This is a genomic window from Nostoc sp. DSM 114167 (genome assembly GCF_052692655.1).
This window is the reverse complement of the sequence record NZ_CP195116.1, coordinates 6,010,450-6,068,120: the sequence shown is the minus strand read 5'-3', so window position 1 is coordinate 6,068,120 and position 57,671 is coordinate 6,010,450. Positions and strand designations below refer to the sequence as shown.

General features: G+C 42.2%; 55 protein-coding genes, 2 pseudogenes and 1 riboswitch (1 of these 58 running past the window's edge). Of the genes and pseudogenes, 39 read left to right on the top strand and 18 right to left on the bottom strand.

The window, feature by feature from the left end:
* The 9 genes and pseudogenes from NSTC731_RS25835 to NSTC731_RS25795 all read left to right on the top strand — a co-directional run.
* Nucleotides 1–547: the final stretch of an LLM class flavin-dependent oxidoreductase gene (locus NSTC731_RS25835; RefSeq protein WP_445627428.1), read on the top strand. The gene continues 821 nt to the left of window position 1, outside the view; the window shows 547 of its 1,368 coding nt (coding positions 822–1,368); its start codon lies off the left edge, out of view; the stop codon is at nucleotides 545–547.
* A 341-nt stretch (nucleotides 548–888) separates the two neighbouring features.
* Nucleotides 889–972, top strand: a riboswitch (adenosylcobalamin-variant (AdoCbl-variant) riboswitch).
* Between the two features lie 61 nt (nucleotides 973–1,033).
* A complete protein-coding gene (locus NSTC731_RS25830) occupies nucleotides 1,034–1,465 on the top strand; it encodes a hypothetical protein (protein WP_445627427.1) in 432 nt (143 codons plus the stop codon).
* A 5-nt stretch (nucleotides 1,466–1,470) separates the two neighbouring features.
* Nucleotides 1,471–2,556: a hypothetical protein gene (locus NSTC731_RS25825; RefSeq protein ID WP_445627426.1), complete on the top strand. Its 1,086-nt coding sequence runs from the start codon at nucleotides 1,471–1,473 to the stop codon at nucleotides 2,554–2,556.
* A 48-nt stretch (nucleotides 2,557–2,604) separates the two neighbouring features.
* Nucleotides 2,605–3,231, top strand: coding sequence for a precorrin-8X methylmutase (locus tag NSTC731_RS25820; RefSeq protein ID WP_445627425.1), 627 nt, complete (start codon nucleotides 2,605–2,607; stop codon nucleotides 3,229–3,231).
* A gap of 2 nt (nucleotides 3,232–3,233) precedes the next feature.
* Entirely contained in the window at nucleotides 3,234–3,938 is a 705-nt protein-coding gene (locus NSTC731_RS25815; RefSeq protein WP_445627424.1) for a precorrin-2 C(20)-methyltransferase, read from the top strand.
* An 81-nt stretch (nucleotides 3,939–4,019) separates the two neighbouring features.
* Nucleotides 4,020–4,346, top strand: coding sequence for an ArsR/SmtB family transcription factor (locus tag NSTC731_RS25810; RefSeq protein WP_445627423.1), 327 nt, complete (start codon nucleotides 4,020–4,022; stop codon nucleotides 4,344–4,346).
* Between the two features lie 195 nt (nucleotides 4,347–4,541).
* The gene (arsB, locus tag NSTC731_RS25805) at nucleotides 4,542–5,606 is read left to right on the top strand and encodes an ACR3 family arsenite efflux transporter (RefSeq protein WP_445627422.1); all 1,065 of its coding nucleotides are present in this window, start codon (nucleotides 4,542–4,544) and stop codon (nucleotides 5,604–5,606) included.
* A 31-nt stretch (nucleotides 5,607–5,637) separates the two neighbouring features.
* Nucleotides 5,638–6,051, top strand: coding sequence for an arsenate reductase, glutathione/glutaredoxin type (arsC, locus tag NSTC731_RS25800; protein ID WP_445627421.1), 414 nt, complete (start codon nucleotides 5,638–5,640; stop codon nucleotides 6,049–6,051).
* Between the two features lie 129 nt (nucleotides 6,052–6,180).
* Nucleotides 6,181–6,306 (top strand): annotated as a pseudogene (locus NSTC731_RS25795) (arsenical resistance protein ArsH); the annotation flags it as partial.
* Between the two features lie 362 nt (nucleotides 6,307–6,668).
* On the opposite strand, the gene NSTC731_RS25790 reads toward NSTC731_RS25795, so the two are convergent.
* The 6 genes from NSTC731_RS25790 to NSTC731_RS25765 all read right to left on the bottom strand — a co-directional run bounded on the left by NSTC731_RS25790 (nucleotide 6,669) and on the right by NSTC731_RS25765 (nucleotide 13,477).
* Nucleotides 6,669–7,355 carry a PHP domain-containing protein gene (locus tag NSTC731_RS25790; protein WP_445627420.1) on the bottom strand — a complete coding sequence of 229 codons (687 nt, stop codon included), beginning with the start codon at nucleotides 7,353–7,355 and terminating at the stop codon, nucleotides 6,669–6,671.
* A gap of 592 nt (nucleotides 7,356–7,947) precedes the next feature.
* Complete coding sequence (locus NSTC731_RS25785; RefSeq protein ID WP_445627419.1) at nucleotides 7,948–9,084, bottom strand: AIR synthase related protein; 1,137 nt, start codon at nucleotides 9,082–9,084, stop codon at nucleotides 7,948–7,950.
* 69 nt (nucleotides 9,085–9,153) lie between these two features.
* Entirely contained in the window at nucleotides 9,154–9,360 is a 207-nt protein-coding gene (locus NSTC731_RS25780; RefSeq protein ID WP_322680752.1) for a hypothetical protein, read from the bottom strand.
* A 108-nt stretch (nucleotides 9,361–9,468) separates the two neighbouring features.
* Nucleotides 9,469–10,071, bottom strand: coding sequence for a superoxide dismutase (locus NSTC731_RS25775; RefSeq protein WP_335002524.1), 603 nt, complete (start codon nucleotides 10,069–10,071; stop codon nucleotides 9,469–9,471).
* A gap of 512 nt (nucleotides 10,072–10,583) precedes the next feature.
* Nucleotides 10,584–12,191 (bottom strand): bifunctional pantoate--beta-alanine ligase/(d)CMP kinase, encoded by a 1,608-nt coding sequence (locus NSTC731_RS25770; RefSeq protein ID WP_445627418.1) that lies wholly within the window; start codon nucleotides 12,189–12,191, stop codon nucleotides 10,584–10,586.
* A 182-nt stretch (nucleotides 12,192–12,373) separates the two neighbouring features.
* Nucleotides 12,374–13,477 (bottom strand): septal ring lytic transglycosylase RlpA family protein, encoded by a 1,104-nt coding sequence (locus NSTC731_RS25765; RefSeq protein WP_445627417.1) that lies wholly within the window; start codon nucleotides 13,475–13,477, stop codon nucleotides 12,374–12,376.
* 899 nt (nucleotides 13,478–14,376) lie between these two features.
* Here NSTC731_RS25765 and glsA point away from each other — a divergent pair.
* From glsA to NSTC731_RS25745, 4 genes are all read left to right on the top strand, one after another.
* Complete coding sequence (gene glsA, locus NSTC731_RS25760) at nucleotides 14,377–15,360, top strand: glutaminase A (protein ID WP_445627416.1); 984 nt, start codon at nucleotides 14,377–14,379, stop codon at nucleotides 15,358–15,360.
* On the top strand, nucleotides 15,353–15,754 hold the full coding sequence (locus NSTC731_RS25755) for a hypothetical protein (protein WP_445627415.1): 402 nt from the start codon (nucleotides 15,353–15,355) through the stop codon (nucleotides 15,752–15,754). The genes glsA and NSTC731_RS25755 overlap by 8 nt, the downstream gene beginning before the upstream one ends.
* 290 nt (nucleotides 15,755–16,044) lie before the next feature.
* Nucleotides 16,045–17,115: an FAD-dependent monooxygenase gene (locus tag NSTC731_RS25750; RefSeq protein WP_445627414.1), complete on the top strand. Its 1,071-nt coding sequence runs from the start codon at nucleotides 16,045–16,047 to the stop codon at nucleotides 17,113–17,115.
* Between the two features lie 43 nt (nucleotides 17,116–17,158).
* A complete protein-coding gene (locus NSTC731_RS25745; protein WP_445627413.1) occupies nucleotides 17,159–17,653 on the top strand; it encodes a hypothetical protein in 495 nt (164 codons plus the stop codon).
* 82 nt (nucleotides 17,654–17,735) lie between these two features.
* Here NSTC731_RS25745 and NSTC731_RS25740 read toward each other — a convergent pair whose 3' ends face one another.
* Nucleotides 17,736–18,920 carry an AbrB family transcriptional regulator gene (locus NSTC731_RS25740; protein ID WP_445627412.1) on the bottom strand — a complete coding sequence of 395 codons (1,185 nt, stop codon included), beginning with the start codon at nucleotides 18,918–18,920 and terminating at the stop codon, nucleotides 17,736–17,738.
* 34 nt (nucleotides 18,921–18,954) lie between these two features.
* On the opposite strand from NSTC731_RS25740, the gene NSTC731_RS25735 reads away from it, so the two are divergent.
* From NSTC731_RS25735 to NSTC731_RS25720, 4 genes and pseudogenes are all read left to right on the top strand, one after another.
* Entirely contained in the window at nucleotides 18,955–19,095 is a 141-nt protein-coding gene (locus NSTC731_RS25735) for a hypothetical protein (RefSeq protein WP_445627411.1), read from the top strand.
* A gap of 6 nt (nucleotides 19,096–19,101) precedes the next feature.
* Nucleotides 19,102–19,275, top strand: coding sequence for a Uma2 family endonuclease (locus NSTC731_RS25730; protein WP_445627410.1), 174 nt, complete (start codon nucleotides 19,102–19,104; stop codon nucleotides 19,273–19,275).
* Nucleotides 19,276–19,369: 94 nt separating this feature from the next.
* Nucleotides 19,370–20,551, top strand: a pseudogene (locus tag NSTC731_RS25725) (DUF262 domain-containing protein).
* A gap of 10 nt (nucleotides 20,552–20,561) precedes the next feature.
* Complete coding sequence (locus NSTC731_RS25720) at nucleotides 20,562–21,128, top strand: HEPN domain-containing protein (RefSeq protein ID WP_445627409.1); 567 nt, start codon at nucleotides 20,562–20,564, stop codon at nucleotides 21,126–21,128.
* An 81-nt stretch (nucleotides 21,129–21,209) separates the two neighbouring features.
* Here the strand turns inward: NSTC731_RS25720 and NSTC731_RS25715 are convergent, their stop codons facing one another.
* From NSTC731_RS25715 to NSTC731_RS25705, 3 genes are all read right to left on the bottom strand, one after another.
* On the bottom strand, nucleotides 21,210–21,560 hold the full coding sequence (locus NSTC731_RS25715) for a DUF1257 domain-containing protein (protein WP_094350625.1): 351 nt from the start codon (nucleotides 21,558–21,560) through the stop codon (nucleotides 21,210–21,212).
* Between the two features lie 141 nt (nucleotides 21,561–21,701).
* Entirely contained in the window at nucleotides 21,702–23,213 is a 1,512-nt protein-coding gene (gene ycf46, locus NSTC731_RS25710) for a stress-responsive protein Ycf46 (protein ID WP_322671475.1), read from the bottom strand.
* Between the two features lie 87 nt (nucleotides 23,214–23,300).
* Nucleotides 23,301–23,654: a hypothetical protein gene (locus tag NSTC731_RS25705; RefSeq protein WP_322693424.1), complete on the bottom strand. Its 354-nt coding sequence runs from the start codon at nucleotides 23,652–23,654 to the stop codon at nucleotides 23,301–23,303.
* A gap of 444 nt (nucleotides 23,655–24,098) precedes the next feature.
* Between NSTC731_RS25705 and NSTC731_RS25700 the strand changes: the two genes are divergently transcribed.
* The 4 genes from NSTC731_RS25700 (at nucleotide 24,099) to NSTC731_RS25685 (ending at nucleotide 30,201) form a co-directional block, all read left to right on the top strand.
* Nucleotides 24,099–24,629, top strand: a complete 531-nt coding sequence (locus NSTC731_RS25700; protein ID WP_445627408.1) for a hypothetical protein — start codon at nucleotides 24,099–24,101, stop codon at nucleotides 24,627–24,629.
* 182 nt (nucleotides 24,630–24,811) lie between these two features.
* Nucleotides 24,812–25,966, top strand: a complete 1,155-nt coding sequence (locus NSTC731_RS25695; protein WP_334999430.1) for an NAD-dependent epimerase/dehydratase family protein — start codon at nucleotides 24,812–24,814, stop codon at nucleotides 25,964–25,966.
* A 233-nt stretch (nucleotides 25,967–26,199) separates the two neighbouring features.
* Entirely contained in the window at nucleotides 26,200–27,330 is a 1,131-nt protein-coding gene (locus NSTC731_RS25690; RefSeq protein WP_445627407.1) for a glycosyltransferase family 4 protein, read from the top strand.
* 273 nt (nucleotides 27,331–27,603) lie between these two features.
* A complete protein-coding gene (locus NSTC731_RS25685; RefSeq protein ID WP_445627406.1) occupies nucleotides 27,604–30,201 on the top strand; it encodes a GAF domain-containing protein in 2,598 nt (865 codons plus the stop codon).
* A 191-nt stretch (nucleotides 30,202–30,392) separates the two neighbouring features.
* On the opposite strand, the gene NSTC731_RS25680 is transcribed toward NSTC731_RS25685, so the two are convergent.
* On the bottom strand, nucleotides 30,393–30,668 hold the full coding sequence (locus NSTC731_RS25680; RefSeq protein WP_445627405.1) for a DUF7219 family protein: 276 nt from the start codon (nucleotides 30,666–30,668) through the stop codon (nucleotides 30,393–30,395).
* Nucleotides 30,669–31,305: 637 nt separating this feature from the next.
* Here NSTC731_RS25680 and purC point away from each other — a divergent pair.
* The 7 genes from purC to NSTC731_RS25645 all read left to right on the top strand — a co-directional run bounded on the left by purC (nucleotide 31,306) and on the right by NSTC731_RS25645 (nucleotide 40,314).
* Complete coding sequence (gene purC, locus NSTC731_RS25675) at nucleotides 31,306–32,043, top strand: phosphoribosylaminoimidazolesuccinocarboxamide synthase (protein ID WP_445627404.1); 738 nt, start codon at nucleotides 31,306–31,308, stop codon at nucleotides 32,041–32,043.
* A gap of 176 nt (nucleotides 32,044–32,219) precedes the next feature.
* The gene (locus NSTC731_RS25670) at nucleotides 32,220–34,871 is read left to right on the top strand and encodes a BamA/TamA family outer membrane protein (RefSeq protein WP_445627403.1); all 2,652 of its coding nucleotides are present in this window, start codon (nucleotides 32,220–32,222) and stop codon (nucleotides 34,869–34,871) included.
* Between the two features lie 221 nt (nucleotides 34,872–35,092).
* Nucleotides 35,093–35,965 (top strand): UDP-3-O-acyl-N-acetylglucosamine deacetylase, encoded by an 873-nt coding sequence (gene lpxC / locus NSTC731_RS25665; RefSeq protein WP_445627402.1) that lies wholly within the window; start codon nucleotides 35,093–35,095, stop codon nucleotides 35,963–35,965.
* A gap of 98 nt (nucleotides 35,966–36,063) precedes the next feature.
* On the top strand, nucleotides 36,064–36,594 hold the full coding sequence (gene fabZ, locus NSTC731_RS25660; protein ID WP_445627401.1) for a 3-hydroxyacyl-ACP dehydratase FabZ: 531 nt from the start codon (nucleotides 36,064–36,066) through the stop codon (nucleotides 36,592–36,594).
* Between the two features lie 311 nt (nucleotides 36,595–36,905).
* Nucleotides 36,906–37,724, top strand: coding sequence for an acyl-ACP--UDP-N-acetylglucosamine O-acyltransferase (lpxA, locus tag NSTC731_RS25655; RefSeq protein ID WP_322671486.1), 819 nt, complete (start codon nucleotides 36,906–36,908; stop codon nucleotides 37,722–37,724).
* A 153-nt stretch (nucleotides 37,725–37,877) separates the two neighbouring features.
* Nucleotides 37,878–39,059, top strand: coding sequence for a lipid-A-disaccharide synthase (gene lpxB, locus NSTC731_RS25650; RefSeq protein WP_445627400.1), 1,182 nt, complete (start codon nucleotides 37,878–37,880; stop codon nucleotides 39,057–39,059).
* 1 nt (nucleotide 39,060) lies between these two features.
* Nucleotides 39,061–40,314: a DNA cytosine methyltransferase gene (locus tag NSTC731_RS25645; RefSeq protein WP_445627399.1), complete on the top strand. Its 1,254-nt coding sequence runs from the start codon at nucleotides 39,061–39,063 to the stop codon at nucleotides 40,312–40,314.
* A 33-nt stretch (nucleotides 40,315–40,347) separates the two neighbouring features.
* On the opposite strand, the gene NSTC731_RS25640 is transcribed toward NSTC731_RS25645, so the two are convergent.
* The 5 genes from NSTC731_RS25640 to NSTC731_RS25620 form a co-directional block, all read right to left on the bottom strand.
* Nucleotides 40,348–41,313, bottom strand: coding sequence for an aldo/keto reductase (locus NSTC731_RS25640; RefSeq protein ID WP_445627398.1), 966 nt, complete (start codon nucleotides 41,311–41,313; stop codon nucleotides 40,348–40,350).
* A 42-nt stretch (nucleotides 41,314–41,355) separates the two neighbouring features.
* Nucleotides 41,356–41,514, bottom strand: coding sequence for a type II toxin-antitoxin system VapC family toxin (locus NSTC731_RS25635; RefSeq protein WP_445627397.1), 159 nt, complete (start codon nucleotides 41,512–41,514; stop codon nucleotides 41,356–41,358).
* Entirely contained in the window at nucleotides 41,514–42,002 is a 489-nt protein-coding gene (locus NSTC731_RS25630; RefSeq protein ID WP_445627396.1) for a hypothetical protein, read from the bottom strand. The genes NSTC731_RS25635 and NSTC731_RS25630 overlap by 1 nt, the downstream gene beginning before the upstream one ends.
* Nucleotides 42,003–42,008: 6 nt before the next feature.
* Nucleotides 42,009–42,677 (bottom strand): hypothetical protein, encoded by a 669-nt coding sequence (locus NSTC731_RS25625; protein ID WP_445627395.1) that lies wholly within the window; start codon nucleotides 42,675–42,677, stop codon nucleotides 42,009–42,011.
* A 190-nt stretch (nucleotides 42,678–42,867) separates the two neighbouring features.
* Entirely contained in the window at nucleotides 42,868–43,389 is a 522-nt protein-coding gene (locus tag NSTC731_RS25620) for a hypothetical protein (protein WP_445627394.1), read from the bottom strand.
* A 246-nt stretch (nucleotides 43,390–43,635) separates the two neighbouring features.
* Between NSTC731_RS25620 and nfi the strand changes: the two genes are divergently transcribed.
* The 4 genes from nfi (at nucleotide 43,636) to NSTC731_RS25600 (ending at nucleotide 47,506) form a co-directional block, all read left to right on the top strand.
* A complete protein-coding gene (gene nfi, locus NSTC731_RS25615) occupies nucleotides 43,636–44,301 on the top strand; it encodes a deoxyribonuclease V (protein WP_445627393.1) in 666 nt (221 codons plus the stop codon).
* Between the two features lie 107 nt (nucleotides 44,302–44,408).
* A complete protein-coding gene (locus NSTC731_RS25610) occupies nucleotides 44,409–44,960 on the top strand; it encodes an FHA domain-containing protein (RefSeq protein WP_445627392.1) in 552 nt (183 codons plus the stop codon).
* A gap of 189 nt (nucleotides 44,961–45,149) precedes the next feature.
* Nucleotides 45,150–47,105 (top strand): FHA domain-containing protein, encoded by a 1,956-nt coding sequence (locus NSTC731_RS25605; protein ID WP_445627391.1) that lies wholly within the window; start codon nucleotides 45,150–45,152, stop codon nucleotides 47,103–47,105.
* 95 nt (nucleotides 47,106–47,200) lie between these two features.
* The gene (locus NSTC731_RS25600) at nucleotides 47,201–47,506 is read left to right on the top strand and encodes a hypothetical protein (protein WP_445627390.1); all 306 of its coding nucleotides are present in this window, start codon (nucleotides 47,201–47,203) and stop codon (nucleotides 47,504–47,506) included.
* Nucleotides 47,507–47,639: 133 nt separating this feature from the next.
* On the opposite strand, the gene NSTC731_RS25595 is transcribed toward NSTC731_RS25600, so the two are convergent.
* On the bottom strand, nucleotides 47,640–47,888 hold the full coding sequence (locus tag NSTC731_RS25595; protein WP_445627389.1) for a hypothetical protein: 249 nt from the start codon (nucleotides 47,886–47,888) through the stop codon (nucleotides 47,640–47,642).
* 134 nt (nucleotides 47,889–48,022) lie between these two features.
* Between NSTC731_RS25595 and NSTC731_RS25590 the strand changes: the two genes are divergently transcribed.
* From NSTC731_RS25590 to NSTC731_RS25570, 5 genes are all read left to right on the top strand, one after another.
* Nucleotides 48,023–50,665 carry a tetratricopeptide repeat protein gene (locus NSTC731_RS25590; protein WP_445627388.1) on the top strand — a complete coding sequence of 881 codons (2,643 nt, stop codon included), beginning with the start codon at nucleotides 48,023–48,025 and terminating at the stop codon, nucleotides 50,663–50,665.
* A 379-nt stretch (nucleotides 50,666–51,044) separates the two neighbouring features.
* A complete protein-coding gene (locus NSTC731_RS25585) occupies nucleotides 51,045–51,776 on the top strand; it encodes a class I SAM-dependent methyltransferase (RefSeq protein WP_445627387.1) in 732 nt (243 codons plus the stop codon).
* A gap of 279 nt (nucleotides 51,777–52,055) precedes the next feature.
* On the top strand, nucleotides 52,056–52,586 hold the full coding sequence (locus tag NSTC731_RS25580; RefSeq protein ID WP_445627386.1) for a hypothetical protein: 531 nt from the start codon (nucleotides 52,056–52,058) through the stop codon (nucleotides 52,584–52,586).
* Nucleotides 52,587–52,768: 182 nt separating this feature from the next.
* Nucleotides 52,769–53,011, top strand: coding sequence for a DUF3368 domain-containing protein (locus NSTC731_RS25575; RefSeq protein ID WP_445627385.1), 243 nt, complete (start codon nucleotides 52,769–52,771; stop codon nucleotides 53,009–53,011).
* 227 nt (nucleotides 53,012–53,238) lie between these two features.
* Nucleotides 53,239–55,008 (top strand): tetratricopeptide repeat protein, encoded by a 1,770-nt coding sequence (locus NSTC731_RS25570; RefSeq protein ID WP_445627384.1) that lies wholly within the window; start codon nucleotides 53,239–53,241, stop codon nucleotides 55,006–55,008.
* 93 nt (nucleotides 55,009–55,101) lie between these two features.
* Here the strand turns inward: NSTC731_RS25570 and NSTC731_RS25565 are convergent, their stop codons facing one another.
* The gene (locus NSTC731_RS25565) at nucleotides 55,102–55,599 is read right to left on the bottom strand and encodes a pentapeptide repeat-containing protein (protein WP_322693396.1); all 498 of its coding nucleotides are present in this window, start codon (nucleotides 55,597–55,599) and stop codon (nucleotides 55,102–55,104) included.
* A 227-nt stretch (nucleotides 55,600–55,826) separates the two neighbouring features.
* Here NSTC731_RS25565 and gcvT point away from each other — a divergent pair, with 227 nt between their 5' ends.
* Both gcvT and gcvH read left to right on the top strand, forming a co-directional pair.
* Entirely contained in the window at nucleotides 55,827–56,963 is a 1,137-nt protein-coding gene (gene gcvT, locus NSTC731_RS25560) for a glycine cleavage system aminomethyltransferase GcvT (protein WP_445627383.1), read from the top strand.
* Between the two features lie 124 nt (nucleotides 56,964–57,087).
* Nucleotides 57,088–57,477, top strand: a complete 390-nt coding sequence (gene gcvH, locus NSTC731_RS25555; protein WP_289797706.1) for a glycine cleavage system protein GcvH — start codon at nucleotides 57,088–57,090, stop codon at nucleotides 57,475–57,477.
* The last annotated feature ends 194 nt before the right edge of the window (nucleotides 57,478–57,671 follow it).

Genomic DNA, 57,671 nt, shown 5'->3' with positions numbered 1-57,671 from the left:
GATTATGCCAGGTGTATTCCCAGTTATCGGCAAAACTGAGCAAGAAGCTAAAGACAAATTCGATCGAATTCAGGAGTTGATCGATCCGGTGGTCGGCTTAAATTTGCTTGGCTCAATGATCGGTGGATTTGACCTATCCGGCTATCCATTGGACGGGCCGTTGCCAGAGCTACCAGAGACTAACGGGGGTAAAAGCCGTCAGCAACTTCTGATTGACCTAGCTAAGAGAGAAAATTTCACGATTCGACAACTGTATTTGTCGATAGCTGGAGCGCGTGGGCATCGTCAGATTCTAGGCACACCAGAACAAATTGCCGATCAGCTAGAAGATTGGTTTGTCAATGGCGGGGCAGATGGCTTTAATATTATGCCGCCCTGGTTGCCGGGAGGATTGGATGAGTTTGTAGACTTGGTAATTCCTGAATTGCAACGTCGGGGTCTGTTCCGTACAGAGTATGAAGCACGAACCCTGCGCGAAAATCTTGGTTTACCTCGTCCAGTAAATCAGTTTAGCAAAGTTGCTACTCGTGAAGCGGCGATCGCCTAACTTTTTCTAAAGCAAGTTTTTCAGCAAAAAGGCTCAAGCATTCCCAATACAGTTAGGATAAGCATTTTGAACTCAGAATTAGCTTTGGGGAAAAGGGAAATGGGTTTGCGGTTAAAGGTTTTTTATTCCCCTTTCCCCTTTCCCCTTTAACCGAACCGTATTGCAAGCATTCCTGCCTGAGCCATGACTAAATTCAATTTATAGATTAGCTTCAAGAACTATATCTTGCGATCGGTAGTGGATAAGCTCAGTTAAAATTTATCGCCATAGTAATGTAAAATGATTATCTGGATGATGTCTGGTTGATATCTATAACCTCAACAAAGTCTAAATTACTAAAGCTGAGAGTTGGGAAACTCCGGTGAAATTCCGGGACTGTGCCGCAGCTGTGATGGGATGACCCAAGTCAGAATGCCAACTCTCAGGATGTCCTCAAGACACACTCACCGTCTACTCCCTGCGTTGCACGGGGAAGGAGTTCTAAAATTGGTTTCTGGATTTGCCACTTGTCCCGGCTTGTTTTATGCTACTCCTGCCGCAGATGGGATATTATCTCGCGTTAGAATACCAGGTGGAATTATTACTAGTCAGCAGTGCCGTGCGATCGCAGATATAGCAGAACAGCACGGTGGCGGCTATATAGATGTGACTAATCGAGCTAACCTGCAAGTTCGTGAAATCCGCACCGGGATAAATGCTGAGGTTCTGAAATACCTCCAAAATATGGGATTGGGTTCTGACAATACTGTTGTAGACCAAATCCGCAATATTATGACCAGTCCAACTGCTGGTATCGACCCGCTAGAATTAATCGATACTCGCCCTTTTGTTCAAGGTTGGGATGATTATATTGCAGCACATCCGGCGCTTTCGGGACTGTCGGCCAATTCAGCGTTTGCTTTGATGGTGGTGGGATAATTCAGGTGGGCGATCGCTTGAATGATATCGCTTTTGCAGCTGTCTTACTTAACGATAATGTTTACTTTCGGCTCTCTCTCAGTGTTGGTGAGAAGGGTCAACCCCCCAGCGATACAGGAATTTTACTACCACCAGAAAAATGTTTGCCCGTCTTAGCAGCTTTGGCAGATGTCTATCTAGCTTATAGTCATCATACTACGAGTAAGCGCCGGCCACGTTTGAGAGAGTTATTGAATACTTTGGGTTGTGAAAATTATCTCCAAGAAGTTGAACAGCATTTACCTTTTTCTCTTTTGTACACTGAAATCAGAAAAGACCTAACCCCCCAACCCCCTTCCCTTGTAGGGAAGGGGGAGAAATATCAGCATATTGGCATTCATCCCCAACGTCAGCAAGGCTTATTTTACATTGGTGTCGTCTTGCCCCTTGGTCGATTGGAAAGTAGACAGATGCGGGGTTTAGCAGATTTAGCGGCAAAATACGGTAGTGGAACTCTTAGGCTAACCCCTTGGCAAAATTTGCTCCTTACAGATATTCCTCAGCAATGGGTTGCTGATGTCCAAAGTGAAATTGCTTTATTAGAATTAGATTCCTCTGCAAACAACATCAAGGGTGGATTAGTTGCCTGTTCGGGAAAAAAAGGTTGCGCTGCTTCTGCCACTGACACTAAAAGTCATGCGTTGGCATTGGCAGAGTATCTTAAAACTCGCGTTACTCTCGATTACCCAGTTAATATCCACTTCACTGGCTGCGAAAAATCTTGTGCCCAGCACAGCAAAAGTGATATTACTCTCCTCGGCGTCACCATTGAGGCTGAAAATAGAACTGTGGAAGGCTATCACGTTTATGTTGGTGACAGCAATCAGAAATTCGGACGCGAACTATATCAATATGTAACTTTTGCCGAACTACCTGCATTAATAGGGCGGATGCTATATGTATATAAAATTCAACGCTTAAATTCTAATGAGTCCTTTGGAGAATTTGCTAATCGATTTGCACTGGAACAATTACAGCAATTATTTAATATAATCCCTCAATCAATTGCGAACAAAAAGATTCCCAACTTTTTAGAGAAGTCGGCAATCTAAGCCTTTTGATTTTTATATATTAATCCCAAATTTAAAATCCCAAATTGAATGCCCGACTATATCCGAGATGCCAACGAAATTTACCGTAATTCTTTTGCAATCATCCGGTCAGAAGCGAACTTAGATGTGTTGCCATCCGATGTAGCAAAAGTTGCTGTACGTCTAATTCATGCCTGTGGGATGACGGATATTGTCACTGAGTTGGGATATTCACCAACAGCAGTACAATCCGCAAGAGCAGCACTGGCAAATGGAGCGCCAATACTGTGCGATTGCCGCATGGTTGCCGATGGCGTTACCAGACGGCGGTTGTCTGCAAACAATCAAGTTATCTGTACCCTTAACGAACCAGAAGTACCAGAACTTGCCCAGCGTATGGGTACTACAAGGTCGGCGGCAGCTCTTGAATTATGGCGATCGCACCTGGAAGGCTCAGTAATTGCAATTGGGAATGCGCCCACAGCACTATTCCGACTGTTAGAAATCCTTGATGAAGGAGCGCCCAAACCTGCAATTATCTTAGGCTTTCCAGTGGGGTTTGTCGGTGCAGCAGAATCAAAAGCCGCACTGGCAGCAGATAGCAGAAATGTACCATTTTTAACCTTACACGGTCGGCGCGGTGGAAGTGCGATCGCGGCAGCAGCAGTTAACGCCCTGGCAACGGAGGAAGAATGAATATGCAACCCAAAGGTCGTCTCTATGGAATTGGTGTCGGCCCAGGCGATCCCGAACTACTGACTCTGAAAGCACTGCGGTTATTACGTGCGGCTCCTGTGGTAGCTTATCAATCAGCCACAGATAAAGAAAGTATTGCTAGAGCGATCGTGGCGCAGTATCTTCCTGGCAATCAAATCGAAGTACTATTTCACCTCCCCCGCGCTTTGGAACCAGAAAAGGCCCAGTCTATTTATGACCAGGAAATTCAACCAATCGCTGACCATTTAGCAGCAGGTCGAGATGTTGTAGTATTATGCGAGGGCGATCCATTTTTCTATGGTTCGTTCATGTACGTGTTCACGCGGTTATGCGACCAGTACGAAACAGAAGTTGTCCCCGGAGTTTCCTCGCTGATGGCTTGTCCGGTAGCCTTGGGTGTACCTTTCACATACTATACTGATATTCTCACAGTCTTACCCGCCCCGTTGCCAGCAGAAGAACTGACTACACATCTGCTGATGACCGACGCCGCCGCAATTATGAAACTAGGTCGTCACTTTACCAAAGTACGAGATATCTTGCATAAATTAGGCCTAGCATCACGGGCAAGATATATTGAGCGGGCATCAACATCACAGCAACGCATCATCCCCCTAGATGAAGTCGATCCAGCCGAGGTACCCTATTTCTCAATGATTGTGATTCCCACCAAGAATCGACTATAGACTGACCTTTTCTTTTTAGTTAAGGTATTATTTAACCGATGATTGAGACTTTACCATAAAGAAATACTTCAAGAAAAGTTGATGGCTTTTAATAGCACCTTCACTCCTGATACGATCGCTGCTGGCTTTCATGCCCTGTCTGACCCTCTACGGATTCAGGTATTAGAACTGCTGCGCTCTCAAGAACTATGCGTCTGTGACCTATGCGACCACCTGGGAACCACTCAATCTAAACTGTCTTTTCACCTCAAAACCCTGAAAGAAGCGGGTTTAGTTCGCGCTCGTCAAGAAGGGCGCTGGATTTACTACAGCCTCAATCTACCGCAGTTTGCTGCCTTAGAGCTATATTTAGCAGAATTCCGCCGTTTTAGCCCCATATTACCTATTCGTCCCCCCTGCGAACCTTAAATATTCATCAATTTTTTTTGTCATATTTTGTTTAATTTTAGTTTTATAGGCATTGATAAATCAATTTTTTTTGAAATGATGGAGATATACTCTTGATATAACTCACGAATTTTAGATTTTCAATTTTGGATTTTGGATTGAATAATCTGAAATTCCTGCTCAAAGCTCCTGCATTCATGTATGGGGTTAATTGTCATGAACAAAAAAACTTCAAAACGCCTCTCCTTTATTGACCGCTTCCTAACCTTATGGATTTTTTTAGCAATGGCGATCGGTGTTGGTCTAGGCTATTTCTTTCCTGGAGTAGAAGCCTTTATCAATCAGTTCCAGGTGGGAGCAACCAATATACCGATCGCCATCGGGTTAATTTTGATGATGTATCCGCCCTTAGCCAAGGTGCGGTATGAAGAATTAGGGGATGTATTTCGCAACGGAAAAATTCTTGGTGTTTCACTAATTCAGAATTGGATCGTTGGGCCAATTTTGATGTTTGTTCTGGCAGCTATCTTCTTACACAGTTATCCAGAATACATGACGGGATTGATTTTGATTGGATTAGCCCGGTGTATTGCAATGGTAGTTGTATGGAGTGACTTGGCACGAGCTAATACAGAGTACACGGCTGGATTGGTTGCCTTTAACAGCATCTTTCAAGTCATCTTTTATAGTCCTTATGCCTGGTTTTTCATTACTGTACTGCCGCCACTGTTTGGCTTACAAGGTAGTGTTGTTCATGTCAGTATTGCTGAGATTGCCCAAAGTGTGTTTATCTATCTTGGTATTCCGTTTTTAGCTGGATTTTTCACTCGTTACTTCTTAGTAAAGGTGAAAAGTAAGCAGTGGTATCACGAGGAATTTGTGCCTAAAATCAGCCCCATCGCACTGATTGCTTTATTATTTACAATCGTGGTTATGTTCAGCTTGAAAGGGAATTTGATTGTTCAAATCCCCTTTGATGTAGTGAAGATTGCAATTCCGTTGATCGTCTACTTCATCATCATGTTTTTGGTCAGCTTTTACATGGCTAGGCGCGTTAAAACAGACTATTCTAGAGCCGCAAGTGTCGCCTTTACATCTGCAGGAAATAATTTTGAATTAGCGATCGCCACTGCGATCGCAGTATTTGGCATTAATTCGGGTGTTGCTTTTGCCGCCGTCGTCGGGCCTCTGGTGGAAGTGCCTGTATTGATTGGTCTGGTTAATGTGGCTTTCTGGTTTGAAAAACGTTATTTTTTGCCATCTGAATCGAGAAGCTTTTAAATTTAGCCAAATTATTCAAAGGAGTTGAACCATGAAACGTGTGATGTTTGTCTGCAAAAAGAATTCTGCCCGTTCCCAAATGGCGGAAGGTTTTGCTAAAACTCTTGGTAAAGGAAAAATTGCAGCGATTAGCTCTGGGTTAGAAGCAAGTCAGGTCAGACCAGAAGCGATTGCAACCATGAAAGAAATTGGTATCGACATTACCGATCAACACTCCAAACCCCTGAGTGATTTCCAAGCGAAAGACTTTGATGTAGTAATTTCTTTGTGTGGCTGTGGCGTGAATTTACCGCCTGAATGGGTTGTGCGGGAAGTATTTGAAGACTGGCAGTTAGACGATCCAGCAGAACAACCAGAAATTTTTCCAAGAGTCCGCGATGAAATCAAAGAACGGGTCACTCAATTAATTGAGTCTGTAAATAAAGAATTTACAACTGCTCGATAAATATTAGACTTCTTGGCATTTGTCGGGAAAAGGGGAAAAAGGTTCTGCAAAAGTCCCTTTTCCCTTTAACCTTTACCCTTTTCCCCAAGAGTGCAAAAAGCACAAATGCCAAGAGGTCTATTATTTGTAGTGCGGATGTTCGCGATCCCCAATCAATCGTCAGTGGCTAAAGCATATCAGGAGTTTAACGAAGACGGGACTATGAAGGATTCGCTTTCCTGCGATCGCGTTGTCGATGTGATGGAAGCTGTTTACGGACGCGATCGCTTCCGTTATGGACGAAAGAAACAAGTCAAATCCTCTTCCCTTCTACTTCCTGCCTTGTTTGTGAGAAGAACTTTACAAATTTACTTTGCTATTGCGTCTCTTGAAATTAACTTTAACGTGAGTTCGACAAGCCCTTTTTTGACCTCTCCCCCAACCCCTCTTGGACACAGAGAGCAGAGCCAAAACCCTAATTTTTCGTTGCTCCTCCCTTGACCCGTGGGAGAGGGAAGTTGTCCGGGAGAGGTTCATCGAACTCACGTTAACTTTAAAACAAATTGACTATTGAGCATCTAAAAAAAGATAATCTCCTGGCAGATTGAACCAGGAGATTTAAAAAAATTGATTCATCTTTACAAGCGTTGTAGCAGACTCAAACCGTGGCTATCAGTACCACAGGTATTGAAAAGAAAGTATTCATCAGCCAACTTTTGCACTTGTTCTGATTCCAATACGCTGGGTTTCCAAGGGTTAGGGTTATTGTAGGCGTAGAAAGTTTCCACACCATCAATGCCCTTTTGGGCCGCAGCTGGAATTAAGTCAAAATGCGATCGCTTGTAACGAGCTGGATGAGCCAGAACTGCCAATCCCCCAGCTTCATGAATAGCGGCAATCACGTTACTTGCCTGATATTCTTGCCCTGTAGTCGGCCTTCTTTGCAGATAAGGTTTCATACTAGGGTGTTCTATGGCAAAAGCGTAAGCCAAAATGTGAACTTCTATATTCAAAAGGCTGGCATTGATTTCCACGCCGCTCCACAGGTGAGGAGTGGTTGCATGAGAATTATTCCACTTCCAATCTTCTAACCAAGCAAGGGCCGCTTGATAGCCGATAATACCATGATGATCGGTGATGGCTAACCCTTTTAACCCAATAGCGATCGCCTGCTCCATCAATGCACTCGGCTGCAACTTACCATCTGAGTAGACAGTGTGCATGTGAAAGTTGAATAACTTTGGACAACTATATGCATCAATGTTACGGAATACTTGCTTTAAAAGCTCTGCCGAAGTTGTAGTACGGGCCAAATTTACAACCATAACCCCCTCTGAAGAAAAATATCTATCGTTAACACACCAAAATGCCACATCTCTGGATGAGAAAGAACCAACACTAAAAATTAGTATCGGCTGCTACTTTCTCAGCTTTCTCAGCAAATTTTTCAATATGTTAAGACTACGTTAGCAAATCTTAATCTCAGTAGTCATGGGTAATACAAACTACTTTATTCTTAAGCAGTACTAAATATTACATTCAAAATTCATCAATGCGCCTATAACATCTGTGTTAAATGGCTTAAAAAATAAAGGTTTAGTAGAGTAATTATCTCAAATAAGCCGAAAATGCAAATTGATTTAGTGTGTAAAAAATATTACTTTTCTCAGTAATTACAGCTTTTTTCTAACCAATAATGATTTTAGCGTAGGTGTAGCCAGCACTTCTCTACGAGACGCTGCGCGTAGCTTGCTTAAGAGGAGGGGTACGACAAAGCTACTTCGGCTGCGCGGTAGTTGAGCGCAGTCGAAACTCAGTACAAGTCAGTGACCACCGCAGGCATCGCATAAGTGAGTCTAAAATAGCTTCGAGAAAACTAAGATGTCTACGACGGGCTATGCCTACATTTGGGTTGTATCATACCCCTCGCGCAATTCCAAAAGAATCTCCCTTCAAGGTGACTCCAAGAGGTTCTATCACTACCTCGCGGGAAAGAGACGCTTCAACTCTTCCAGCGATCGCAGCCGAAAGTTGATGTTCTCTTGCAAGTAGGACAATTCTCTCTGCATCCTGTTTAGACTCTGTATAGAATGCGAATCCTGCACCGTAATTGAACACCGAAAGCATCGTCTCGGCCCCGCCCTGAAGATGACTCTCAACAAATGTAAATATCTCTGGTACTGGGAGCATTGTTTCGATAACGTACCGAAGCGGCTTCACCGACCGCATCAGCTTTTGCCAGCCATGACCAGTAATATTCTCCATCGCCGTCGGACGAATTCCTTCGCCAAGCACTGCCTGTACAAGGGGCGTATAAAGATACGAAGCAGCATTCATAGCTTCCCAGAACTCTTGCCCACTTGGAAGTTTTGTTCTGTAGCCATCAGGAAGCGACTCGGCAAGTTTTCGCAGTGGTGTAAAGCCGTTCTCATGGGGGCCCGAACTTTCAACCAGAACAATAGTATTTCCGGCATCCAGACGCGAGCTATCAATAGGAACGACACCAGCGGGCATAACCCCAAAAACCGAGCCAGCGATATCGAGCCGCCCTGGAATCATCTTGGTTTTTAGTTGAGGAGTTTCTCCTGAGAGATACACACACCCGACTCGTTTGCACCCCTCTACTACTCCATCAAGAAACCCATCAAGGAAAGCGGGGGTAAAAATTGTTTCAGGAGTACTCGAAGGCAGATAAAGACCGAGAAGTATAGTCTGCATACCTGAAGTTGCGGCATCATTCGTCAGACACGAAACGATCTTAATCCCAATATTCCACCAGAATCGTCGAAGTTCTTCTTCGGAAAGATCGTCAGGGCGGGTATCGTCTGCGGTGCCTAGTCCTTCCGGCACAAGTGTCATCGAAAGTTCTCTAGCCCCCGCCTCTAGAAACGGAGCGAGATTGAAGCTGAAAGCATTAGCACTTGCTCCTAGACCTGACGCGGGGACGATGCCATAAGAGCTTGCAAAGCCAAGTGTGCGTTTTGCAGCATCGATGAAGCGTCGTTTTGCAGCATCGAGAGTATCGTAATCGACTTGATCGAGAGCTTGAGCCATCAGGTTGTGTTTTAAGTTAAGAGTTAGGAGTTAAAAGTTAGGAAAACTCATAACTCATAACTCCTCACTTTAAAATACCTCATCTTCAATACCGCGCCACCATTCACCTAATTTCATCAAGTCTTGGTAAATATCTTCTAATTCTTTGGTATAAACATCGTTTGTCAGAGTGGCTCGACGCTCTTGCAATTTTTTGAGACGCAGTTGTATCAATACCCAAGGTTTAGAGATGCTATTCGTTGCTTCGATGTATTGCGCTAGTTCTTTGCTATCCATATATTTTGATTTATCTAACAGAATTCAGGAGTCAGGAGTCAGAATTCAGAATAAATTCTTTCCTCCTGCCTCCCGCCTCCTGCCCTCTGCCTTTCTTTAGGCAAGTAATTAAGCTTTAGCCAAGTTTTCAGCAGCAAAGTCCCAGTTGACCAAGTTATCTAGGAAATTCTTGATGAACGCTGGACGGGCGTTTTTATAGTCAATGTAGTAGGCGTGTTCCCAAACATCCAAGGTTAAGAGTGCCTTCTTACCATGAGCTAGGGGATTTTCTGCATTTGGTGTTTTGATCACCTTTAGCGTACCACCATCATCGATCAGCCAAGACCATCCGCTGCCGAATTGAGTTGCAGCCGCGTTAGAGAACTCTTCCTTGAATTTGTCAAAGCTACCAAAATCTTTATCGATTTTGGCTGCGAGTTCACCTGTGGGTGTACCACCACCTTGTGGTTTCAAAGAATTCCAGAAGAAGGTGTGGTTCCAAACTTGGGCAGCGTTGTTGAAGATTCCCACCTTAGAGGAGTCTTGGAAAGAAATTTTGATTACTTCTTCTAGGGACTTATCAGCAAGTTCTGTACCTTCAGTGAGCTTGTTGAGGTTGTCTACATAAGCTTTGTGATGCTTGCCATAGTGATACTCAAAAGTTTCAGCTTTCATGCCAAAAGGCTCTAGAGCATCTTTTTCAAAGGGTAGTGGGGGCTGTACAAATGCCATTGTGTCAAATCCTCTCTTTACCGGTTTCTAGTTTGTAAGCTATTGCAGAAGTTTGGGAAATTAATAGCTTTTATTTTTAGGGGTTTTATGCCTTTGATTAGTGAAACATAAAACTTAACATCGTCATTCTACTACCAAAGTGAAGACAGAAACAAAGTACTTGGTTGATAAGTCAAATCGCTAGCAATTCCTGATTATAAATAAAAATGACTAATATTTTATAACTAAAGGCTAATAACTAAATAGCATTTAGCAATTAAAACTTTAATACTTCTATCTTTAGTAAGATTAATTACGATTTTAAAAATCAGTCGAAAGCGAGATGATTTAGTAATTAAAGAAGTTTAAATTAATTTAATAAATATTTACACTTACTATAGTGTTAATTTTCAAATTAAAATAACCGATAGTTAACTTATCTATATTTATTTTTAAATACAGTTTTAAGGATGGTAAGTGAATAATCACTCACCACCTTTTGAAACTAAAAAGCTAACAGCAAATAGCAGCAATTAATACTGAGATAAACGCTGTTGGTAATAGTTAACGATTTGTGCTGTGACTTCAGACACGTCCAAACCATCAGTTTGAAGTTCGATCGCATCTGCTGCTTTCTGCAAAGGAGAAACCTTGCGTGTACTATCTTTCCAGTCACGTTCGGCGATGTCGTGTTCCAACTGCTCTAAACTCACTTCCGGTTGACCTTGGGTGTTAAAGTCTTGTTGGCGGCGACGGGCGCGTTCACTTACAGAAGCGGTTAAGAAGATTTTAACTTCGGCATCGGGAAATACGTGAGTACCGATATCCCGACCTTCAGCAACTAAACCACCTTTTTTACCCCAGTTTTGCTGTTGTTTAACCAGTGCTTGACGGACAGCGCTTTGTGCCGCGATCGCCGATACAAGAGAAGTTACCTCAATCGTGCGAATTGCCTGGGTAACATCAGCACCATCAATCCAAACCTGCACGGACGAATGTAAATCCTGGGTGGGAATCAGTTCAATTTTACACTGATTAGCTAATTCGGCGATCGCACACTCATCGTCAATAGCAATACCCTTTTGCAGTACTAACCAAGTGACAGCACGGTACATCGCTCCTGTATCTAAATACACTAAATTCAGGTTTGCTGCCACTTGCCGCGCCACTGTGGATTTTCCAGCCCCGGCTGGCCCATCAATGGCGATAATGGGTTGACGATCGCGCAATATAATATTGTCAATCAAACGTGTAGCACCAAAACGAGCTGCGATCGCCAACATTCCTTCCTCCTCAACTTTTTCTAAAGACATCAACGTAGTCGGTTCAACCAATTCAATATATTCCACACAGGCCGTGCTGACCATTGCCACTTCTTGCTGTACCACTGCTATCAACTTGTTACTATTGCGATCGCCTGCAATGAATGCGGCTTGGGCTTGTCGCAAGCCCCGATATAATACCGCTGCTTGCTCTTTTGCCGTTGCCGTCAAATATTGATTGCGAGAACTGAAGGCCAGACCCGACGCTTCCCGTACTGTTGGACAAGCAACAATTTCTACTGGCAAATTTAAGTCAGCCACTAAGCGTTTAATAATTGCTAGTTGCTGACCATCCTTTTCACCAAAGTAGGCACGGTCAGGCTGTACCAAATTGAAAAGTTTGGTAACAATCGTAGCGACACCCTGAAAGTGACCTTGCCGAGAACGACCACACAAACCTGCGATCATAGTGGATGGGGGGATAACTTGTGTAACCTTTGATTCTTGTATACTCTTCTGGGGAACAGCCATTGCTTCCGGAGTCGGTGCAAAAATGGCATCTACCCCAGCTTGTTCGCAAAGTTGTTGGTCTTGCTCTAAAGTGCGGGGATAGCGTTGATAATCCTCATTAGGAGCAAATTGCAGGGGATTAACGAAAATACTCACAATCACCATAGAATTTTCGTGCCGCGCCCGTTGGATCAAGCTTAAATGACCTTGATGCAAATTTCCCATCGTTGGCACCAGACCGACTGCCGTCTGATACCAGCCAGTCATCTCATCTAGTCTCAGATCCTCAGTAACTGCAATTAGCTTGTTTTCTGAGCAGCGTTTAGTTAAATAGCAGCGTAAAGCTGCGACTGTTGTCAGCAGGCGCACAAAAATACCCCTAGTTCTTATCGATCCCTCCCCCGTTAGTTTATATCCGAAATAGAGGGAATTGATTGAACTAGGGGAATTAAGTGATACGGAACTGGGATTGAGGTTAGGAGAAAGGTTATAGGTGACAGGCGATCGAGAATAATTTTTCCCCTGTAACCTGTAACCTGTAACCTACTCGATTATTTTCCCAATACCTCAATATGCACTGGCGCTACGCCACTGCCCATCATTCCCAAAATTCGAGCCGCGCCGGCAGACACGTCAATGACTCGACCCCGAATGTATGGGCCTCGGTCGTTAATCCGCAACACTACGGAACGACCGTTGCGAGTGTTAGTTACACGAACTTGCGTACCAAAGGGTAAACTACGATGAGCGGCAGTCATTGCTTCGGGATTAAATCTCTGACCGCTAGCAGTGCGATTACCAGAACCGTCATAGCCGTAATAAGAAGCCATGCCTCTCAGGGTGGCTCGCACTACTCCGACGGCAACCTGTTGAGGCAGTTTTGATATTGATATTTGTTGACGAACTGGTAAATTTGCAATCTCTTTTAGGGGAGATGCATTGCCTAGTAGTCTCCGCAAGCGATTGGTTGCTTGCAATGCATCTTGCGCTAGATCGTTGGTAGTACCTGCTAATCGCGTACCTTCGCTGATTTCGACCAACTCTTCGTCATTAATTTTAATTACATAGCGATCGCCATTTTGCTGGGCAGGGACGCTTTTGTTTTGCGCTTGATTGGCAGTAGATTTTTCCCCTGCTTTCCAACTGACGGTAATTTTACTCCCGTCCACGTTTTCTCGATTCAACTGGTTGATCTTAGCTGCTACTACACCAGCTATCTGAACCGGGTCATCGTCAGTGGAGCTAATCTGGTTACTCGCATCTGTTGCGTTCCCAGTATTCAATGCATTTGATGAATTGCTAGCAATAAGGGCGTACCCTTGTACGCCCCCAGTATTGCCAATTGCACCAACTTTTTTAGTCTCAAGATTTGTATTTGATACAGAACTCAAAAAGGTGAGAACAGGTATATTTTTGATAAAAAGGGTTGCCGCCTTACGTCCTTTAATGTTGTGAGGATGAATTTCTGTAATCACAGCATCCAAGGTTTGTTTCCCTGCTGTTGATTGGTACTCTCCCACCTTAACCACATCAGGGGCAGGTGATTTTTGGGATGCTAGCGCATTTCCTTTGGTGGTTTGAGTGCAACCGACTGAGGGTACTCCCAAAACAGCCATAAACAGGGCAACAATAGTCCACAAATGTCTTTGATTCATGCGTCCGTTTTTGAAAGCGACTGTAGAACTTAAAGTTTTATAACTTGCGGGATTTATCGCTAATGAAAGTGATTTCCCTTTTGAAAAACTCGAACTCGTTCCGTTTTCACTTTGTTCTTTATAACTGCAACAGACTAACACGAACCTTTTAGCTTGGGGATCAGGGTTTTAGCGTAACTATGGGCCACTTTCTCAAATTCCCATTCCAATTTGAAGGTCGAAACCTTTCTCAAAAGCGGACTTCGGCTATGTAACGCTTTTTTGTGTAAGTCAAAAATTTCTTAAAAAAACTTTACGCTTATTTCACACTAAAGTAGCGATACCCTATTCACATCACTTCTAAAGGCTCGCAACTATTCGTGTATTCTAGATCACATTGTTTTTGGCTATTTCCTATAAGAAGTTAATATAACTTTAATTAAATGGCATCGGCATAAATACCTAAAATCATTTATTTAATGAAATATTTAGATTTCACTATGAATAAGTCACGATCTCAGTTACATCTTAAAAAATTATGCAAATTAGTTTGAGTCTGATATCTTTTTTCAAAGTTTTTTCTACTTACATCAATCATTACTTTTATTCTCCATGACTAAACTGATACTAGTGATAAATATAACCTTACATGACCGTATTGCTGAGTATAAAAAAAAGGACAATACCCAAAGAAATATTTTTCAGGATTAATGACTTAAAAATTAAGAAAACTTTGCGATCGCTTAAACAACAGATGTTGCATGTAGCATAAATCACATCTTATCTTGTTTATCTTCAGTAATTGCTCAAGTATGATTTTTTAGAGCAAGCTGTTTTTGACAAAATCTTTGTAACTGTAGGGATGTACAGCTGCACCTCTTCTATATATAGTAGGTATTTTGGGAAATGCCATCAGCCTAATGACAAACCAAGCACATCCAGGAGATATAGAAATAGAACCATCGCCATTAAAAGCTGTTCTCAACGAGTTACATTCCCAGTACAAGTGTGTGCAAGAGGGTGCAGTAGCGAAATACATTCCCGAACTGGCAAAGGCAAACCCGGATTTGTTCAGCATTTGCATTGTGACAGTAGACGGTCAGGTTTATAAAGTTGGGGACTACGAGCAACTTTTTACCATTCAGTCAATTTCTAAGGTGTTTGCTTATGGACTTGCCTTAGAAGATCATGGACTGGATTATGTTTTAACTAGAGTTGGCGTTGAACCGACGGGAGATGCATTCAACGCGATTGTTTTGGATGAGCAATCAAAGCGACCTTATAATCCAATGGTAAATGCAGGTGCGATCGCCACCACTAGCTTAATCAAAGGTTCCGGCCCCACCGAACGCCTCAACCGGATGCTGGATATGTTTCGCCGATATATTGGCCGCGACGTATTCGTTGACATTTCAGTTTTTACCTCAGAACGAAGTACAGGACATCGCAACCGTGCAATGGCGCATTTGATGCTCAACTTTGGCATGATTGACCGGAATATTGAAGAGGCGCTGGATCTTTATTTCCAGCAGTGTGCTGTGATGGTGAATTGTCAAGACTTAGCAGTGATGGCGGCTACTCTGGCTAACAGAGGTATTAACCCGATTACCAAAGAACAGGCGGTAGATAAGCGTTATATTAAAGATATTCTGAGTGTGATGTATACCTGCGGGATGTACAACTTTGCAGGTGAGTGGGCTTATAAAATTGGGATTCCGGCGAAAAGCGGTATTTCTGGTGGTATTATTGCCGTTGTACCCAATAAGATGGGCATTGGAGTTTTTTCGCCACTGCTGGATGTGCGTGGTAATAGTGTGCGGGGGGTAAAGGTGTGTGAAGAACTTTCCCAACGGTTAGGTTTACATCTATTTGATTGTTCAGATCGAGAGGCGAAATTTGCTTGAAACAAGCAAAGGGGTAGAGGAATTTTATTTTAGAGTATTTTATAGTTCTTTTAAGACGAAAGTTGGGATTAATATTATGCATGAAATTTCAAAGCAGACTATAAAGGCAGCACAAAAACATGCTCAAAAAGCAATTGAGCATAGCAAAGAGATACAAGAGTTGGGTAAGAGTTTAGAAACAGATGACCAAATCGATCCCGAACAAAAAGAACGTATCGAAGCCTATGGAAAAACCATGCATGAACACGCGCAGAAATTTCAAGATTTGGCGCACAGACTAATAGAAGAACCTTCAACAGATGTATATTCAGAAGCAGTAGAGGAGCATACGAAGGTAAATCAAGCCCATATCGAAGCAATTAAAGAATTTCAAAAGATACAACCGCCAGCTTAAATGAGATATTAATTAAATATGAAATTTATTTGCTTTTAGCTGGATGTATTATTGAGCTTGTTATAAGGAGCCTTATCATTTCAGTTAAATACATCTGATTATTAGCGTAAGCGTAGCCCGCACTTCGACACCTTTCGGCTTCGCGGTAGTTGAGCGCAGTCGAAACTCAAGGCAAGAAGCTCAGTGACCACCGCAGGCATCGCCCTTCATAAACAACTTTTTGGCTTACTATTTAAGATAATATCTCAATCAAGTATCATCTAAACAAGATTAAATCAAGAGAGTCACAGATGGTTTCTTCCAACAGCAAGATAGGTATTATCGGCGCAGGGACATCAGGAGCTTATCTTGCCAGTTTGCTTATTCAAGAAGGGTTTCAAGTTGACTTGTTTGAAAAAGCGCCCGTAGTTCGTACCGATGGATGTGGTATTCTTATTGTCCAATCAGGTATGCAAGCACTTCATCAAGGAAATCCTCAAATCAGCCAAAAAATTATTAACTCAGGCGATCCTGTAAAATACTTTGAGTTTCGCAACCTTAAAGGTGGATTCATCAATTCAGAAACCGTCACCTATGCTGAAGATGAATTACCAGGAATGCTCGTACACCGGAAAGCGATTTTAGAAGCAATTATTGATACTTTACCCCTTAATAATATTCATTTTAACGCTCAATTAGCTTCGATAACGCAGACTAAGAATAGTGCGATCGCACACTTTAAAGATGGAAGTCACTGGGAAGGGGATTTGATCGTGGGTGCTGATGGCATTCTTTCTAAGGTTCGGCAGTTTGTGGTTCCGAATGTAAAACTATGCTATTTAGGCGATCTAGTTTGGCGAGGGATTGTGACAGATAATAGCTTCTGTCCAGAAGGAAACTTTTTTGTTTATGTACGCGGTCGGGGAATTTATGCAAATTTCTTTCATATTGGGGGAAATCTGACTCATTGGGGTTTCTTTATAGAAAAAGAGCAAACGGGTTCTGAAATAGGCGCACTACAACCGACTGATATATCTATTCCTCCCGAAGAATTAGCCAAACTCCCAGAGGATGCACGAAATGTAATTGAGTCAACTCCTGTGGAAAATATTATCTGTCGTTATTCCTATGACATCGATCCCCTGCCTCAATTGTATGATGGTCGCGTTATTTTAATTGGTGACGCGGCTCACGCCAAAAGTCCGACTCGCGCTAGAGGCATGACTTCAGGTTGGGAAGATGGTTTGGCTTTAACGCAACATATCAAGTCTAGTGGTAGTATTGCCGAAGCTTTGGAAAATTATCAGACGGAAAGATTACCCATTGTCCATGAATATCAACGCACCAGTCGGGAAATGAGCCAGAAAATTGGTCGTCGTTAGCCAAGGCGAAACTTAAAGTAAAATTAGTTTTTATCTAAAATTAATGAGTAACGATCCTGTAATGAGCGAAAATACCATCACCTCGGCGATATCTGTCGATCTGGAGAAAGTTCCAGAAATTTTTACACGTCATATTGGCACTTGGAAAGGTGAGTATATCAAAACTGATAAAGGCGGACATTTTTCCCGCAGCTTTTTCGGTAGTTTTACCATCTTGATTGAGGGAAGCCAGTACCGACAGGTTAACAATTATGAATATTCAGATGGCTCTCACCTCCAGCTTAATTTTGAAGGATACTTTGAAGATAGAATTCTGAAATTGTTTTCTAGCAATTATTCTGACTTTTCGTCCATCGCTTGGGATGCTGGTCAGGACACAATTTGCTTTCGGGTAACGAAAACTCAAGATAACGTGCTGATTAGATTTATAGAAACAATGACTTTACTTGATGAAAATCACCGAGTTCGTAGTACCCAAATTTTTAAAGATGGTATTTTTGATGGCATCTCCTTTATTGAAGAAACTCGTTTTTCCTAAATAGATTAGATAGTCCTAGATTTGAGCAAGGAAAGTTCCAATAGAGCAAAATTGGGTGATTTGACCTTTATTTTTCATAAAATTAAACTGGTTCAGAAAGTTGCTTATCCAGACGGCGAAACAAAAACAGCCAAAGCGGTAGAGAACTATTAATCGCGATTAGTCGTACTAAATGACCAGTTGTGACAATTTCAACATTATGATTTAATGCCAGGGAAACCAAGATCATTTCTGCCGATCCTCCTGGCGCTGTGACTAAAAGACAGGTTAACCAGTCCCAAGAAGTTAATTGCATTGCAAGTATAGCAGCGATCGCTCCAGCTACGAGAGTCATCCCCACAGACATCAAGGCATAGGCAACAGTCCGCTTTCTCAAGTTAGGTTTGTCTCCCCAATATTCACCAATTGTAATTCCCAGGAGCATTTGACCCAATAAATTTATTATTGGCGGCGGACTAAAGCTAATATCACCTACAAAAGGCAGCCAATGTAGCAAAGGATTAAACCCAATACCAATCAACAATGCACCAAAGAAATCGCCAGCAGGTATTTTAAATAATATAGCTGGATAAACTACTAATCCAGTAATTACCAGTACTAACAAGAGTAATTCTAGTTGAGACGGATCGAGATTGAGCCAAGCAGCTTTGATTGGAAGTGTTTGCGGATAATCATTACCAACTGATGTCCTAGCGATGAAGGGAATTAGAACAACTACACAGGTGACGCGAATCGCCTGAACTAAGGCAACCAAGCTCACATTTTTATTGTAATCGGCTGCGATCGCAGCCATAATTCCTACACCACCAGGAACTGTAGCCAGCATTGCTGTAAATAGGTTGGTTTTGCTGGCGCGGGAGTAAATGTAACCGATACAGCCTCCACTCAGCAGCAAAAACAGGGTAAGAAAAATAAATATAGGAATACCGGAAGCAACACTCGCTAGATTAGCGTGGGCATTGGAAGCACCGACAGTTAAGCCGACAAGTGCCATTCCCACTTTTCTAGCAGTGCGATTAGGTTGGGGAGAATATTGATAAAAAATTCGACACCCTTGGAGAACCACTGTACCCGCGGCAATTCCGCCAAATATCCAGGCAATCCTACCAATTTGGAACTTTGCGAGGAGTAAACCCAGAGGTAATGCCAGAAGCATTTCCAAGACAAGCACAATTAGTTGCTTCCCAAATAGCTGCTGTTTGGTAACAACAGGATTTTCATGAGTGTGTTCTTCCAGGCTGGGAGTAGCACTTAGACTTTGATTCATCGATACTAAGCTTTTTTTTAAGTCTAAGCTATAGGTGCAAAAGTGGATCTCCGGCGATGCGATCGCACTTTTGCAAATTAGCAGAAACAATCAAGATCGTATAGGTGTAGGGTTTAGTTCCAGTGGTGGGTTGATGATGGCTAATGGTGTGATCCGATACCAGCAAAACTGCTAAATAAGTATGCACCAGTTTGTGATTAAATTGTGTTCTAAGAGCGATCGCTTACAAGTTTTGCAAGACAAGATGCAAGAGTATATAGAGAATGGCACACAGCTTGGTTGGTTAATTGATAGAAAACAACGCCAAGTTTTTATTTATCGTCCTAATATTGCAGTTGAAGTATTAGATAACTAAGACACTGAATGAAGCAAGATGCTATAAGTGTAGGGTATAAGAGTATCATGTCTTAGTAACCCATCAGTGCATAGTAAAAGCAACAATTATTTTTATGGATAATAACTATCCTTTTGATGAAGAACAAATTTGGTTTAATGATTATGCTGACGAAGAAGATGATTTTCAAATTGATGAATATGATTTAACCTCTACACCAAATGATTTTAATGTAATAACAATTTACAATTTTATGGAATCTGGTGCTGTGAAAATCCCAGGATTTCAAAGAAATTATGTTTGGGATATAAACAGAGCATCTAAGCTGATTGAATCAATAATTTTAGGTCTACCAATTCCACAAATTTTTCTCTATGAAGAAGCAAGAAATAAATTTTTAATTATTGACGGTTAACAGCGATTAATGTCTATATACTATTTTATTAAAGGTAGATTTCCCCTTAAGGAGAAACGTGTTGAACTAAGAAGAATATTTGAAAAAGATGGTTTTATTCCTGATAAAATATTGAGTGATGATAATTATTTTAGTAAGTTTGATCTAAGTCTTCCACAAAAGCTCCCCGAACAGCCTAATAAATTTAAAGGGCTTAATTACTACACTTTAGGCGACTACAAAACACAGTTTGAGCTTAGACCTATTCGGAATGTAATAGTTAAGCAAAATTTCCCTAAAGATGATAGTTCTTCAATATATGAAATATTTAATCGTTTAAATTCGGGTGGTGTTAATTTGTATCCACAAGAGATTAGAGCCAGCTTATATCATTCTCCTTTTTACGAAATGCTTAACCGTCTAAATATGGAAGAAGGATGGCGAAAATTATTACAAATGAATGAGCCAGATATTCATATGAAAGATGTTGAGCTTTTACTTCGAGGTTTTGCCATGCTAATTGATGGAGAAGATTATGCCCCTTCACTACCAAAATTTTTAAATAATTTTTCAAGAAGGAGTAGAAAAAACACTCAAGCTCAAAATGATTATCTTGAGAACTTGTTTAAATCATTTCTAAGGCAATTTGAATCTTTACCTGAAGATCCATTTATTGGAAAACGTAACAAACGCTTTCATATAGCACTTTTTGAAGCTGTTTTTGCCGGAGTATGTAAACCAAGATTTTTACACCATGAATTTTTAGATTCTCCTGTAGACATTAGTAAAATTAGGCAAATAGAAACCGATGGACAGTTTATAAAGGCTTCCTCAGAAGGCACAACAAAAAAGACAAATGTTGAAATTCGTTTAAAACGGGCTAAAGATATTTTAGATATTTAAGGGTAGAAAAGTGCTAGAAGAAACAGGTGTTGATAGGCTATATAAAGAGTTTAAAACTTTAATAGAATATATTGAACAAGGAAATGAAATATCACTCCGAAATACTGTAGATGAAAATTTTAGGAAAGCTTTACTCTTGTCCGCAGCAAGTTATTTTGAATACCGTATAACTAATGATATTATCGAGTACATTGGTGAAATATCTAACAAAAACGAGCTTTTAGTTTCCTTTGTGAATAATAAAGCTATAAGTAGACAATATCATACGTATTTCAATTGGAAAGATACAAATGCAAATAGTTTTTTTGGTTTATTTGGTGATATATTTTCAAATTTTATCAAACAAGAGGTTAAAAATAGTGAGCAACTGAGTTCATCTATTAAAGCATTTCTTGAAATAGGACGCGAAAGAAATAGATTAGTTCATCAAGATTTTGGTACATTTTCTCTAGAAAAAACGTCTGATGAAATCTATCAACTTTATAGAGATGCACTAGTATTTGTGAATGCTTTACCTCATAAACTTCGCCAATGCTTACAAAAAAATGAAGCCGAAAAAATCGGGACTGAGAAATAAATCTCAGTCCCGATAAAAAAGCGGGCTAACCGCTATTTATATGGTTAACCCGTGCAGCTTTGGGAACGCGCAGAGAAATTGTTATTGCAATACCAACTTCACATTGGCGTTTTGCAGACCGCGCTGTTTCACTTCAGCCAAAGTTTTGTTAACGGCATACTTTTGGTTGATTGAGTTGATCAACTCGGTTTGGTTGTGCTTCTTAGCAACGCCCCACAGGTCAGCGATTAGGTCAAAAGAACCATCGCCATTGCGAGACCAGCCGAGGTCATATTCGCCTTCCAACACGGCAACGATGTCAGAACGGACACGCTGACCGTTATAACCACGGACATCAGCTTCAGTCTTTACGCTGATACCGAGGTCGCGCAAGGAAGCCTTGAGGATTTCGGCATCGGTGATTTTGGTACGCAGGGTGCTAAAGTGAGACATTTGGGTTTCCTCCAATGAGAAGATTGAGAAAAACGACAACGGTTTGTTTTGGGCGAAGCCGCGCTTAACAGGATGCGGCTTTTCTTATAACTGCTAGCATCTTCTGCTAGCCTTTCCCCCTGGGATGGCAGAGGAAAGCTTTTAAAACTCCATTCGCTGATATTCAGCTACGGAGGATGCTGCGGGGCGTGCGCGCTGTCTGGCCCAATCTCTCAGAGCCGTTACTTGTTCTTGCATCGTTCGAGACAGCGGCAATGTTGCCTTCAGTGCAGCAATAATATCTAGTTGGGTGAACTCCCGATCTTGGGCAAAAGCTTCATACATTGCCGCAACGATCGCTTGCTCTATTTCTGCCCCAGAAAAGCCATCAGACATCTTGGCTAGTTGCTCAAGGTCAAATCGAGAGATGTCTTCACGGCGCTTGGTCAGATGAATATTGAAAATCTGCTGCCGTTCTTCCGGTGTGGGCAGATCGACAAAGAAAATTTCATCAAATCGTCCTTTCCTCAAGAACTCGCCAGGTAAGCGTTCTACTCTGTTGGCTGTTGCCATCACGAACACTGGTGATTTCTTATCTTGCATCCAAGTCAGGAAAGAGCCGAAGATTCTACTTGAAGTCCCCCCATCAGAATCAGATGAACCTCCACTACCAGCAAAGGATTTATCTAATTCATCGATAAACAAAATCGCTGGGGAAATAGATTCTGCTGTTTTCAGGGCGTTTCGCAGATTTGCCTCACTTCGTCCCACCATTGAGCCGTCGTAGACTCGCCCCATATCTAACCGCAACAGTGGTAAACCCCACAGCCGGGAAGTAGTTTTAGCAATCAATGACTTACCGCAACCGGGAACTCCTAGAATTAACATCCCCTTTGGTTGAGGCAAACCGTACTCTCTCGCTCTTTCTGTGAAAGCGTTAGAGCGTTGCTTGAGCCATCTTTTTAACTCTTCTAAGCCACCTACAGCATCAATAGTTTCATCTTCTTCAATGTATTCTAAGATGCCATTGCGCCGAATTAGTTGCTTTTTCTCAGATAAAACTATGTCTACTTCATCTTCCGTTAAACGCTCTTTAGTTACCTGTGCCTTACGGTAGACTTTCTCCGCTTCATCTTTAGTTAGACCCAAAGCAGCTCTGAGAAGTTTTTCTCTGGCTTCTGTTGTCAGTCGCCGACCGCGATTTTGCTCTATATGGTGAGTTAAGACTTTATTCAACTCAGCCATATCTGGCAATGTAAAGTCGAGAACGACAACTTCTTTTTCCAGTTCTATAGGTACTTGTTGCATCGGAGACATCAAAACGATGTTCTTTTGCATACCTTTGAAACTAGCGATCGCATCACGCAGCGATCGGTTAGTTGCAGGCGCATCTATAAAGGGATGTAAATCTTTAAGAATAAATATACTAGCTTCTTTCTGTCGGATAATCCACTCAATCGCCGCTTCTGGAGACACGGTATTATGTTGGGTAACATTCCGGGGTTGACCGTACTCAACAATCCCGTGTGTTACTGTCCAAACAAATACCCGACGTTGGGGCTTTAACAACTGGGCGATAGTGGAAATTGCTTGCTCGGCCCGCTCTTCCTCGGAGGTAACAAGGTAGATTAAAGGGTATTGAGCTTGAATTAGGATCTTGAGCTCTTCGTTCATACTTCGACCTACTTGAGACCTTATAGAGACAGTAGAGACATTGCTTCTGGTAAAGACAACCGCATCTGTGAATATCTATTTAGCAAGTTAGCAAGGAACTAACTCTTCCTCACTCTTGGGATTGGTTTCATCTTCATCCATCTCGTTAAGAGAAAGATGCTCTTGACCAACTACTCCTGGTTGATTGCCTAAAGTAACCAGTTCCCCATCACGTAAGACTAGTGAGCTATCACAAGTTGGACATGAATAAACTCTATGAGTCCGCCCATAAGAAGAATCTTCTAACTCATCAACCAATTCTTGATTGGATAGGTAAAAACCAAGGGCACGTTCGGCAAGTTCTGACATTGGCTCGGAATCAACTGCTGAACGAATCTTCAGTTTTCTGTGCAACTCTGGCGATAAATACAAAGTGACCTTTTGCTTAGTTTGCGTTTGCATATAACTCTTTAACGGTCTTACCCGGGTATGTATATCAAGTTATCGGTTCTTTTATTGGTTGTCAAGACAGTAAAACGTTTTAACGTCTATTTCGTTACTTTTATTTACATTTAGGTTTGTTGGCATCATCATTAGTGGCTCTAGTCCCAATACGGTTCGGATAAGCATTTTGAACTCAAAATAGGGTTTGGGGAAAAGGGAAATGGGTTTGCGGTTAAAGGTTTTTATTCCCCTTTCCCCTTTACCCTTTCCCCAAACCCTTTCCCCAAACCCTTTAACCGAACCGTATTGGCTCTAGACCTTGAAATTGAGGGATTTATCGCTCACTACGAATCTCTTAAAATTGATCTGGCAGATTACTAGTTAGCTGATTGAGAATAGTGCAATATCAGAGTTTCTGGTATTTCTATGAAATCAGTGACTTTGGCAAAATGTGTGATGTAAATGGCTACTGCTAATAAAATCTCTAGTTTGGGGCGAAAAATTTATCGGTTTGCTGCCAGCGTTAGCGGAGTCATTGCCCTGTTAATCATGCTGTGGGGTTGTACTGCAAATGATTTTAACGCTGGAGCGATCGCCTGGAAAACTTATAGCAACTCCCGTTATGGCTTTGAATTTCCATATCCGAGTAATTGGACTTCTTTAGCAGCACCAGCAAATGACGATGGAGTTGCGTTTCTTTCACCACAGGATAACTCAGTAGAAATTCGAGGGTGGGCAAGTCAGCAGTTACCAAATTCTATTGTTACAGAGCAAGAATCTGTGAAAAAGAGAAAACCCAACTTTCAAACTGCCCAAGGAGTGTCTGGGGTGCTGGTTGTAGAAGTCGATCGACGACTAGGTTCAATGACACTAACACTAACTCAGAGTCAAGTGAAATACTACTGGCAGGGACGAAGCAAGAGCCAAGAATTTCAAAATTACTATCGTTTCTTTTATTACATTGCCCAACAGTATCGCATTCCGAAATCTTGAAAGATAAACATTGGGCATTGGGTATTGAGAAGAGGCAGACGGGCAGGGGGAATGGTGCAGAGGAGAAGAATTTTCCCCCCTGCTCCCCACTTTCCCCAAAATCCACATCTCTTTCAGAATGATGATTGAGAGGGTACAGAAACCTGATAGATTTAGCTATCAGCGAGTAAAAACTGGTGAAGATGAAAGTCCTGGTTATTGGTGGTGATGGATATTGCGGTTGGGCAACTGCTCTTTACCTTTCCAATCGAGGTTATGAAGTTGGAATTTTAGATAGTTTGGTGCGGCGGCATTGGGATAATGAACTTGGTGTCGAAACTCTCACTCCGATCGCACTAATTCAACAACGTCTCCAGCGCTGGCAAGATTTGACGGGTAAATCGATTGACTTGTTCATCGGCGATATTACGAATTACGAGTTTCTCCATAAAACATTACAGCAATTTCAGCCAAATGCTTTGGTGCATTTTGGCGAACAGCGTTCGGCCCCATTTTCCATGATTGACCGAGAACATGCAGTTGTTACCCAGGTCAATAATGTAGTTGGGACGTTGAACTTGCTGTACGCTATGCGGGAAGATTTCCCCGACTGTCATTTGGTGAAGCTAGGGACGATGGGCGAATATGGTACACCCAATATTGATATCGAAGAAGGGTATATCACCATTGAACACAATGGACGCAAGGATACCCTACCTTATCCCAAGCAGCCCGGTTCAATGTACCATTTAAGCAAAGTGCATGATAGTCATAACATCCACTTTGCTTGCCGGATTTGGGGATTGCGGGCAACTGATTTAAATCAGGGTGTAGTTTATGGCGTCTTAACCGAAGAAACGGGGATGGACGAACTATTGATTAATCGGCTGGATTACGATGGTGTGTTTGGTACTGCACTGAACCGCTTTTGTATTCAAGCAGCAATTGGACATCCGTTAACTGTCTACGGTAAAGGTGGACAAACTCGCGGATTTTTGGATATTCGGGATACAGTTAGATGTGTGGAATTAGCGATCGCTAACCCTGCTGAAGCTGGTGAATTCCGCGTATTTAACCAATTTACCGAACAATTTAGCGTCGGTGACTTGGCATTGATGGTGAAAAAAGCTGGTAACGCTATGGGATTGAAGGTAGAAATCAATCATTTAGATAATCCCAGAGTTGAAAAAGAAGAACATTATTTCAATGCTAAAAACACTAAATTGCTCGATTTAGGTTTACAGCCTCACTTGCTCTCTGATTCTCTCCTCGATTCTCTGTTAAACTTTGCCATCAAGTATCAGACGCGAGTCGATCGCAAACAAATTTTGCCTAAAGTCTCTTGGCACAGAAATTAGAATAAACCCCAGTAAATCGTGGGTTTAAAATTAGTCGTCATATTTTAGCACAATATGACGACTAACCAGTTATTATTTATCAGGCGTATCATCCAGCTACTACTAAATTTGCCGTTGACTATAGTTATTCTGACTGTGCAGAGTTGATTACACCACGCGAGAGAGTCTATTCTGTGTTTGATACCGAAACGCAAGCAAAGCTGAGATTATCTGCCTGGACTGAATAGTTTTTTATGAGAATTGCCCTATTTACCGAAACCTTTTTACCCAAGGTTGACGGCATTGTAACGCGCCTGCGCCATACTGTCGATCATCTCCAGCGCAGTGGTAATCAAGTGCTGGTGATTGCCCCTGATGGAGGCATCACAGAACACAAAGGCGCTAAAGTTTACGGCGTTACTGGTTTTCCTCTGCCATTGTATCCAGAATTAAAAATGGCACTTCCCCGCCCAGCCATTGGGTACGCTTTAGAAGAGTTTAAGCCAGATATTATTCATGTCGTAAATCCAGCAGTTTTAGGTTTATCTGGCATATTTTATAGCAAAATCCTCAAAATACCCTTAGTAGCGTCTTACCATACGCATTTACCCCAATATCTCCAGCATTACGGCTTAGGGATGCTGGAAGGTTTTCTTTGGGAACTGCTAAAAGGCGCTCATAATCAAGCAGCTTTGAATCTATGTACCTCCACAGCAATGGTGGAGGAACTGACAGCACATGGTATTGAACGTGTAGATTTATGGCAACGTGGGGTGGATACAGAATTATTTCACCCCGATTTAGCTAGTGTAGAGATGCGATCGCGTCTATCACAAAATCATCCAGAAAGTCCATTATTACTTTACGTTGGGCGACTTTCGGCTGAAAAAGAAATTGAGCGCATCAAACCAATCTTAGAAGCAATTCCCCAAGCACGGTTGGCATTGGTTGGAGATGGGCCGCACCGTCAAGCATTGCAAAAACACTTTGCTGGCACAAACACTTATTTTGTTGGCTATCTTATAGGACAAGAGTTAGGTTCTGCCTTTGCGAGTGCTGATGCCTTCATCTTTCCTTCCCGCACAGAAACACTAGGCTTAGTGCTACTAGAAGCGATGGCTGCCGGCTGTCCCGTGGTAGCAGCCCGTTCCGGGGGAATTCCTGATATTGTGACAGATGGGGTAAATGGATATCTTTTTGAGCCAACAGCAGATATTCAAGGAGCCATCGCTGCTACTGTTCGCCTCTTAGAACAAAAACAACAGCGAGATATCATCCGTCAAAATGCCCGCCAGGAAGCAGAAAGTTGGGGTTGGGCAGCTGCTACCAGGCAGCTACAAGATTACTATCAAAAGGTGATATTTTCTGAACAGTTGGCAAAATAAGGTATTGGGGCATGGGGTATGGGGCATGAGGCATGAGGGAGATAAACAAAACTCCTAACTCTTGTACAGACGCGATTAATCGCGTCTCTACTTTTAACTCCTAACTCAGCACGGGCTAAACGCCCCGCTATCGCTAACAGCACTCTAACGCCCTATGCCCAAAATCTAAAATCTAAAATTCCGATGACCAAAACAGACTCATGATACAAGCCCATTTATTTATGGGGATTATTAATTTTGAATGCGTGAATTTTTAATTCGGAGCGAAGCAACGTGACACTCCCTAACTCTGGCAGCGTCTTGGCTACATTAACTGAATTGACTCAAGTTAATCGCGCTCATGCCCTACTGCGTCGCGTCAAAGACTTATCTGTTAATGAATTTGTTTGCTTACTCGACTTTATAACTGCTGAGTTCCAACAATTTCTGAGAGCTATTGAACTAATCAATAATGAAGCTCTAGAAACTATGTTGGAGAAAGTATTAGAAGCTATCACACTCAAAATTGGTCAAATTCTCCAAGCAGAACATACAGCCATTTTTTTAGTTGATTACGACAAAGGTCAACTGTGGTCAAAAGTTCCTCAAGATAATACCCAAAAATTCTTAGAAATTCGCACTCCCATTACAGTAGGTATCCCTGGTCATGTTGCTAGTACAGGCCAATATCTCAATATATCTGAAACTTATACTCATCCCCTATTTAGCCCAGAACTTGAAAAACAAATGGGCTACAAAATCCGTAATATTTTATGTATGCCCGTTATCAGTAGCAAAAACCAGACTGTAGCGGTAGTGCAACTAGCTAATAAAACCGGGAATGTTCCGTTTAATCATGATGATGAAGAACGTTTTCGAGACTTTGCCGCTTCGATTGGTATTATCCTAGAAAGCTGCCAATCTTTTTATGTAGCGGCTCGCAATCAAAGAGGCGCAACGGCTTTGTTGCGGGCAACTCAGACACTGGGGCAAAGTTTAGATTTAGAAGCGACTTTGCAGATAGTCATGGAACAAGCTCGAATTTTAATGCAAGCAGACCGCAGCACACTGTTTTTATATCGTAAAGAGCTAAACGAACTCTGGACGAAAGTTGCAGCAGCAGCAGATGGCACAAATTTGATAGAAATTCGCATTCCTGCTAACCGTGGCATTGCTGGATATGTAGCTTCCACTGGTGAAGCCTTAAATATTTCTGATGCTTATAAAGACCCCCGCTTTGACCCGACTACAGATAAAAAAACTGGTTATATAACTCGCAATATTTTATGTTTACCAGTATTTAATTCTGCAAATGAATTGATTGGCGTTACACAATTAATTAATAAGCAACAAAGCAGTTTTACTGCTTCTGATGAAGAGTTTATGCGGGCTTTTAATAATCAGGCAGGAATTGCCTTAGAAAATGCTCGGCTGTTTGAAAATGTGCTGTTAGAAAAACAGTATCAAAAAGATATTTTGCAAAGTCTGTCAGATGCCGTGATTTCTACAGATATGGCAGGACAGATTGTCACGATTAATGATGCAGCCCTAGAGTTGCTGGGTTGTCCGATAGGAGACGCTAATAGTAAAAACAACAAGCTTTTGTGGGAACAAAATTTGATTGGTCGCTTAGTTTGGGAAGTTGTCCCAATTGAAAATCTCCAAATGCGATTAGAAGATAGTCTAAAAACTGGAGCTAAACATTATGTGCCAGAGCAAAATTTGATGCTGGGAGTGCATCAAGTTATGAGTGAGGAGTTAGGAGTTAAAAGTGAAACTCAATACTTAGCATTCAGTACTCAGCACTCAATTTTAGCAGTGCGCGATCGCACCAACCCCGATCTTTTTATTCCTTGGAATCAACCTCTGACTCCCAAATCTGAGTTTCTCACTTATAATCAAGTACAAACATTAGAGCGCAATATCAATCTTACTGTTAATCCCTTGACTAACCCAGAAGGCGGTGTGCGCGGTGGTTTGGTGGTTTTAGAAGACATTACTCAGGAAAAACGGATGAAAACTACCATGTCCCGCTACCTGACGCCCCATGTCGCTGAACAAGTTATGGCTCTAGGGGAAGATGCTTTAATGGTAGGCGAACGCAAGGAAGTAACTATCTTGTTTTCTGATATCCGTGGCTACACAACACTTACGGAAAATCTCGGTGCAGCTGAGGTGGTATTGCTGCTCAATCAGTATTTTGAAACGATGGTAGAGGCGGTTTTTAACCACGAAGGCACTCTCGATAAATTTATTGGTGATGCCTTAATGGCGGTATTTGGTGCGCCGCTACCATTGACAGAGAATCATGCTTGGAGGGCTGTGCAGTCAGCGTTAGATATGAGACGCCGCTTAGAGGAATTTAACCAACGGCGAATTATCCAGGCGCAGCCGCAAATTCGTATTGGCATTGGGATTAGTTCTGGGGATGTGGTTTCGGGTAATATTGGTTCCCGCAAACGAATGGATTACACCGTAATTGGAGATGGTGTAAATTTAAGTTCGCGTCTGGAAGCGGTAACTAAAGATTACGGTTGTGATATTCTTTTAAGCGAATTTACTTACCAATTGTGCAGCGATCGCATTTGGGTGCGCCAGTTAGATAAAATCCGAGTCAAAGGCAAACACCAGGCCGTGAATATCTACGAGTTAATTGGCGATCGCACTACTCCCCTAGATGCCAACACTCAAGAGTTTTTGTTTCATTATCATACTGGACGCGATGCCTATTTATCGCGCAACTTTTCACAAGCGATCGCCTGTTTTGAAGCCGCCAAATCTATCCAACCCCAAGACCAAGCTGTTGATATCCACCTAGAGCGTGCGCGTAATTACCAACAAACGCCGCCTCCAGAGTCCTGGGATGGTATTTGGACAATGCTTACTAAGTAGTCATTGGTCACTTGTACTGAGCGAAGTCGAAGTATTTGTCATTGGTCACTTGTACTGAGTTTCGACTGCGCTCAACTACCGCGTAGTCGTAAAGCCTGCGGCATAGCTACGCTTCGGGCGCAGCCTCTCTAAGAGTTGTATTGGTCAGTGGTCATTTGTAATTTATCAGTTCCCAATGCCCCGTACCCCATTTAATCTTTAGTCTCTCCCTGGTCATCTTGAAAGGGATCTTCGCCAATTCCTAGCTCTTTTTTTGAGCGTTTCAACTGTTTCCACAGATCCCTTATTTGTTCGTAAGCTACACCTGGAGGCACTTTTCCGCCTGTTTCTAAGTTGCAAATGTAACTTACCCGTTGGGCAAATTCCTGGAGATTTGCATTAAAAACCAAGTTTTCTGGCTTCACCTGACCGTAGTAGCGACCGCGAGGGAAGAGAAAATCATCCTTGTTCACTATTTTTTTTTCCATTTATTCAATTCACCTTATCTTGGAGTTTCTGAAGCTGAATTACTAGCTAACCTAATCTTTCTTTTGTCAGATTGGGTTAAATTAGATTGTTCAATTCCTTTTCCAATTGTTGATGCAGGAATTAGTTGATTCAGATTTTAAGGCTAGAGGATAAAGCTTGTAATATTCTGTACTCCAAATCTTACAAAAAAATTCCGCCAAAGTAACTAGAGAGAATATTTTATTTTCCTCCTGGTTATCAATTTATCTCATCTTAATTTATGAAGTTGAAATTGTAATTAGCTTCAGTCGAAACCTTTAGGTACAAATTATTATCACATACTAGTATGTCTAAGTAACTTATTTTATCAAAACTCATGAAAATCCCGATCGTAAAACTACTTAGGCGAACATAGTATATCCGAAAGCAAATTGTCCTCTGTTAAAAGTTAGATATTTAGTTATAAATATTTGGCAACTGGCTATTAAGCAGCGACGCAGAAGAGAAAATTGGTCTTGGTATTAGTTATTACTTATTTTAACCTGCCTCTGCTTCCTCTTAAATAATCACCAATAGCTAATAGTTAATAACTAAAGATAAAATGGTGAAGCCTCAAAGGGCAATTTTTGTCCATCGCCTAAAACACTACCTGCCACCATGTCTGTTAATTCCAAGTTATACGAAGGCAAAGCAAAAATTCTTTATACAACGGACGATCCAGAAGTCTTGTTGGCTGATTTTAAAGACGATGCTACAGCGTTTAACGCCCAAAAGCGTGGCAACATCGAAGGGAAAGGAAAAATTAATTGTAGCATTTCTAGCCAGCTTTTTAAACAGTTGGAGGCTTATGGTATAAAGACTCACTTTATCGATAGTCCTGCCCCGAATCAAATGCGGGTGAAAGCAGTAAAGATTTTACCCTTAGAAGTAGTGATCAGAAATATTGCTGCTGGCAGTTTGTGTCAGCAAACTGGTTTACCAGTGGGTACAATTCTGAAACAGCCTTTGGTTGAGTTCTATTATAAAAACGATTCATTAGGAGATCCTTTGTTGACACGCGATCGCCTGTACCTGCTAGAACTGGCGACTGCGGAACAAGTAGACGCAATTACACATCTTGCATTGCAAATCAATGAATTTCTCAATAACTTTTGGCAGCGGTGTGGCATTACCCTAGTAGACTTCAAACTAGAGTTTGGTTTGGACTCACAACAGCAGTTACTCTTGGCAGATGAAATTAGCCCCGACACCTGTCGTTTATGGGATACCGCAGAAAAGGACTCAAACCGCCGGGTAATGGACAAAGATCGCTTTCGCCGAGACTTAGGAAATGTAGAGGATGCCTACCAGGAGGTCTTACAAAGAGTGCTAAAAGCAGTAGAAACTATAAGTTAACCAGGTCAAAACCAAAAGGCGAGAAGGAATTATATTTAACTTTTGCCTTTTGCCTTTTGCCTTGTAAAGTAAAAAAGCAAAAGAAAAAAATTATGTTTTGAAATTTTACCTTTGGCATAAGGGCATTATTGCCTTGTGATGGTGTGTGTGTGGTCGTGAAGAGGAATATAAGTAAAATGCGTTTATCTCCCGTATTGCTGGCAGCAGTAGCAATTGCAGCCCCTTTGGGTGGCTCATTGAGTGCGAATGCAGAAACCGCCAACAATTCCAAACAGACAACAGAAGTTTTGACACTAGAAAAAAATCAACACTCAGAAAAGGACACTGGTCAGATTAACTCTAGTAAAAGTCTAGAATCTCAACCTAAATCTACAGCAACTATAGAGGCAGAGCGTCCCCAATCCCGCGTCGTCGCAATTTACCCTGCCAACCCAGCAGCAAGCGCGACCCCAAAGGTAATTGTGCCAACCTCCACAACGCCAACAACTGCACAAACCCCTGAAATTAATTCCAGTCCTACTCAACAGCCGTCTCCGGCTCCAGACATTCCACCGCCAGAAATTCAACAACCAACGCCTTCCCCAACTCCTGAGACCACTCCAGTTCCAGAAAATGTAAATCCACCGACAACAGAACCTTTATTACCCACAACTCCAGAACCATCAGCTACTCCAGATATTCCCCCCCCAGCTAGTCAACAAAGAACACCTACGTTATTCCCAGGTGCTACTCCCAGTCCGCAGAATGTTAATCCACCGACAACTCCGGGCAATACTCCATTCCCAGGCGCTACTCCCAGTCCGCAGAATGTTAATCCACCGACAACTCCGGACAATACTCCATTCCCAGGCACTACTCCCAGTCCGCAGAATGTTAATCCACCGACAACTCCAGGCGCTACTCCCAGTCCGCAGAATGTTAATCCACCAACAACTCCGGACAATACTCAACCCAACACAGCCCCAGAAGCCAATGACCCCCGCGTACTGGTATCGGAAGTAGTAGTTAGATCCCAGACTGGCCAACTATCACCAGAACTGGAAAGCCAAGTTTACAGAGTAATTCGTACCCAACCAGGACAAACAACCACCCGCAGCCAACTGCAAGAAGATATTAACGCTATCTTTGGTACTGGCTTCTTCTCCAACGTCCAAGCAGCGCCAGAAGATACCCCTTTGGGAGTGCGGGTAAGCTTTGTTGTCCAGCCTAATCCCGTCCTCAGTAAAGTAGAAGTGCAAGCCAATCCTGGCACTGGTGTCCCTTCTGTACTACCAGCTAACACTGTGGATGAAGTATTTCGGGAGCAGTATGGCAAAATTCTCAATTTGCGTGACTTGCAAGAAGGCATCAAGCAGTTAAACAAGCGGTATCAAGATCAAGGTTATGTCCTAGCTAACGTGATTGGAGCGCCACAAGTCTCTGAAAGCGGAGTTGTTACCTTACAAGTAGCAGAAGGGGTAGTAGAAAATATTAGAGTCCGGTTCCGCAACAAAGATGGACAGGAGACAGACGAGAAAGGACAACCAATTCGGGGAAAAACACAGGATTACATTATTACCCGAGAAGTGGAGTTAAAGCCAGGACAAGTATTCAATCGCAACACAGTACAAAAAGACCTACAGCGCGTGTATGGACTGGGACTGTTTGAAGATGTGAATGTGTCTCTAGACCCTGGTACCGACCCCAGTAAGGTGGATGTAGTAGTGAATGTAGCTGAACGCAGCAGCGGCTCGATTGCGGCTGGGGCAGGGATTAGTTCTGCTAGCGGACTTTTTGGAACAGTTAGCTATCAACAGCAAAACCTGAACGGTAGGAACCAAAAACTGGGAACAGAAATCCAGGTAGGAGAACGGGAACTGCTGTTTGATGTGCGGTTTACCGACCCCTGGATCGCAGGAGATCCTTACCGGACTTCCTACACAACCAATATTTTCCGTCGCAGTTCTATTTCGTTGATTTTCGATGGCAAAGATGAAGATATTAGGACGTTTGATCCGGGTAATCCCACTGATGTAGATTCTCACGATCGCCCCCGGATTCTCCGTCTAGGAGGTGGTGTCACCTTTACTCGTCCCTTGTCTGCCAACCCTTATAAAACTTCTGTCTGGACTGCCTCAGCGGGTTTACAGTATCAACGAGTTTCCGCTCGCGATGCTGATGGCAATCTGAGAAAAACAGGAGCGGTATTTGATGATAATACTGGAAACCGCCTCAGTGATGAAATTCCATTGACTTTCTCTAGCGGCGGTCAAGACGATTTACTACTGTTTCAAGTAGGGGTACAGCGCGATCTCCGTAATAACCCCCTGCAACCCACTAGTGGTTCTTATCTGCGCTTTGGAGTCGATCAGTCAGTCCCTGTGGGGCTAGGCAACATCTTCCTGACCAGATTCCGGGGTAGCTACAGCCAATATTTACCCATTAAGCTGATTAGCCTTAGCAAAGGGGCACAAACCTTAGCATTTAACCTGCAAGCAGGAACCATCGTTGGTGACTTGCCTCCTTACGAAGCTTTTACCCTTGGGGGTAGTAACTCCGTCCGGGGTTATGAAGAAGGAGCATTAGGTAGTGGACGCTCTTATGTGCAAGCATCAGTTGAGTATCGGTTTCCAGTTTTTTCAGTAGTTAGTGGGGCACTATTTTTTGATCTCGGCAGTGACTTGGGAACTAGTACTAGGGCTGCTGAAGTGTTGAACAAAAATGGTAGTGGCTATGGTTATGGCCTTGGCGTTCGCGTCCAATCTCCACTGGGGCCGATTCGGATTGACTACGGTATCAACGATGATGGTGACAGTCGGATTAATTTCGGTATTGGCGAAAGATTTTAATTTGTCATTTGTCATTTGTCATTGGTCATTAGTGAATCACAACAGACAACTGACAAAGGACGAAGGACAATTAACTTTTTTTTTGGATTAGCTTGCTAATTGTTACATTTACCTCAATACTGTTCCGATAAAGGGATTAATGACATTTTTCAGGGAATATCAGGGATTTTACCAAAACAGACGATGAACAATACTAAAGGAAATATATTGACTTTTCTGCTATGCAACAGCACACTCTAGCAGCCCAAATCACCCAAATAGGGGTGGGACTGCATAGCGGTGTGAATACCCAGGTGCGGATATTACCAGCCGAGGCGGGAAGTGGACGCTACTTTGTGCGGGTGGATTTACCGGATTTGCCAATAATTCCAGCCCAAGTTGCAGCAGTTAGTCACACTGTTCTTTCAACTCAGTTGGGTAAAGGTGAGGTATATGTTCGCACGGTAGAGCATTTGTTGGCAGCACTTTCGAGTATGGGTGTGGATAATGCCCGAATTGAAATTGATGGTCCAGAAGTCCCACTTTTAGATGGTTCAGCAAGTGTGTGGACAGCCAATATTGCCCAAGTTGGCTTAGTCTCACAACCCGCTAACAACCAAGTTCCCTTGGCTATTACAGAACCCTTATGGGTCTATGAAGGGGATGCCTTTGTATCTGCCCTTCCAGCAGCAGAAACCCGGTTTAGTTACGGTATTGATTTTGACCTGCCCGCTATTGGTAATCAATGGCATAGTTGGTCGCTAACCGCTGAACTAGAAAAAACTTCTGCTAGCTTTGCTGCGGAAATTGCTCCTGCTCGTACTTTTGGGTTACTACATCAAATTGAACACTTACAAAAAACAGGGTTAATTAAAGGTGGCAGTTTGGATAATGCACTCGTTTGTGGCCCAGAAGGCTGGCTAAATCCACCGTTGAGATTTGCAAATGAGCCAGTCCGTCATAAAATCTTGGATTTAGTAGGAGATTTGAGTTTACTAGGAACTTTTCCTCGTGCTCATTTTTTAGCGTATAAAGCCAGTCATAATTTACACATTCAACTGGCTCAGAAAATTTTAGATTTTGGACTTCGGCTTCGCTCAGTCGAACGATTTTAGATTTTAGATTCGATCTAAAGTTTGCATCCAGGATTATTAAGGCTTTGGATATACGCTTGCCTACTCAACTTTTAGATAAAAAATCAACTACACGGCCAATGTCAATCCTCACTGAAGTGAATACCATCGATACGACTACACCTACATCTACCGAACCACAGGGTATAAATGAGATTACAATCAGTTCGGAGATTAAAACAACTTTCACATCTGAAGAAATTCAGAAATTGCTACCCCATCGCTACCCATTTTTACTTGTAGACAAAATCATTGACTACGTGCCAGGTAAAAAAGCTATTGGGGTTAAAAATGTCACTATTAATGAACCCCATTTTCAAGGACATTTCCCTGAACGTCCACTGATGCCAGGGGTGCTAATTGTTGAATCAATGGCACAAGTTGGAGGCATTGTCCTAACTCAAATGTCTTCGGTAGAAGGCGGGCTGTTCGTCTTCGCTGGTATCGATAAAGTTCGCTTTCGTCGCCAGGTCGTGCCGGGGGATCAACTAGTCATGACGGTGGAACTGTTATGGGTAAAACAACGTCGTTTCGGTAAGATGCAAGGTCGTGCCGAAGTTGATGGTCAACTTGCTTGTGAAGGAGAATTAATGTTTTCTTTAGTTAGCTAAAAGTTTGCTTTCGTGGTATGGGTATAGCCGTGAAATGCCCCTACTGAATCCTGTTTCAGGATAACAGTTAAAAAATCCACAACAGTATCTGAATAATTTCTTGATTTTCGCCGCCCTCTCTACGAGACGCACTCACAAACACATTTAACTTGCTTTGACCGACACTTTCGTTCACTGAAATATTTCACGCTCAACAACGCCAGTCGCCTCAATGGGGCGGTAGTCGGTATAACTCTTTTAACCAGAGTAACGCTCTGCCTCAAAAACCCCGCCTGGCGCTGGATTATTAAGACAGTTCTGGAGATTCACCCTTGAAAACGCTAATTCATCCAACTGCTGTAATTCATCCGAAATCGGAACTCCACCATACAGTGCAAGTCGGTGCCTATGCTGTGATTGGAGCGCATGTCAAAGTGGGCCCTGAAACAATAATCGGCGCTCATGCAGTGCTAGAGGGACCTTGTGAAATTGGGGCGCAAAATCAGATTTTTACAGGTGCGGCCATCGGTATGGAACCCCAGGATTTGAAGTTTGTAGGAGAACCAACCTGGGTGAAAATTGGTGATAACAACTTGATTCGTGAGTACGTTACCATTAACCGCGCTACCGGTGCTGGTGAAGCGACGGTAATTGGCGATGGTAATCTTTTGATGGCTTATGTCCATGTGGCTCATAACTGCGTCATTGAAGACCAAGTAGTGATTGCTAACTCTGTGGCGTTGGCTGGTCATGTCCATATAGAGTCACGCGCTAGGCTAAGTGGGGTTTTAGGCGTCCATCAATTTGTGCATATTGGTAGACAAGCAATGGTGGGAGGTATGGCACGTATTGACCGAGATGTGGCCCCATATATGCTAGTGGAGGGAAATCCAGCGCGGGTGCGAACCCTCAATCTTGTCGGACTCAAACGGTCTGGTATGGACTCAGCAGATTTGCTTTTGCTGAAAAAAGCCTTCCGCATTCTCTACCGTTCTGATTTGTCTTTTAAGGATGCTTTGGAACAGTTGGAATTGTTAGGGGATAGCGAAGAATTGCAGCATCTGCGGCGCTTCCTTCTACTTTCTCAGATGCCTGGAAGACGTGGCTTGATTCCCAGTAAAGGGAAAAAAGGCGCAAGTGATGAATCGTGAATTAAAAGTTAGGAGTTAGGAGTTATGAGTTATGAGTTGATAAATTAATTTTTTTAACTCTTCACTCCTCATTCCTAACTCCTAACTGCTAACTCCTGGAAAGACTTGGGTTAATCGCTTCTCTAACAGCTAACTCCTAACTTTAATTATCAAATGCGGATATTTATCAGCACTGGCGAAGTATCTGGCGATTTACAAGGGTCGCTACTAATTTCAGCACTGAAGCGTCAAGCTGCGGCGATTGGGTTGAAATTAGAGATTGTGGCGCTGGGTGGCGAAAAAATGGTAGAGGCTGGGGCAACTCTATTGGGAAATACCAGTAGTATTGGCTCAATGGGTATTCTAGAAGGGCTGCCTTATATTTTACCGACTCTTCAAGTGCAACGTCAGGCGATCGCTTCCCTAAAGCAAAATCCACCTGACTTGGTAGTGCTAATCGATTATATGACTCCCAATCTGGAAATTGGGACTTATATGAAAGAGCATCTACCAGATGTGCCTGTGGTGTATTATATTGCTCCCCAAGAGTGGGCTTGGTCAATAAGTTTGCGAAGAACTAACCGGATTGTTGGTTTTACAGATAAGCTGTTGGCAATCTTTCCCCAAGAAGCTCGTTACTTTCGCGAGAAAGGCGCAAAAGTTAGTTGGGTAGGACATCCTTTGGTTGACCGAATGCAAGATGCTCCTAGTAGAAAAGCAGCTCGTGCAACATTAGGGATTGCACCAGAAGAAATTGCGATCGCACTCCTCCCCGCCTCTCGCCGTCAAGAACTAAAATATCTTTTACCAGTAATTTTTCAAGCTGCCCAAACTATTCAAGCTAAATTACCTGAAGTTCGTTTCTGGATTCCCCTATCGCTAGAACTCTATAGACAGCCAATCGAAGAGGCTATTAAGCGTTACGGTTTACGGGCGACAGTTCTATCAAGTCAACAAATGGAAGTTTTTGCTGCGGCTGATTTAGCCATTAGCAAATCTGGTACTGTCAATCTAGAACTCGCTCTGTTAAATGTGCCACAGGTTGTAGTTTATCGCCTCAGTCGTTTGACTGCGTGGATCGCTCGGAAAATCCTCAAAGGTTCTATAACCTTCGCATCGCCACCTAATTTAATCGTAATGAAGCCGATTGTGCCAGAATTTTTACAAGAGCAAGCCACAGCAGAAAATATTACCCAAGCCGCGATGGAACTGCTACTCAATCCCAGTCGCAGAGAGCAAACTTTGCTAGATTATGAAGAAATGCGGCAAAGTTTGGGAGAAGTTGGGGTTTGCGATCGCGCTGCTCAAGAAATTTTGCAAATGCGACCAAATATATTGAGGTGTCATGGCTTATGAGATGAAAAAACAAAGAGCGATCGCAGTTGATTTATTCGCTGGTGCGGGCGGTATGACTCTTGGCTTTGAGCAAGCTGGTTTTGATGTGCTAGCGTCTGTGGAAATCGACCCGATCCACTGTGCAACACATGAGTTTAACTTCCCTTATTGCTCTGTGTTATGCAAAAGTGTTGTGGATACAACTGGGGAAGAAATTAGGAATCGGTCTCGTGTTGGCGATCGCGAAATTGATGTGGTTATTTGTGGCTCACCATGTCAAGGATTTTCCCTAATTGGTAAACGGGCTGTTGACGATCCTCGAAACTCTTTGGTATTTCACTTTCATCGACTGGTTTTTGAACTAAAACCGAAATTCTTTGTGATGGAAAATGTTCGAGGAATTACAGTTGGCGAACATAAACAAATCCTCAAAACATTAATTAGCGATTTTAGAATTCATGGCTATAAAGTAGAAGAAAATTATAAAGTTCTTAACGCTGCAAATTACGGAGTACCACAGTCACGTGAGAGATTATTTCTTATAGGTGCAAGGGAGGATATAGAATTACCGAAATATCCTCAGCCGATTACTAAACAAGCTTTACCAAATAATTTAAATTCTCAAAAAATATCTGACATTCCATTGAGTCCTACAGTATGGGATGCAATTGGAGATTTACCTGAAATAGAAAAATATCCAGAGTTACTAACAAGAGATTGGGTTGTTGCAGACTATGAAAAGCCTAGTAACTATGCTCTTATACTTCGCGGGATCAAATGCCTAGATGATGATTATTCTTACAAACGAGAATATGATTTGCGAATACTTTCTTCAAGTTTAAGAACCAAACATTCTGCAGAAACTGTTAAACGTTTTCAGGAGACTCAACAAGGCGAGAGAGAAAAAATTAGTCGTTTTCATAAGCTACATCGTGATGGTGTCTGTAATACTTTAAGAGCCGGAACAGACAAGTATAGGGGTTCTTTCACATCTCCGAGACCGATTCATCCGTCTACGCCGCGCTGTATCACTGTCAGGGAAGCGGCGAGATTGCATTCTTACCCCGATTGGTTTAGATTTCATGTAACCAAATGGCATGGATTTCGACAAGTTGGTAACTCTGTACCACCGTTACTAGCAAAGGCTGTGGCGTCAGAAATTATTCGCAGTTTGAATATTTCGCCTTTGAAGCCGAGTTTGGGATACAAGTTGCCAGAGGAGAAGCTATTACAATTTAATATGTCGCAAGCGGCACAATATTATCAGTGTGATTAGTAAGAATACACTTTGTAATATGTGCAAGTTAGGTTAAGTCCAAGCACGGAAGAATGTACTATCTTCCCAGACATTAGCAGCCCGCCCTGCGATCGCTGTTAATTCTGGTTCCTTCAGGGGTACAAAAGCCCGCGCTATCTTGACATTATTTTCTAATTGTGGAACTGTCTGTGCTGCGATCGCGCAACAATGAACCCCAGGCTGAGACAGTGTGTAACCTAAAGCTTCCTCCATACCTGTCAACGCACCTGATTTAAACAACCGACCATAAGCTAGGACTTTCATCGCAATCACACCGACATTTTTTTCTTGAGCAACTGGTAGAACTACTGGGATAAATGGACGTGGGTGATGTTTATCGGCAGCATTTACAGGAATCAGTGTAGTGTGGAAAGGATAGCGACGTAACCCTTCAGCAATTATTTCAGGGTCGTGATGTCCGGTGATCCCAGCAAAACGCACCAATTTTTGTTCTATGGCTTCTTCTAAAGCTTTAATTGCACCAGATGGACTAAAGATAGTGTCGAGTTCTTCCGAAAAAGAGACGTGATGCAACTGCCACAAATCGAGATAATCTGTATTGAGACGTTTAAGCGATCGCTCCAATTCTCGCCATGCACCATCCCGATCTCTTTGATCGGTCTTGCTTGCTAGAAACAGCTTTGAGCGATGGGGTGGTAGCACTTTGCCTAAATAATCTTCACTCGGCCCATAACTAGCGGCTGTATCAAAGTAGCGAATGCCAAGTTCCAGCGCTCTTTGAATAATTGCCGTAGCATCATCCTCTTTTCCTTCGCCGCCGGATAGTGGCACTTGTCCTGCTCCAAACCCGAAGATAGGCAGATTTACTTTCGTGCGTCCTAGTACCCGTTCCGGCATATTTGCTGGCGGTGTTGCAGTGTTGGTAGTATTTTGCTCAAAAGCATTAGTTGCCACAATACCTCCAGTCACAGCAATGCTAGTAATTAGGAAATTACGCCGCGTTTTTCCTTCTGTCATGATTGGGTTCGGGGGCGAAATTACTTTTATTATAAATTCTAACTAGGGGGGATTAATCTCAGAAAGCAAAATTACTGATAGTTTAGGAACACTACGAAAGCGCCGATCGTTGGTTAGAAAAGTAAAGCATTGAGTCAACAGTGCTGTGGATGCATGGAGCGCATCTGGTAATTTGATGTTAATACTGGCACGAAATCGCATTACTTGTTCTCAAGGGAATTTTTCTCAGCGTAGTTGAGATTTATTTGATATTCTTTACTTTTTTGCTGGGCTACTACATAATTTGGGCTAGAAGATGGCACAGTTTTCATAAGTGCGATCGCACCTTTCCAATGACTCACAACTGTCTTCCACTCATCTGGAGATTTTGCTGATTGAGTCAGGTTAGCTGCATTAATTGCTTGATTTACTGCCTCTCGAAATCTATCAGTTTCAAGTAACACAGTAGGCGATTCTGAAGTCACTGGTGATGGTGTAACTAATACAGACTTTGATGGTACTTGTGTTGGAATCTTAGAGGTTAGAGGAAGTATTTCTACAAACTTTGAAGAAAAGTATATTCCTACAGCAATTGAAACTATCACAGAAAGGAGCAGCCAAATTTTATTTAAATTACGATACTTTCGTCGATTATTGATGATTGTAGTTTTTTTATCATTTGATAAAACATCTGATTTTCTTTTGTGCATCCCCATTTATTCGGGCAATATTTTTATTTTCTTATCTGTATTCAAATCAGGGTTTACTTCACTTGTATCTGTTCTTTGATTACCAGAATAAGCAGATATTATTCGTTGTTTTACCAAACATTCAATTTGATAAGTTAGTGCCCCAGTAGAAACATAAAATAACCCAAATATTAATGTTGTATTATTATTAAAATTTTGCATTTGTACGTAGTATTCAATTTGTCTGGTGTGACTAAGATTAAAGAATGGTAGAAGTATTGTAGAAAACAAAGCTGCTATCAGTGTAGAAATTGCAATTACAAGCCAAGCGTACAATCCTTCCCACCAACTCATTATTCCTGGTAATAATCCTTGTGTTCTACCTATTTCCGGTGCTTGAATTTCTGAGATAAATCGACTAATGAGCAAGTGTAAACAGTGATGAGTAAAAGAAATTATAGGAATTGGAGATAGGATTAACAGTATTGTAAATATAGCAAATAAGTCAGGACTGTTTACAAAATATGCGATACGGTAGCCTAACTTTCCAGGATTCTTTAGTATAAATATAATAACTCTCAAAAATAGAGTTAAAATCAATGCTTTTAACCAAGAAGTAGGATAAGGAAACCATAAAGGCCAGGAAAACGTTTGTTGCTTTTGCTTAGTAAGTTCCTGAGTATTCGGCTGTTTCATAACCAATAAATAAATCCAAACAACTAAGATAATATTCTTCTATCTCAGAATTCCCCATTTACAGGTGAAAGCAACATCTTCAAAATCTTTATAGTCCTATATTTAAAATTTATATAGATTTATGATAATTTTCATAAAAGCCCGAATTTTATGCTCTATCTCTGTATCTATGCGTGAGAAAAATTAAATCCTAACGTTCCTTTGTAATCACAGAACTACCATTACTAATACTTACTTTTTGAATAAAAACATTAGTAGAAGATGATAAAATATCAGTGCTGATTTGATTAGCAATAAATTCAAAATCATGGTTTGTTATTCCCTGTGCATTATCACCACTGAAGTTAATACAAATAGTTAGAGTTTGAGGATTGTTATAAGACTCTTCATTATCTACTGGTTCTAAATCAGCTTCTACCATGCCCAAATCAAACTCTTTACTCCAAGCCGGAAAACCCTTACCTGTTTGTTGTCCATAAATTTTGACTCTTTCAACAGATGCAGCCCCTAAAGCTGTTAACCCTTTGCGGATAAATGCAACTAAAATTTGTTGATTTGGTACTTGGGCAGATTCTAGCGTTACCTCCAAGCAAGCATCTTGTAAAGCAACTTTTGCGTTGATCCCTTTGGGGTGTAAGTGGCGGTTCATCAGAGAGGCGATCGCTTCTGCATCTCCCTGTTTTGCAAGTTTTAGAATATTTGGCTGTATCATAACCAGTAAAAGAGAAAATCTAGGAAAATAAGCTAGCTTATATTCTTAGGATTCCCTCTTGACAGCCTTAAGTAACATTGTGATGCAAGATATCAGCTAACCTGGGCTAAAATATTTAATATAAAGATAGTCTTTCACAGACTTTTACAAAAATATATTTTCCCTGTCTCAACATCAAAAACTTTTGTTTTTGTACTTGCTAAATTAACAAAATTAATATTAATCAGTTAAATTCCAATTTTCAATATGAAATTTTACCGAGATCATGCTTGGCCTTCGACGCTAGAAGAAGCCATAGTTATCCAAGAAACGCTGCAAAATAGAGTAATTACTGAGGATCGACTGCAAGAACCTATCCAGTATGTTGCTGGAGTAGATATGGGTTTTGAAGCTGATGGGACAATTAGCCGTGCTGCTGTCGCAGTCCTAAGTTTTCCTGATTTGCAAGTAATCGAGACCAGCCTAGCACATCGTCCTACAACGTTTCCTTATGTTCCTGGGTTCCTGTCATTTCGAGAAATACCAGCCGTCCTTGATGCCTTGGAGAAAATTCAAACAACACCAAATATTATCCTGTGTGATGGTCAAGGAATTGCTCATCCCCGGAGATTAGGTATAGCTAGCCATTTAGGGTTACTTATAGATATGCCGACAATTGGTGTAGCTAAGTCCAGGTTGATAGGTAAGCATGAAGAATTGGCACAAACCAAAGGCAGCACGCAACCACTGATATATAACGGTGAAACCATTGGGGCAGTTTTGCGATCGCGCACAGGAGTAAAACCTCTGTACATTTCCAGTGGTCATCGAATTAGTTTACCGACAGCAATTGACTATGTATTGCGCTGCACGCCCAAATATCGACTGCCAGAAACTACACGCATTGCTGATAAATTAGCGTCGGATAGATAAAGCTTGTTGAAGTTTTTTCTAAATACTTGCTTGCACCTACTCAATCGTGTTAGGAATCGCACAGAAAGAAGTTGATGTAGCTAAATACCACTTACGAAGTTAGAACAATGAACGCACTAACTTTACATTGGCACGATGCAGGCCAAGATAAAACTCAGAATATTTACGAACAACAGCCAAGTCATAATCCTGGTACTGTCCGCATCGGTCGCGATCCCCACCGATGCGATATTATTCTGAGTCATCCTACTGTGTCTGGACTGCACGTTGAAATCTTTTTTCATCACCAACAACAGCGTTTTTATATCAGGAATTTGCGATCGCAAAATCCCCCCGTTGTTGATGGACGGCAATTAGTCCAAGGTGAAATGCTTTTAACTGAGGGCAGTAGTATCACTTTAGGACAAATAAAACTCAATGTTACAAGCGTTTCCACGGGTAGCATTCCAGCAACAATTTTGCTACCACCCAATCCATCTGTAAATCTCGGACATCACCATCACCCACAAACACCCCCCGCACCACCGCCAGGAGTTTATGGCTTAGAATGCCCCAAATGTCATAAAGTTTCCCCAGCAGAGAATCTACAAATTGGCTGTCATTGGTGTGGAACATCTTTAGCTGCGGCTGTGAGTGTGTTAGTAGCACGGGGTAGTTGAGCAGGGGAGCAGGGGAAGATGAGGGAGACAAGGGGACAAGGGAGACAAGGGAGACAAGGAGATAAATAAAACTCTTAACTCCTAACTCATTACTCATTACTCATTACTCATTACTCATTACTCATTACTCATTACTCAGCACTCTCAATGCCCAATGCCCTATATCCAATGACCAATGACCAATGACAAATGACTAATGAACAAATCCAATTGAGTTGGGATGAACCAGCGACGGGCGAACGGCGAGAACCACTGTTAAATGTGCCGATCGCTTTTGGTCGAGAATTTGCTCGCTTACCTGCTGAACATAGAGGAATGCGGGTTTCTCGGATGCTGCTTAATAGTAACGAAGTTTCTCGCTACCATGCCCTCATTGACTGGGAACAAGACCATTTAGTAGTGATTGACCAAGGTAGCGTTAACGGTGTCTATGTCAACGGTCAACCACAAACGCGCAGTGTTCTAGTTAATGGCGATACGTTGCAAATTGGCCCGTATCTGATCGCAGTGACATTTGGTGCTAGCGCCTCTGCACCAGATACTAGCCCCCCTTCAACGATTCACTTCAACGCAAATACCAATCGCCCAGACCCCAGTTTGCCTGTAGTCCAGCCGCTAACGCCCGTGGCCAGTAATTTCCCACCATTGGCGTTTCAGGCACAAAAAGTCTCTGTGCAAGCACTTCATGCTACGGGATTACCAGTAGATGAATCTGATTATCTAGCGATCGGGGCGGGATTGGGTAGCTTTGTTTGGGCTGATTTGCTGCGAATTAGTGGTGTACGTGCTGACAAAATTGTGGCTTTGGGATTAGAGGCGGAACCTTATGCCCGTTACAAGCGCCTCTGTCTGAATTCGCAAATTCCCTTATATGAAAGACTGCGTTCTAATTCTGATTCTTGTCCCGATAATATTTGGGGTTGGCCTAGTTATGCCTTGCGTGAAGCTTGGGGAGACTTAGCCAAGGGCGAGATCAAGTCAGCATTCAAGTATTTATGGCAAGTTTTTGCTGAACCAACATTTGCAGAAACTTATACTCCTCGTGCGGGTAATGTCTTTGATTCCATAGACCGAGAAGCGAAGCGCATTGGTTGGAATCAAATTTATCGGTATGGGCGAGTTAGGGTAATTCGCAAAACTGATGATGGCAGATATTGCGTCGCCTATTCTCGCGGCCCGGGAAATTATGCTTTTTTAGTTAGTCGTTATTTACATTTAGCTACTGGATATCCAGCAATTCAGTTTCTCCCAGATTTGCAAGCTTATAGGGAAAAATATCAAGATTTTACATCTGTCGTCAATGCTTATGAAGCTCACGATCGCGTTTATGAGCAACTAGAGCAACATGGTGGTACGGTGTTGATTCGGGGGCGGGGAATTGTGGCTTCGCGGATTGTGCAGCGCATTTATGAAGCCAGAAAGCGAAATCGGAATATTGCAGTTTTGCATTTAATGCGATCGCCTAAACCCCAAGGTAACAAATTTCAAAAAGCCACGCGCTTAGTCAAAAATCATTACGAATTTCAACCCTTTAACTGGCCAAAAGCCTGTTGGGGCGGCGAACTCCGGGCAATGTTAGAAAAAGCCACCCCTGATGAACGCAAACGTTTACTAGCAGATTGGGGTGGAACTACCACCGCCGACCGCCGAGATTGGCAGCAAATTACTGCCCAAGGGTTAAGCGAAGGCTGGTATCAAATTACCTTCGGTGAGGTGTTGGATGTAGAACGAGATGCCCAAAACCGGACTATTACCCGTATCCGAGAACAAAGCTTTGGGGAAAAGAAATTGTTAGCTGACTTTATTGTTGATGCTACTGGACTGGATGCCAAAGTAGATGCCAATCCCCTTTTAGCAGATTTGGTGAAGCATTACAATCTGCCAGTAAATCACTTGGGGCGATTAACTGTAGCGAACAATTTTGAATTAGTAGAAATGCGTAGCGATCGAGGTCAAATGTATGCTGCGGGGGCGATTACTTTAGGTGGCCCTTATGCCGCAGTTGATAGTTTCTTGGGCTTGCAATACGCCGCATTAGTCGCTGTTGATGGACTCGCCGCCGCGCGTGCGCCTGGAGTTCAAAGGTTGAATACTATAAGTTCCTTTAGACAGTGGTTGAAGTGGGTGTTAAATCAATCACCTTAGTATTAGGAGGCAGGAGGCAGGAGGCAGGGGGGATGGAGTATTTATCTGGTTGTTTTGAATAGCAAATCCCAACTTCGAGGATAAAAGGCGCAACGTTGAGGATAAAAGGTGCAACTTCGAGGATAAAAGGCGCAACTTCGAGGATAAAAGGTGCAACGTTGAGGATAAAAGGCGCAACTTCGAGGATAAAAGGTGCAACTTCGAGGATAAAAGGTGCAACGTTGAGGATAAAAGGCGCAACTTCGAGGATAAAAGGCGCAACGTTGAGGATAAAAGGCGCAACTTCGAGGATAAAAGGCGCAACGTTGAGGATAAAAGGTGCAACGTTGAGGTTAAAAGGCTCAAAGGCTCAAGTTACGGGCGAAACCTTCAGCCCACCTACGATTCAAATCGCAGGCTAACAGGATAAGTCAGTTAAAACTGACTCAAATTAACTAAAATTTAGTCCGTTTGAACGGACTTAGGCCATTAGCCCCGGAATTGATTTCGAGGCGGGATAGCAACGAAGCGAAGAATTTCCCTTTGCCAGTACCTCTACTTTGTTTTTTCGCTTGTCGGGCGTACTAAAGTTTTAACTAAACCCGTAATCGCCACAATCACAGAGGCAATTCCCCCAATCGACAATGAAGTTAAAATTGCCACCGCGAGGATGATTTCAGTCGGGCTGTATCCATCTCGCATCCAAGTAGATGGATTTTCTACCGATGTTGGCGACGCGGGGATTAATTGCGAAGTTTGGGTGGTTTGATTGGAGTTGACTGGAGTTGTTAAGACAGTTTTCATGGCTGAATCTCTTCTAAATGTTTCTATGCAAATGGTATTTCTGCCAGAAGAAGAAGAGATTCCCTAGAAATGGAGACAAAGTAGAGAGAAAGTAGAAATTAAGTAGAATCGAGAAGAAATCTCACAAGCTGTCTATGGAATGGGCTGATTTTATAGCCAATGAAGCTGCTACTAATAGCTTATCTCCAGAGCAAACGGCAGCTTTTGTAGAGCGTTTGAAGACTGAAAACTCAACTATTAGTGAGGCAAAAGTTGCCAGCGACTTGAACATCGGTGTTGCTGCTGTTAAAAAGCGGATGGCTGAGGTGTATGACAAGTTCGCCAAGAGTTATCCTGAATTAGCCACTTCTAACAGTCGGGGAAAATTAGAAAAGTTACGGGCTTGCCTGACAGCGAAATATAATGGCGGGCAAAATGCCCAATCAACAATTAAAGAAATTCATCAAAATATTCCCCCTGCTGTTCCATTTGAAAAATTTGTGGGACGTGAGACGGAACTGGAAGAACTGCACTCCTCATTACAAACATCTCGGCAAGTAGCGATTGTAGCTGTGGCGGGTATGGGTGGAGTCGGGAAAACTGAACTGGCTACCCAATACGCCAAACAGCACTTGCAGAATTATCAAGGTGGGGTGTGCTGGTTATCTGCACAGGGAATTGATGTCGGAATTCAGATTCTCAGATTTGCAGAATTAAAATTTAAACTCATTGCACCGGACGATTGGGAATTAGCAGATAGACTGAGATACTGCTGGCAGAATTGGGAAAAAGGTGAAGTGCTGCTGGTGTTTGATGATGTCACCGACTACAAAAAACAGGTTCAGCCTTATTTACCCCCAGAATCACCCCAGTTTAAAGTATTGCTGACAACGCGCCTGGGGTTTGATAGAACTTTGCCGCAATTACCCTTGGGTGTTCTCAAACCATTGGCGGCGATGAAATTATTAAAATCGCTGGTTGACAGAGAACGACTGAAAAGCGAACCTTGGGTTGCAAGAGAAATTTGTAAATTCTTGGGATATTTACCTTTGGCGTTAGAGTTGGTGGGGCGATATCTGGATACAATGCCAGATTTGTCTCTGGAAAAACTGCTAAAGCGGCTAGAAAAAAAGCGACTGGAACACGAAGCAGTTACTAAGGCTAACCCATTAATGCGTTATGAATATGGTGTGGCTGAAGCTTTTGCATTGAGTTGGGAACAGTTGGATGAAAATGCACAAGGTGTTGGCTGTTGGCTGAGTTTGTATGCTTTGGCTGATATTCCTTTATTTGTTGAGGCGATAGAAGATGACGATAAACAAGAACTTTGGGAGAAAGCTATAGCCCAGTTGCAAAAGCTGCATTTGATACAACGAGAAAGTAAAGGAATTTATCGTCTACATCCACTGATTCAGCAATTTTTCCAAATGAAGTTGGATGAGTCAAGTAATGCAGATGAGGTGAAAACTGCTTTTGTAGCGCAGATGGTAGAGGTGGCAAAGCGAATTCCTCAACAACCTAACCGTGAAGATATTTTCAATTTCACTCCACATATCCCCCACCTTGCAGAAGTTGCAACCCACCTATCCCAATATCTCAGCAACGAGGATTTAATTTGTCCCTTCACAGGCTTAAGCTGGTTTTATCAAGGTCAAGGACTTTATCAGCAAGCAGAACCTTGGTACAAACTCTGTAAAGAGGTAGCTGAAAATCGTCTTGGTTTAGAACATCCCCATGTCGCCGCTAGTCTGAACAATCTTGCAGAACTCTACCATTCTACAGGACACTACAGCAAAGCTGAACTGTTGTATCAGCAAGCTTTGGCACTAAATAAACGCTTATTGGGAGACAATCATCCCGATGTCGCTACTAGCCTGAACAATCTTGCAGCACTCTACAGTTCTACAGGACGCTACAGCGAAGCCGAACCTCTGTATCAGCAAGCTTTGGAACTGACAAAACGCCTACAGAAAGACAACCATCCCAATGTCGCCGCTAGCCTGAATAATCTCGCATTACTCTACGAATCTACAGGACGCTACAGCGAAGCCGAACCTTTGTATCAGCAAGCTTTAGAACTGACAAAACGGCTACAGGGAGACAACCATCACAATGTCGCCGCTAGCTTGAATAATCTCGCATTACTCTACAATTCTACAGGACGCTACAGCGAAGCTGAACTCCTGTATCAGCAAGCTTTGGAACTGAGAAAACGCTTACTGGGAGACAACCATCCCGATGTCGCCACTAGCCTGAACAATCTCGGAGGACTTTACAAGTCTACAGGACGCTACAACGAAGCCGAACCCCTGTATCAGCAAGCTTTGGAACTGAGAAAACGCTTACTGGGAGACAATCATCCCAATGTCGCCGATAGCTTGAACAATCTCGCATTACTCTACCATTCTACAGGATGCTACAGCAAAGCCGAACTCCTGTATCAGCAAGCTTTGGAACTGAGAAAACGCTTACTGGGAGACAACCATCCCGATGTCGCCTCTAGTCTAAACAATCTCGCAGTACTCTACAAATATACAGGACGCTACAGCGAAGCCGAACGCTTTTATCAGCAAGCTTTAGAACTGAAAAAACGCTTACTGGGAGACAACCATCCCGATGTTGCCACTAGCCTAAACAATCTCGCAGAACTCTACCGTTCTACAGGACGTTACAGTGAATCCGAACCCCTGTATCAGCAAGCTTTGTCAATTTGCGAACAGACTTTAGGTGTAGGTCATCCCCATACAATGACGGTTCGGGGAAATTATGCAATCTTTTTAAGAGAAGCATATCGCTAACGATCGCACCCTTTCACAAAACCCCACCAAAGTTGTAGTTCAAATTTTAGCAGCGATCGCCCTCTACACACCAAATAGTACAGTCAATAATAGTGCGTAGGCGTAGCCCATCGTAGACATTGTATAGCCATTTTGAGTTCAAAGGTGCAACTTTGAGGTTCAGAGGCTCCAGTGCGATCGCTTACGAACTGCAACACCACTTAATGTTGTCATCAGCAATTTATTTTTATTTAGCTGGAGAGTTAAAAATCAACAACTGGTATTTTAATTTCTAGTATTTCACTTTTTTATTAAGAAAGATGTGACTAATGCATAGCACCTCAGCATCGAATAGGGAGAATGAGATAATTACTCTAATTTACTATTGGTTGAGAATCAAATGACTGAGCTATATGATACTATTGGCGGTGTTTACGAGCAGTTTAAAACTGTAGCCACATTGCCGATCGCCGAAAAATTTACACTATTTAAAATTATTGGTAATTTTCAAGGAAAAACCATTCTAGACTTAGCCTGCGGTACTGGCTTTTATAGCAGATTGTTGAAAGAACAAGGAGCTGCAAAAGTTGTTGGTGTAGACATATCAGAGGAAATGGTAAACGTTGCACGCCAGCAAGAGATGAAAAATCCACTTGGAAATGAATATCAAGTGTTAGATATTGCCAAACTCCACAAAATTGGCAGTTTTGATTTAGTTACTGCGGTTTATCTTCTTAATTATGCAGAAAACAAAGAGTATCTACTACAGATGCTTTCTAATATTCGCAAAAATCTAGCGTCAAACGGGCGTTTTGTTGCCATAACGGTTAATCCGAATTTCTCTTGGAAGAAATCAAATTCAACAAAGTATGGACTTACGGTACTCAAACAAGAATCTTTGTCAGAAGGCTTTTATTCTGAAACTGAACTTCACACAAATCCACCATTTATGATTAAATACTTTGGGTGGAGTCAATCTATTTATGAATGGGCTGTAACAAAAGCTGGGTTTAAGAAGTTTTCATGGCATCCTATAGAAATTCCAAAACAAGCAATAGAACAGTACACAGAAGATTACTGGCAAGATTTTTTAGACAATTGCTTAATCATTGGTCTAAGTTGTGAGAATTAACCTGATTTTTCATGGGAACTTCTCATCCTAATACTTTGTCACATCAACTTTAAAGAAAATTCAGATTTGAGAGCGATCGAGTTCAATGTGTCGCTCAACCATGTGCTAGCGAGAATCGAGTTGGATAGTACCTATGGTGTAAGCCTATAGTTTAGCTACCTTGCTGACTGAATAATCTAGAATCATATTAGCGCTCGTCGCGCTCTATATCGGATAGCGCAATTTTTTTCTCTTTCTAAAAAGAGAAATGTTTCTTTATCAATGGTTGAAATTACGATTATGAACTTTAAAGACATATCCTCAAAATTTCCCCGTCGTCAAGTTATCAAAACTGCTCTCACTTTTGTGACTGGCTTAACTACGACATCACTATTATCTTTTGGGATTACCAAATCCACCAAGCCAGCACAAGCAATTGTTGTGCAACGACCAAATGAATTTGAACTTGAAGGTAAAGATACTAACATCAAGTATTCAATTATCAATGGAGTTCCACAGCTTGATTACAAAACTCAAAAAATTTCTGAGCATTTTAGTGGCGATCAAATTCAGACATTAGCTACTGATATCGGTACGCTACTAACGATAATTATTAGCAAACCACTAAACCCTGATTTGGGAGGAAATATAGTTAAACTGAGCTTACTCTTACCAATTATCAACCTAGCGATCGGAACACGAGAAACTGCTGTCCAAACCGAAGCCATTTTAACTACTCAAAGAACATCAGGATTTATTCGTACTCCCCTATTTGGACAATTACAGTCATATCAAACTATAGTACTCACCGGAACTGCTAGATACCGCTAGATCCGGTCTAATTTCTGAAATGAATTCTTTTGGAAAACCAATTACCAATTATCCCTTAACTCGCAATCTGATTCAGTTAATAATATTTGTAGGTTGAGTTAAATGTTCGCGTCGCTTCAAGTAAGAAACAGTATTTTCAGCATTTTGTAAAAATCCAAAAGAATTTATCCAAGAAATGCCAATTGCCGCAGCAGTTAAATGAATTGAGTTTGGCACTAAAAAATTCCGACTGTCCTGCTATTGTTGACGATAGAGTAGCATGGCGTTGTGGTCAAGCTTTAGGTATTAATACTATCGGAACCGGAGGCTTGCTGATATTAGCGAAAAGACGTGGACTAATCCCAAGCATATCTCCTAAAATTCAAGCTTGGCGTGACGTTGGTTTGTGGCTATCTGATACTTTGGCCAATTTACTCAAGCAATAAACAAAAGAAGAGCGATCGCTATCAATTGTAACTTCAAATAGCTTTTGCTTCCTTTTCTCTCTTTCTTCTTGCCCTCTGCGACTCTGTGGTTTGATTCTCATCCTAAATCACAAAGTACGTAGCCACTAAATTTAAATATTTTTATATAAATGGTACTTTTACCCCAAGCAGAGAAGATTTTCTAATAAAGACAAAGCTACAATAAAAATAAACTTTACAAGCTGTTTATGCAATGGGCTAATTTTCTAGCAAAAGAAGCTGCTACAAATGGCTTATCTCTGGAGCAAACGGCAGCTTTTACAAAATATTTTCAGACAGAAAACTTAGGTAAAACTAAAGCTAAACTTGCCAGCGAATTAAACGTTGATATTGCCGCTTTCACAAAATGGGTGGGTGAGGTATATAACAAGTTTGCCCAGAAGAATCCTGAGTTAGCGACTTTCAACAATCAAGACAAACTAGAAAAGTTACAAGCTTACCTGAGCGTAAAATATAATAATAGCGAATTGGCTGTCCTCAAACCATTGGCGGCGATGAAATTATTCAAATCGCTAGTGGTTCGGGAACGACTGCAACAAGAAGCTTGGGTTGCAAGAAGAATTTGTAAATTTTTAGGATATTTACCTTTAGCGTTAGAGTTAGTGGGACGATATTTGGATAAAATGCCAGATTTGTCTCTGGAAACACTGCTGAAGCGGCTAGAGAAGAAACGAGTGGAACATGAACCAGTAGTCAATGCTAACTCATTGATGCCTGATGAATACGGTATAGTTGAAGCTTTTGAATTGAGTTGGGAACAGTTGGATGAAAATGCTCAAAGCTTCGGCTGTTTGCTAAGTTTGTGTGCTTTAGCTGACATTCCTCTATCTGTTGAGACAATAGAGGATGACAAAAAACAAGAACTCAACGAGAAAGCCATAGCCGATTTACTAGAATTACATTTATTACAACAGAAAAGTAAAGAAATTTATCTTCTAAATCCACAGATTCGACAACTTTTCCGAATGAAGTTGGATAAGTCAAGTGAGGCGGATGAAGCAAAAACTAAATTTGCAGCCATGATGTTAGAGGTAGCAAAGCTAATTCCGCAACAGCTTAACCCAGAAGATATTCTCAACTTCACTCCACATATCCCGCATATTACAGAAGTTGCAACTCACCTATCCGAATATTTAGGTGATGACAATTTAATCACTTTGTTTACCAAATTAGCCTGGTTTTATCAAAGTCAAGGACTTTATCAACAAGCAGAACCTTGGTTGCAACGGTGTGTAGAACTGACTCAAAATCGTCTTGGTTCAGAACATATCCATGTCGCCACTAGTCTAAACAATTTAGCAGTACTCTACGAAACTACAGGACGCTACAGGGAAGCCGAACCCTTGCTTGAACAAGCTTTAGCACTGAGAAAACGTCTGTTAGGAGAAGAACATACCGATGTCGCCACAAGCTTGAGCTATTTGGCATTAATCTACGAATACACAGGACGCTATAGCGAAGCCGAACCTTTGTATCAGCAAGCTTTAGAACTGTGGAAACGCCTAGTGGGAGAAGAACATCCCCATGTTGCCACGAGTCTGAACAATTTAGGAGCATTGTACTGCTATACAAGACGCTACAGAGAAGCCGAACCCTTGTTCAAGCAAGCATTAAAACTGAGAAAACGCCTGCTTGGAGATGCACATCCCGATGTTGCCACCAGCCTGAACAATTTAGCACAACTTTACGAATCTACAGGAAGTTACAAACAAGCCGAACCTTTATATGAGCAAGCTTTAGAACTGAGTAAACGCCTGTTGGGAAATAACCATCCCGATGTCGCCATTAGCCTGAACAATCTAGCAGCGCTTTACCGTCATACAAGACGCTACAGGAAAGCCAAACCCTTATTTGAGAAAGCTTTGAAAATTTGCGAACGGACTTTAGGTATAAGTCATCCGACAACTATGACGGTTCGGGCAAATTATGCCAGCTTTTTAAGAGAAGCATATCATTAGCGATCGCCTCCGGCACGCTACGCGATCGCTGCGCATAATTCGTAATTCGTTAAAAAAATATCCCCCTCTCCACTAGCGAAGGGGGGTTAGGATTTACTTACATCCTAGAGACTTGCGAGTTTCCACACCAGTTTTAGAATTCACACCACTTGCGTTAACACAAAGCTTTTTCACTTGTATTCCATCTAAAATTGCATTCGTAAAATCGGTACCTGTGATATCCACGCCATCAAAAGTAGAACGCAGCATCATCGCATCAGTCAACACAGCATCACTTAAATCAGCATCCTTAAACTTGGTTAGATAAGCTATGCCTTCACTAAAATCAGCACCATGCAGATTTACCCCCTGCAATACGCTACTGTTAAATACGCCACCACGTAAGTCAGCATTGCTAAAATTAGCATTCTCTAATTTGAGATTGGTAAACTCAGTACCAATTAAACTTTGCCCAGAGTAATCCTTGGCCTTGAGTTCATCATTACCCACAGAACGGGTAATACTGGAAGAACTTGCAGCTTGCGCCGATAGGGGAAACAAAAAAAGAACCATAGCTAAGACAAAGCTAGCTAACAGTTGCCAATATTTCATAATCTCTTCTTAATAAATCTCAACATTGCCACCATTAACTATTAAACCTCACAGAAGGGAATAGGGTGCAGGTTATAGGGTACAGATTATTTCCTATCACCTGTTCCCTGTCACCTGTCTCCTGTCCCCTATCCCCTGTCACCTCTTCCCTAATCTCTCGTAGGATGATAGATGTTGAGGTGCGATGCCTAACGGCAAGTTGCTCCGCATCTACGCAATAATTACCTGTGGCTAATCAAGAAGACAACGCCCAATCTCTGGCGCGAACCCCTTTATATCAATTGGGTGTAGAACTCAAAGCACGCCTTACCAGCTTTGGCGGTTGGGAAATGCCCGTGCAATTTAGTGGAATTAGCCGCGAACACGAGGCTGTAAGAAATACAGCCGGAATGTTCGATATTTCCCACATGGGCAAATTTACCCTCCAAGGTAAAAACCTGATTTCCCAACTCCAGCCACTAGTACCTTCCGACTTGAGTCGTTTGCAACCCGGTCAAGCACAATACACCGTATTGTTAAATCCCCAAGCGGGAATTATTGACGACATCATTGTTTATTATCAAGGTGAAGACACCAGTGGTACACAAAAAGCATTCATCATAGTCAATGCAGCAACCTCCAGTAAAGATAAAGCATGGCTATTGCAACACCTTGACTTGGATAAGGTGCAATTCCAAGACCTTTCACCAGATAAAGTCTTAATTGCCGTCCAAGGGCCAAAAGCGATTAAATATCTCCAGCCATTAGTGCAAGAAGACTTGCAACCAATCAAAGCCTTTGGACATTTAGAAGCAACTCTACTAGGTAAACCTGCCTTCCTAGCCCGCACAGGTTACACCGGAGAAGATGGCTTTGAGGTGATGGTAGACCCGAATGTGGGAGTAGAATTGTGGCAAACTCTCCATAAAAATGGTGTTATCCCCTGTGGACTCGGTGCTAGAGACACTCTGCGCTTAGAAGCAGCGATGGCACTTTACGGACAAGATATCGATGACATCACCACACCCTTAGAAGCAGGTTTGGGGTGGCTAGTTCACTTAGATACTAAAGGCGATTTTATTGGTCGGGAAGTTTTAGCACAACAAAAAGCCACTGGAGTAAAGCGCCGATTGGTAGGTTTGCAAACCCAAGGACGCAACATTGCCCGTCATGGCTATCAAGTGTTATCCACAGGTAAAGTTGTGGGAGAAGTTACTAGTGGCACCCTGTCACCGACACTTGGTTATCCTATTGCCTTAGCTTACATTTCCACCCAGCTAGCAACTGTCGGTCAGCAGCTAGAAGTCGAAATTCGCGGCAAAACTTATCCAGCAGTTGTAGTTAAACGTCCCTTTTATCGGTCAAAAAATCGTGTTACCAACTGATAAGCGTCGAGGTTTTTGAGGAATAATGTGTTGTGAGTTATTCAACTACACTAAGGTTCATTACCAGATATGACTTGGATGACTGTTAGGGAAATAGTTTTTTTGATAAGGGAGAGGAAGTGATATGTCTTTTGAATATCCTCAAGATTTCAGATACTTAGATTCTCATGAATATGTGCGAATCGATGGTGAAATTGCCACCATTGGCATTACTGAGTTTGCAGTACATGAATTAGGTGATATCGTCTTTTTGGAACTGCCAGAAATTGGCGATGCTCTTACCAGGGGAGAAAACTTTGGCACAATTGAATCAGTGAAAGCCGTTGAAGAACTGAATTCACCAGTAACAGGCACAGTTATAGAACGGAATGAAGCCTTAATTAGTTCTCCCGAAGAAGTGTCAGAAGACCCTTACGGGGAAGGGTGGTTTTTAAAAGTGCGCGTCAATGACCCTGGCGAAGTTGAAGATGCCTTAACAGCGGATGAGTATCGCGCCCAAGTAGAAGGGGAGTAGGAGTGCTGTTAGCGTCAGCGGGGCGTTTAGCCCGTGCTGAGTGCTGAGTGTTGAGTGGAAGAGTAAGGGACTAGGTGAATGGAGAAGGTAATTAATAATTACTCTTATTCACCTATCCAATATCTTCCGAATCCCCAGTCCCCAGCCCCCAGTTTAAGAGTATTTATTGCAAAATATGAAATAGTACCGTCTGG

Excerpts from the sequence above, each read along its gene's own strand:
- NSTC731_RS25820 (WP_445627425.1), top strand. The coding sequence starts at position 2,605 with ATGCCCGACTATATCCGAGATGCCAACGAAATTTACCGTAATTCTTTT.
- NSTC731_RS25815 (WP_445627424.1), top strand. The coding sequence starts at position 3,234 with ATGCAACCCAAAGGTCGTCTCTATGGAATTGGTGTCGGCCCAGGCGAT.
- NSTC731_RS25810 (WP_445627423.1), top strand. The coding sequence starts at position 4,020 with ATGGCTTTTAATAGCACCTTCACTCCTGATACGATCGCTGCTGGCTTT.
- arsB (WP_445627422.1), top strand. The coding sequence starts at position 4,542 with ATGAACAAAAAAACTTCAAAACGCCTCTCCTTTATTGACCGCTTCCTA.
- arsC (WP_445627421.1), top strand. The coding sequence starts at position 5,638 with ATGAAACGTGTGATGTTTGTCTGCAAAAAGAATTCTGCCCGTTCCCAA.
- NSTC731_RS25790 (WP_445627420.1), bottom strand. The coding sequence starts at position 7,355 with ATGGTTGTAAATTTGGCCCGTACTACAACTTCGGCAGAGCTTTTAAAG.
- NSTC731_RS25785 (WP_445627419.1), bottom strand. The coding sequence starts at position 9,084 with ATGGCTCAAGCTCTCGATCAAGTCGATTACGATACTCTCGATGCTGCA.
- NSTC731_RS25780 (WP_322680752.1), bottom strand. The coding sequence starts at position 9,360 with ATGGATAGCAAAGAACTAGCGCAATACATCGAAGCAACGAATAGCATC.
- NSTC731_RS25775 (WP_335002524.1), bottom strand. The coding sequence starts at position 10,071 with ATGGCATTTGTACAGCCCCCACTACCCTTTGAAAAAGATGCTCTAGAG.
- NSTC731_RS25765 (WP_445627417.1), bottom strand. The coding sequence starts at position 13,477 with ATGAATCAAAGACATTTGTGGACTATTGTTGCCCTGTTTATGGCTGTT.
- glsA (WP_445627416.1), top strand. The coding sequence starts at position 14,377 with ATGACAAACCAAGCACATCCAGGAGATATAGAAATAGAACCATCGCCA.
- NSTC731_RS25750 (WP_445627414.1), top strand. The coding sequence starts at position 16,045 with ATGGTTTCTTCCAACAGCAAGATAGGTATTATCGGCGCAGGGACATCA.
- NSTC731_RS25745 (WP_445627413.1), top strand. The coding sequence starts at position 17,159 with ATGAGTAACGATCCTGTAATGAGCGAAAATACCATCACCTCGGCGATA.
- NSTC731_RS25740 (WP_445627412.1), bottom strand. The coding sequence starts at position 18,920 with ATGAATCAAAGTCTAAGTGCTACTCCCAGCCTGGAAGAACACACTCAT.
- NSTC731_RS25730 (WP_445627410.1), top strand. The coding sequence starts at position 19,102 with ATGCACCAGTTTGTGATTAAATTGTGTTCTAAGAGCGATCGCTTACAA.
- NSTC731_RS25715 (WP_094350625.1), bottom strand. The coding sequence starts at position 21,560 with ATGTCTCACTTTAGCACCCTGCGTACCAAAATCACCGATGCCGAAATC.
- ycf46 (WP_322671475.1), bottom strand. The coding sequence starts at position 23,213 with ATGAACGAAGAGCTCAAGATCCTAATTCAAGCTCAATACCCTTTAATC.
- NSTC731_RS25705 (WP_322693424.1), bottom strand. The coding sequence starts at position 23,654 with ATGCAAACGCAAACTAAGCAAAAGGTCACTTTGTATTTATCGCCAGAG.
- NSTC731_RS25700 (WP_445627408.1), top strand. The coding sequence starts at position 24,099 with ATGGCTACTGCTAATAAAATCTCTAGTTTGGGGCGAAAAATTTATCGG.
- NSTC731_RS25695 (WP_334999430.1), top strand. The coding sequence starts at position 24,812 with ATGAAAGTCCTGGTTATTGGTGGTGATGGATATTGCGGTTGGGCAACT.
- NSTC731_RS25690 (WP_445627407.1), top strand. The coding sequence starts at position 26,200 with ATGAGAATTGCCCTATTTACCGAAACCTTTTTACCCAAGGTTGACGGC.
- NSTC731_RS25680 (WP_445627405.1), bottom strand. The coding sequence starts at position 30,668 with ATGGAAAAAAAAATAGTGAACAAGGATGATTTTCTCTTCCCTCGCGGT.
- purC (WP_445627404.1), top strand. The coding sequence starts at position 31,306 with ATGTCTGTTAATTCCAAGTTATACGAAGGCAAAGCAAAAATTCTTTAT.
- NSTC731_RS25670 (WP_445627403.1), top strand. The coding sequence starts at position 32,220 with ATGCGTTTATCTCCCGTATTGCTGGCAGCAGTAGCAATTGCAGCCCCT.
- lpxC (WP_445627402.1), top strand. The coding sequence starts at position 35,093 with ATGCAACAGCACACTCTAGCAGCCCAAATCACCCAAATAGGGGTGGGA.
- fabZ (WP_445627401.1), top strand. The coding sequence starts at position 36,064 with ATGTCAATCCTCACTGAAGTGAATACCATCGATACGACTACACCTACA.
- lpxB (WP_445627400.1), top strand. The coding sequence starts at position 37,878 with ATGCGGATATTTATCAGCACTGGCGAAGTATCTGGCGATTTACAAGGG.
- NSTC731_RS25645 (WP_445627399.1), top strand. The coding sequence starts at position 39,061 with ATGAAAAAACAAAGAGCGATCGCAGTTGATTTATTCGCTGGTGCGGGC.
- NSTC731_RS25640 (WP_445627398.1), bottom strand. The coding sequence starts at position 41,313 with ATGACAGAAGGAAAAACGCGGCGTAATTTCCTAATTACTAGCATTGCT.
- NSTC731_RS25635 (WP_445627397.1), bottom strand. The coding sequence starts at position 41,514 with ATGCGATTTCGTGCCAGTATTAACATCAAATTACCAGATGCGCTCCAT.
- NSTC731_RS25630 (WP_445627396.1), bottom strand. The coding sequence starts at position 42,002 with ATGCACAAAAGAAAATCAGATGTTTTATCAAATGATAAAAAAACTACA.
- NSTC731_RS25625 (WP_445627395.1), bottom strand. The coding sequence starts at position 42,677 with ATGAAACAGCCGAATACTCAGGAACTTACTAAGCAAAAGCAACAAACG.
- NSTC731_RS25620 (WP_445627394.1), bottom strand. The coding sequence starts at position 43,389 with ATGATACAGCCAAATATTCTAAAACTTGCAAAACAGGGAGATGCAGAA.
- nfi (WP_445627393.1), top strand. The coding sequence starts at position 43,636 with ATGAAATTTTACCGAGATCATGCTTGGCCTTCGACGCTAGAAGAAGCC.
- NSTC731_RS25610 (WP_445627392.1), top strand. The coding sequence starts at position 44,409 with ATGAACGCACTAACTTTACATTGGCACGATGCAGGCCAAGATAAAACT.
- NSTC731_RS25605 (WP_445627391.1), top strand. The coding sequence starts at position 45,150 with ATGACTAATGAACAAATCCAATTGAGTTGGGATGAACCAGCGACGGGC.
- NSTC731_RS25595 (WP_445627389.1), bottom strand. The coding sequence starts at position 47,888 with ATGAAAACTGTCTTAACAACTCCAGTCAACTCCAATCAAACCACCCAA.
- NSTC731_RS25590 (WP_445627388.1), top strand. The coding sequence starts at position 48,023 with ATGGAATGGGCTGATTTTATAGCCAATGAAGCTGCTACTAATAGCTTA.
- NSTC731_RS25585 (WP_445627387.1), top strand. The coding sequence starts at position 51,045 with ATGACTGAGCTATATGATACTATTGGCGGTGTTTACGAGCAGTTTAAA.
- NSTC731_RS25580 (WP_445627386.1), top strand. The coding sequence starts at position 52,056 with ATGAACTTTAAAGACATATCCTCAAAATTTCCCCGTCGTCAAGTTATC.
- NSTC731_RS25570 (WP_445627384.1), top strand. The coding sequence starts at position 53,239 with ATGCAATGGGCTAATTTTCTAGCAAAAGAAGCTGCTACAAATGGCTTA.
- NSTC731_RS25565 (WP_322693396.1), bottom strand. The coding sequence starts at position 55,599 with ATGAAATATTGGCAACTGTTAGCTAGCTTTGTCTTAGCTATGGTTCTT.
- gcvH (WP_289797706.1), top strand. The coding sequence starts at position 57,088 with ATGTCTTTTGAATATCCTCAAGATTTCAGATACTTAGATTCTCATGAA.